This is a genomic window from Pseudomonas sp. MF7453 (genome assembly GCF_016405455.1).
Lineage (GTDB): Bacteria > Pseudomonadota > Gammaproteobacteria > Pseudomonadales > Pseudomonadaceae > Aquipseudomonas > Aquipseudomonas paralactis.
In genome coordinates, this window is record NZ_JAEKCN010000016.1 from 56,707 (window position 1) to 114,377 (window position 57,671).

The 57,671-nt window shown below is 58.0% G+C and carries 51 protein-coding genes, 1 tRNA gene and 1 riboswitch (2 of these 53 only partly in view); of the genes, 15 read left to right on the top strand and 37 right to left on the bottom strand.

Annotation, left to right across the window (positions count from 1 at the left end; translation table 11 throughout):
- From JFT63_RS23010 to JFT63_RS23040, 7 genes are all read right to left on the bottom strand, one after another.
- On the bottom strand, positions 1–454 hold the 5' portion of the coding sequence (locus JFT63_RS23010) for a fimbria/pilus periplasmic chaperone (RefSeq protein ID WP_198844841.1). The gene continues 293 nt to the left of window position 1, outside the view; the window shows 454 of its 747 coding nt (coding positions 1–454); it begins with the start codon at positions 452–454; the stop codon falls past the left edge of the window.
- Between the two features lie 72 nt (positions 455–526).
- Positions 527–1,075 carry a fimbrial protein gene (locus JFT63_RS23015; RefSeq protein WP_057704103.1) on the bottom strand — a complete coding sequence of 183 codons (549 nt, stop codon included), beginning with the start codon at positions 1,073–1,075 and terminating at the stop codon, positions 527–529.
- A 277-nt stretch (positions 1,076–1,352) separates the two neighbouring features.
- On the bottom strand, positions 1,353–3,686 hold the full coding sequence (locus JFT63_RS23020; protein ID WP_198844842.1) for an ATP-binding protein: 2,334 nt from the start codon (positions 3,684–3,686) through the stop codon (positions 1,353–1,355).
- Positions 3,686–6,073 carry an ATP-binding protein gene (locus JFT63_RS23025; RefSeq protein ID WP_198844843.1) on the bottom strand — a complete coding sequence of 796 codons (2,388 nt, stop codon included), beginning with the start codon at positions 6,071–6,073 and terminating at the stop codon, positions 3,686–3,688. The genes JFT63_RS23020 and JFT63_RS23025 overlap by 1 nt, the downstream gene beginning before the upstream one ends.
- Positions 6,070–6,735 carry a response regulator transcription factor gene (locus JFT63_RS23030; protein WP_198707245.1) on the bottom strand — a complete coding sequence of 222 codons (666 nt, stop codon included), beginning with the start codon at positions 6,733–6,735 and terminating at the stop codon, positions 6,070–6,072. Before JFT63_RS23030 ends, JFT63_RS23025 begins: the two co-directional genes overlap by 4 nt.
- Positions 6,736–6,874: 139 nt before the next feature.
- Positions 6,875–7,540, bottom strand: coding sequence for a response regulator transcription factor (locus JFT63_RS23035; RefSeq protein WP_057704100.1), 666 nt, complete (start codon positions 7,538–7,540; stop codon positions 6,875–6,877).
- A gap of 250 nt (positions 7,541–7,790) precedes the next feature.
- Complete coding sequence (locus JFT63_RS23040) at positions 7,791–9,137, bottom strand: EAL domain-containing protein (RefSeq protein ID WP_186560837.1); 1,347 nt, start codon at positions 9,135–9,137, stop codon at positions 7,791–7,793.
- A 213-nt stretch (positions 9,138–9,350) separates the two neighbouring features.
- Between JFT63_RS23040 and JFT63_RS23045 the strand changes: the two genes are divergently transcribed.
- Complete coding sequence (locus JFT63_RS23045; RefSeq protein WP_167346950.1) at positions 9,351–9,500, top strand: hypothetical protein; 150 nt, start codon at positions 9,351–9,353, stop codon at positions 9,498–9,500.
- A gap of 131 nt (positions 9,501–9,631) precedes the next feature.
- Here JFT63_RS23045 and JFT63_RS23050 read toward each other — a convergent pair whose 3' ends face one another.
- The 5 genes from JFT63_RS23050 to JFT63_RS23070 form a co-directional block, all read right to left on the bottom strand.
- Positions 9,632–11,143: a sensor domain-containing diguanylate cyclase gene (locus tag JFT63_RS23050; protein ID WP_057704098.1), complete on the bottom strand. Its 1,512-nt coding sequence runs from the start codon at positions 11,141–11,143 to the stop codon at positions 9,632–9,634.
- 158 nt (positions 11,144–11,301) lie between these two features.
- A complete protein-coding gene (locus JFT63_RS23055) occupies positions 11,302–12,477 on the bottom strand; it encodes a sensor histidine kinase (RefSeq protein ID WP_198844844.1) in 1,176 nt (391 codons plus the stop codon).
- Positions 12,478–12,482: 5 nt separating this feature from the next.
- Entirely contained in the window at positions 12,483–13,322 is an 840-nt protein-coding gene (locus JFT63_RS23060; RefSeq protein ID WP_198844845.1) for a DUF7088 domain-containing protein, read from the bottom strand.
- Positions 13,323–13,326: 4 nt separating this feature from the next.
- Positions 13,327–14,061, bottom strand: a complete 735-nt coding sequence (locus tag JFT63_RS23065) for an ABC transporter permease (protein ID WP_198844846.1) — start codon at positions 14,059–14,061, stop codon at positions 13,327–13,329.
- Entirely contained in the window at positions 14,058–14,981 is a 924-nt protein-coding gene (locus tag JFT63_RS23070) for an ABC transporter ATP-binding protein (RefSeq protein ID WP_198844847.1), read from the bottom strand. Before JFT63_RS23070 ends, JFT63_RS23065 begins: the two co-directional genes overlap by 4 nt.
- Positions 14,982–15,220: 239 nt before the next feature.
- Here JFT63_RS23070 and JFT63_RS23075 point away from each other — a divergent pair, with 239 nt between their 5' ends.
- The 3 genes from JFT63_RS23075 to JFT63_RS23085 all read left to right on the top strand — a co-directional run bounded on the left by JFT63_RS23075 (position 15,221) and on the right by JFT63_RS23085 (position 18,624).
- Complete coding sequence (locus JFT63_RS23075) at positions 15,221–15,976, top strand: hypothetical protein (RefSeq protein ID WP_198844848.1); 756 nt, start codon at positions 15,221–15,223, stop codon at positions 15,974–15,976.
- Between the two features lie 393 nt (positions 15,977–16,369).
- Positions 16,370–17,008: a fimbrial protein gene (locus JFT63_RS23080; RefSeq protein ID WP_198844849.1), complete on the top strand. Its 639-nt coding sequence runs from the start codon at positions 16,370–16,372 to the stop codon at positions 17,006–17,008.
- 815 nt (positions 17,009–17,823) lie between these two features.
- A complete protein-coding gene (locus tag JFT63_RS23085) occupies positions 17,824–18,624 on the top strand; it encodes a fimbrial protein (protein WP_198844850.1) in 801 nt (266 codons plus the stop codon).
- Positions 18,625–18,677: 53 nt separating this feature from the next.
- Here JFT63_RS23085 and JFT63_RS23090 read toward each other — a convergent pair whose 3' ends face one another.
- The 7 genes from JFT63_RS23090 to JFT63_RS23120 form a co-directional block, all read right to left on the bottom strand.
- Positions 18,678–19,829 carry a fimbrial protein gene (locus JFT63_RS23090; RefSeq protein ID WP_233102383.1) on the bottom strand — a complete coding sequence of 384 codons (1,152 nt, stop codon included), beginning with the start codon at positions 19,827–19,829 and terminating at the stop codon, positions 18,678–18,680.
- 92 nt (positions 19,830–19,921) lie between these two features.
- Positions 19,922–22,939, bottom strand: a complete 3,018-nt coding sequence (locus tag JFT63_RS23095) for a two-partner secretion domain-containing protein (protein ID WP_198844851.1) — start codon at positions 22,937–22,939, stop codon at positions 19,922–19,924.
- A gap of 72 nt (positions 22,940–23,011) precedes the next feature.
- Entirely contained in the window at positions 23,012–24,688 is a 1,677-nt protein-coding gene (locus tag JFT63_RS23100; protein WP_198844852.1) for a ShlB/FhaC/HecB family hemolysin secretion/activation protein, read from the bottom strand.
- A complete protein-coding gene (locus JFT63_RS23105; protein ID WP_198844853.1) occupies positions 24,681–25,370 on the bottom strand; it encodes a fimbrial biogenesis chaperone in 690 nt (229 codons plus the stop codon). The genes JFT63_RS23100 and JFT63_RS23105 overlap by 8 nt, the downstream gene beginning before the upstream one ends.
- Complete coding sequence (locus JFT63_RS23110; protein ID WP_269835580.1) at positions 25,367–27,859, bottom strand: fimbria/pilus outer membrane usher protein; 2,493 nt, start codon at positions 27,857–27,859, stop codon at positions 25,367–25,369. Before JFT63_RS23110 ends, JFT63_RS23105 begins: the two co-directional genes overlap by 4 nt.
- A 260-nt stretch (positions 27,860–28,119) precedes the next feature.
- The gene (locus tag JFT63_RS23115; RefSeq protein ID WP_198844855.1) at positions 28,120–28,866 is read right to left on the bottom strand and encodes a fimbrial biogenesis chaperone; all 747 of its coding nucleotides are present in this window, start codon (positions 28,864–28,866) and stop codon (positions 28,120–28,122) included.
- Positions 28,867–28,891: 25 nt separating this feature from the next.
- Entirely contained in the window at positions 28,892–29,452 is a 561-nt protein-coding gene (locus tag JFT63_RS23120; protein WP_198844856.1) for a fimbrial protein, read from the bottom strand.
- Between the two features lie 316 nt (positions 29,453–29,768).
- On the opposite strand from JFT63_RS23120, the gene JFT63_RS23125 reads away from it, so the two are divergent.
- The gene (locus JFT63_RS23125; protein ID WP_198844857.1) at positions 29,769–30,419 is read left to right on the top strand and encodes a response regulator transcription factor; all 651 of its coding nucleotides are present in this window, start codon (positions 29,769–29,771) and stop codon (positions 30,417–30,419) included.
- A 247-nt stretch (positions 30,420–30,666) separates the two neighbouring features.
- Here the strand turns inward: JFT63_RS23125 and JFT63_RS23130 are convergent.
- The 5 genes from JFT63_RS23130 to JFT63_RS23150 all read right to left on the bottom strand — a co-directional run bounded on the left by JFT63_RS23130 (position 30,667) and on the right by JFT63_RS23150 (position 34,379).
- Positions 30,667–30,742: transfer RNA gene (locus tag JFT63_RS23130), tRNA-Gly, on the bottom strand.
- Positions 30,743–30,802: 60 nt separating this feature from the next.
- Entirely contained in the window at positions 30,803–31,363 is a 561-nt protein-coding gene (gene pgsA, locus JFT63_RS23135; RefSeq protein WP_003190391.1) for a CDP-diacylglycerol--glycerol-3-phosphate 3-phosphatidyltransferase, read from the bottom strand.
- Positions 31,364–31,395: 32 nt separating this feature from the next.
- Positions 31,396–33,219 carry an excinuclease ABC subunit UvrC gene (gene uvrC / locus JFT63_RS23140; RefSeq protein WP_057704032.1) on the bottom strand — a complete coding sequence of 608 codons (1,824 nt, stop codon included), beginning with the start codon at positions 33,217–33,219 and terminating at the stop codon, positions 31,396–31,398.
- Between the two features lies 1 nt (position 33,220).
- Positions 33,221–33,862 carry a response regulator transcription factor GacA gene (gacA, locus tag JFT63_RS23145; RefSeq protein ID WP_005786991.1) on the bottom strand — a complete coding sequence of 214 codons (642 nt, stop codon included), beginning with the start codon at positions 33,860–33,862 and terminating at the stop codon, positions 33,221–33,223.
- 151 nt (positions 33,863–34,013) lie between these two features.
- Positions 34,014–34,379, bottom strand: coding sequence for a helix-turn-helix domain-containing protein (locus tag JFT63_RS23150; protein ID WP_198708521.1), 366 nt, complete (start codon positions 34,377–34,379; stop codon positions 34,014–34,016).
- Positions 34,380–34,461: 82 nt separating this feature from the next.
- Between JFT63_RS23150 and JFT63_RS23155 the strand changes: the two genes are divergently transcribed.
- On the top strand, positions 34,462–34,701 hold the full coding sequence (locus JFT63_RS23155) for a DNA-binding protein (RefSeq protein ID WP_057704030.1): 240 nt from the start codon (positions 34,462–34,464) through the stop codon (positions 34,699–34,701).
- Positions 34,702–34,735: 34 nt separating this feature from the next.
- On the opposite strand, the gene JFT63_RS23160 is transcribed toward JFT63_RS23155, so the two are convergent.
- Positions 34,736–35,167 (bottom strand): GNAT family N-acetyltransferase, encoded by a 432-nt coding sequence (locus JFT63_RS23160; RefSeq protein ID WP_057704029.1) that lies wholly within the window; start codon positions 35,165–35,167, stop codon positions 34,736–34,738.
- Positions 35,168–35,917, bottom strand: a complete 750-nt coding sequence (locus tag JFT63_RS23165; RefSeq protein WP_198844858.1) for a carbon-nitrogen hydrolase family protein — start codon at positions 35,915–35,917, stop codon at positions 35,168–35,170. It abuts the gene before it with no gap.
- A gap of 146 nt (positions 35,918–36,063) precedes the next feature.
- Between JFT63_RS23165 and JFT63_RS29910 the strand changes: the two genes are divergently transcribed.
- The 5 genes from JFT63_RS29910 (at position 36,064) to JFT63_RS23185 (ending at position 41,187) form a co-directional block, all read left to right on the top strand.
- Positions 36,064–36,198, top strand: a complete 135-nt coding sequence (locus JFT63_RS29910; RefSeq protein ID WP_267910996.1) for a hypothetical protein — start codon at positions 36,064–36,066, stop codon at positions 36,196–36,198.
- A gap of 339 nt (positions 36,199–36,537) precedes the next feature.
- Positions 36,538–37,617 (top strand): 3-deoxy-7-phosphoheptulonate synthase, encoded by a 1,080-nt coding sequence (locus JFT63_RS23170; RefSeq protein WP_198844859.1) that lies wholly within the window; start codon positions 36,538–36,540, stop codon positions 37,615–37,617.
- Between the two features lie 50 nt (positions 37,618–37,667).
- A riboswitch (cobalamin riboswitch) is annotated at positions 37,668–37,873 on the top strand.
- Positions 37,874–37,964: 91 nt separating this feature from the next.
- Entirely contained in the window at positions 37,965–39,887 is a 1,923-nt protein-coding gene (locus JFT63_RS23175) for a TonB-dependent receptor plug domain-containing protein (protein WP_198844860.1), read from the top strand.
- Positions 39,887–40,246: a (2Fe-2S) ferredoxin domain-containing protein gene (locus tag JFT63_RS23180; RefSeq protein WP_057704025.1), complete on the top strand. Its 360-nt coding sequence runs from the start codon at positions 39,887–39,889 to the stop codon at positions 40,244–40,246. Before JFT63_RS23175 ends, JFT63_RS23180 begins: the two co-directional genes overlap by 1 nt.
- Entirely contained in the window at positions 40,243–41,187 is a 945-nt protein-coding gene (locus JFT63_RS23185) for an ABC transporter substrate-binding protein (RefSeq protein WP_198844861.1), read from the top strand. Before JFT63_RS23180 ends, JFT63_RS23185 begins: the two co-directional genes overlap by 4 nt.
- A 12-nt stretch (positions 41,188–41,199) precedes the next feature.
- Here JFT63_RS23185 and JFT63_RS23190 read toward each other — a convergent pair whose 3' ends face one another.
- The 7 genes from JFT63_RS23190 to JFT63_RS23220 all read right to left on the bottom strand — a co-directional run bounded on the left by JFT63_RS23190 (position 41,200) and on the right by JFT63_RS23220 (position 51,251).
- Positions 41,200–41,625, bottom strand: a complete 426-nt coding sequence (locus JFT63_RS23190) for a chemotaxis protein CheY (RefSeq protein ID WP_198844862.1) — start codon at positions 41,623–41,625, stop codon at positions 41,200–41,202.
- A gap of 135 nt (positions 41,626–41,760) precedes the next feature.
- Positions 41,761–45,375 (bottom strand): transporter substrate-binding domain-containing protein, encoded by a 3,615-nt coding sequence (locus JFT63_RS23195; RefSeq protein ID WP_198844863.1) that lies wholly within the window; start codon positions 45,373–45,375, stop codon positions 41,761–41,763.
- A 7-nt stretch (positions 45,376–45,382) separates the two neighbouring features.
- Positions 45,383–46,009, bottom strand: a complete 627-nt coding sequence (locus tag JFT63_RS23200) for a response regulator transcription factor (protein WP_198844864.1) — start codon at positions 46,007–46,009, stop codon at positions 45,383–45,385.
- Between the two features lie 289 nt (positions 46,010–46,298).
- Positions 46,299–47,015, bottom strand: coding sequence for an MgtC/SapB family protein (locus JFT63_RS23205; RefSeq protein WP_057704022.1), 717 nt, complete (start codon positions 47,013–47,015; stop codon positions 46,299–46,301).
- Between the two features lie 162 nt (positions 47,016–47,177).
- On the bottom strand, positions 47,178–49,883 hold the full coding sequence (mgtA, locus tag JFT63_RS23210) for a magnesium-translocating P-type ATPase (RefSeq protein WP_186560712.1): 2,706 nt from the start codon (positions 49,881–49,883) through the stop codon (positions 47,178–47,180).
- Between the two features lie 561 nt (positions 49,884–50,444).
- Entirely contained in the window at positions 50,445–50,882 is a 438-nt protein-coding gene (locus JFT63_RS23215; protein ID WP_198844865.1) for a T6SS immunity protein Tdi1 domain-containing protein, read from the bottom strand.
- 24 nt (positions 50,883–50,906) lie between these two features.
- The gene (locus JFT63_RS23220; RefSeq protein WP_198844866.1) at positions 50,907–51,251 is read right to left on the bottom strand and encodes an FKBP-type peptidyl-prolyl cis-trans isomerase; all 345 of its coding nucleotides are present in this window, start codon (positions 51,249–51,251) and stop codon (positions 50,907–50,909) included.
- Between the two features lie 394 nt (positions 51,252–51,645).
- On the opposite strand from JFT63_RS23220, the gene JFT63_RS23225 reads away from it, so the two are divergent.
- Positions 51,646–51,891, top strand: coding sequence for a DUF6124 family protein (locus JFT63_RS23225; protein WP_198844867.1), 246 nt, complete (start codon positions 51,646–51,648; stop codon positions 51,889–51,891).
- Positions 51,892–52,089: 198 nt separating this feature from the next.
- Here JFT63_RS23225 and JFT63_RS23230 read toward each other — a convergent pair whose 3' ends face one another.
- The gene (locus JFT63_RS23230) at positions 52,090–52,710 is read right to left on the bottom strand and encodes a transglycosylase SLT domain-containing protein (RefSeq protein WP_186563460.1); all 621 of its coding nucleotides are present in this window, start codon (positions 52,708–52,710) and stop codon (positions 52,090–52,092) included.
- A 78-nt stretch (positions 52,711–52,788) separates the two neighbouring features.
- Positions 52,789–53,757, bottom strand: a complete 969-nt coding sequence (locus JFT63_RS23235) for a hypothetical protein (protein ID WP_186563459.1) — start codon at positions 53,755–53,757, stop codon at positions 52,789–52,791.
- Between the two features lie 204 nt (positions 53,758–53,961).
- Here JFT63_RS23235 and JFT63_RS23240 point away from each other — a divergent pair, with 204 nt between their 5' ends.
- Entirely contained in the window at positions 53,962–55,458 is a 1,497-nt protein-coding gene (locus JFT63_RS23240; RefSeq protein ID WP_057704013.1) for a PAS domain S-box protein, read from the top strand.
- A gap of 103 nt (positions 55,459–55,561) precedes the next feature.
- Positions 55,562–55,834, top strand: coding sequence for a DUF1652 domain-containing protein (locus tag JFT63_RS23245; protein ID WP_198844868.1), 273 nt, complete (start codon positions 55,562–55,564; stop codon positions 55,832–55,834).
- Here the strand turns inward: JFT63_RS23245 and JFT63_RS23250 are convergent.
- Both JFT63_RS23250 and JFT63_RS23255 read right to left on the bottom strand, forming a co-directional pair.
- A complete protein-coding gene (locus tag JFT63_RS23250; protein WP_198844869.1) occupies positions 55,797–56,990 on the bottom strand; it encodes an MFS transporter in 1,194 nt (397 codons plus the stop codon). The genes JFT63_RS23245 and JFT63_RS23250 overlap by 38 nt on opposite strands.
- Positions 56,991–57,078: 88 nt before the next feature.
- Positions 57,079–57,387 carry an RcnB family protein gene (locus tag JFT63_RS23255; protein ID WP_057704010.1) on the bottom strand — a complete coding sequence of 103 codons (309 nt, stop codon included), beginning with the start codon at positions 57,385–57,387 and terminating at the stop codon, positions 57,079–57,081.
- A 183-nt stretch (positions 57,388–57,570) separates the two neighbouring features.
- On the opposite strand from JFT63_RS23255, the gene JFT63_RS23260 reads away from it, so the two are divergent.
- Positions 57,571–57,671, top strand: the 5' portion of a protein-coding gene (locus tag JFT63_RS23260; protein WP_198844870.1) for a helix-turn-helix domain-containing protein. The gene runs 457 nt beyond the window's last position; only the first 101 of its 558 coding nucleotides appear in the window; it begins with the start codon at positions 57,571–57,573; the stop codon falls past the right edge of the window.

A 57,671-nucleotide genomic window follows, 5' to 3' on the forward strand; every position in this document is an offset into this window, starting at 1 on the left:
CGGTGCCTGCAAGGCCCGTCGGGCGGTAGAACAATTTGATCCGTGAACGGAAGGCCATTTGCAGAGTATTCACGTCTGCCCCGGCCTCAGGTTTGGGCGGTATTTCCAGCACGTTGAGCCAGAACACCGACTCCTTGTCCTGGGGCAGCGCTGTCCCGGTAAACAATACGCGCAGGCTTTGGCCCTTGGTCGGGTCGATACGCGCCACCGGAGGCGAAAGCAGAAACGGCGCCTTGGAGCTGGTGGGCGTGGACTCCACACTGCCGGTGTCAATCCACGCTTGCATCAACGCGGGTTGAGTACCGTTGTTATTGAGTTTTACTGTGACTTCTTTCTGGTCTGCCGGGTAAATCACGCGGGTGCCAGTGATCACCACACCTGCCAGCGCCTGGGAACACCCAAACGCGACAAGGCTTGCCAGAAGCATTTGTTTAAATGGAAGTATGCAAGGCATGACTTAGTCCCAATGCCGCCCCGAAAACACGCCCTTAAATAAACAACAGGGCGTGTAGTCATTACCGGCGACTTACTGATAATTGATGGAGTAAGTCACGTTGGTGATAACGGTGCCCGGCGTGGTCGCGGCTTGGGCGTAGTATTGAACAGCGTACGGCAGGTCTGCGCTGAGTGCGGTGGCGTCGATATCGATACGGCTGGTGGAAGCCACTTGTGCGGTGTCACCGGCTTTGATGGACTTGCCATTGGATGCGTCGATCAGTTGCAGTTGGACCTTGGTAGCATCGCCACTGGTGTTCTTCAGATTACCGCTGGCCGGATCAACCGAGCCACCGGCTTCAAAGAATGCAGCTGCGGTTTTCAGCGCTGCCGAGCATTTGCTCAACTGAATGCTGAAACCGGTCTGGCCGGCCACCTGACCAGCCGAGGTCAAGGAGGCAGTGGAGATAGTCGGCAGCGTGACGGTGGTGCCTGCCGAGCCGGCTGCCCCATTCACTGCAACCTGGCAGGTCTCGGCCTTCAGTTCGCCTTTGAAATTGATGGTGCCATCCGAAGCCATGGCAGCGGAGGTGGCGGTGGCGGCGACCAATGCAGCGAGGACGCGGGCTTTGTAATTCATGAGTAACTCCGAGAGAGCGATAAACCAGGTAAGTGAAGAAGTTTCCGGTGCTGGAGAACTTCTGTGTTGTTGCGCAGTGAAGTGTAGGGAGTCCACGCAACACCCAATATAGGAGTGCTCCTAAAAACAACTAAGCCACTCAATATTCCAACCAATTAACGCCTCTTTCCCTCGGTGCAAACTTACGCCCTTCAACTTATGTTTTTTATTGGGCCGCTCATGACTTCGTCTATAGGAGTGGTCCTAAAAAGCTGGCTATCGATGCAACGTAGACTATTTAATAACTGGCTGCAGTCCAGTCATCCATCATGAGACACAATTGACGCGCGACCGCCACCGTTGGCCAGCTCACTTCATCGTGCAACAACAACTCGACGTTTTCCGCACCCGCCGCAATCGCCGCCCAACCCACCGTTTTCGCAGCGCCCTGAAGCCGCTGCGCAGCCTGCATGGCAACCGAGCGGTCACGCAGGGCAACAGCGCTGAACAGACGGTTCATATCCGGGCGCAGCGCTTCCTGCGGCCCTTCCCGCTCATGCCCGCAGGCACCCTGCACCTGCGTCGCGGCTACCGGGACCTGATCGCACCACAGCTCAATCATTTGCTGCAATTTGTCCTGACGCACCGGCTTGCTCAGCACGCCGTCCAGGCCAGCCGCAAAACAGCGTTCAAGATAGGCATTGCCCGTCACCTGCGACATCGCAATGATTGGGCAATGCCCGCGCTGTTGTTGGTGCTCCACGTCGCGCAAAGGGCCGCTCAGGTTGAACGCCTGGTGCTCATCGATCAGTACCAGAGCAACCCGGTGCTCACTGAAGAGCGCCAGCGCCTCGTCATCATCGACCGCCAGCAGTACACCCAGGCCAAAACCTTGAAGCAGGGCTTTCACTGCTTGCTGATCGGCATACTCACCCTCCAACACCAGCACCCAGAATGAAACCTCTATAGGCGCTGCAACAGGATCTGCCGCCTGCACTGGCGACTCAAGCGCGCCAGCCCACTCGACGGGCAACCTCACTTCGACTTGGGTGCCGCTCCCCGGCACGCTGCTCAACGTCAGCTCGCCCTGCATCAGCTTCAGCAACCGGCGACAGATCACCAGCCCCAAACCGCTGCCGCCGCTGCGCTTGAATGACTGCCTGGCGCGGGCATAAGGCCGAAACAGCGCAGCTTGCGCCTGGTCGGACAAACCAATGCCGGTGTCGACCACGCGTATCAACGCCTGCGAAGTTGCCCCCGGCTGTGCGTCGGGCAGCAGCAGTTGCACCTCAACCCCGCCGTGCTCGGTGAACTTGATGGCGTTGGAAATCAGATTACGCAGCACCTGGGTCACTCGCTGGTCATCAAGCAGTGCTGAAACAACGGGACGTTGACCGGTCAATGTCAACGTCAGCCTCTTTTCCTCGGCATAGCCTCGGTAATCATCCACCTGCTGTTGCAGCAGTGACCACAGGTCCACCGGCTCAAGGTTGAGCCGCAATTGCCCGGCCTCCATTTTGGAGATATCCAGCACATCGTCTACCAGGCGCAGCAAGGTGTTGGCGCCGGTATTGGCCAAGCCCGTGAAGTGCCGCTGTTGTTCGTCCAGCGGTGTGTGCTCAAGCAGCTCAACCGCCGCCAGCACTGCGTTCATCGGCGAGCGGATTTCATGGCTCATGACCGCCAGGAACATCGCTTTCTCGCGCTCGCGCTGCACCGCGCGCCGTCGCTGCAACCGGCTTTGCCACACCAGGATGACAAGTAACAGCACAATGGCCAGTAACAGCCACAACTCACCCGCGTAATGTACAGCGATGGACCTGATGGTCGGGATATCCAGGTTCATGTCGGCAAACCAGGCGTCGAAGATCGCCTTGCGCTCATCGCCGGTGATCGAGGCCAATGCTTTCTCCAGGATCGACAGCAAGATTTCATCGCTGTCGCGCACCGCCATGCTGACACCCGTGTGCAATTGGGGCACCACGCCGGATATCTGCAATACGCCCTGGTACTGGCGGGAAAGATACGGGATCAACAACCACTCCGAAGCGATGGCGGCGTCTGCCTTGCCGTCCTTGACCATCGCCATCATGTCTACGGCGTTCTGCGCGGTGATGATCGTGACTCCCGGGGCCTCGTGGCGCAGGAATGCGCCATAGACTTCGCGTCCCAACATGACTAACCGTTTGTGAGCAAGCTGTTGCAGACCTGCCAGGGGCTGATCGCCGAAACGACTGACAAGGATCGTCGAACTGGTGTTGTAAGGCAGGGTGTAAAGCATCCCACGATCCTGGGCCGGGTCGTCGGAGCGGCGTCGAGTGGACAAGATGTCGACCTCACCGCTGATCAGCATATCCTTGCGTGCGCTGCGCGTGGTGGTCAGCACCGGTTGGAAATGCAGGCCGGTACGCAGGCCGATCAGCTTCAGGTATTTGGCCGACATGCCGCGCAGTTGGCCGCCGCTCATGTATTCGAAAGGCAGCAGGTCCTCGAACACACCCACACGCAGCACCGGATTGGCAGCGATCCAGGCCACCTCCTGTTGTGTCAACGTCATGGGTGGCGAACTGGCGTACACGCCAACCGACGCCGCAAGGCACACTAACGCCAGTACCAGCAGCAGGCGCCGCATCAGCGTGCCGTCCGTTGCACACGTGTCGCCTGCAGGACGTCGAGCACTGTATCGCCGCTCAAAGCGGCCCAATGCTGCAGCAACGGTTGCAAGGCCTGGGCGTGCACCGCGCCCCACTCATGTTCGCCATACAGCAGACGCTCCATGTATTCAGCGGCCTGCGCCAGTGCCGACCATTCCATGATCAACGCCGCGCCGTGCAATCGATGAGCCACGTGCTGCGCCGATCCGCGATCACACAGGGCGACGGCTTTGACCAGGTTTGCCAGGTCGCCGGCCATTTCACGGTTGATTGAGGCTAGATCCAGCAAAGGCGCCATCAAGCTGGTGCTCGGCGCAGCCAGCTTGACCCCACACCAGCGCTCAATGACCTCGGATAACTGCCCAAGGCGTATGGGCTTGCTCAACGTCGCGTCCATGCCCGCCTCGATACAGCGTTGCAGATGACGGTCGCCGGTCAGGGCAGAGATGGCGATAATCGGGCTGCGTGCGCGCCCCAATTGTATTTCCAGGGCACGTAATCTGCGCACCAGCCCATAGCCATCCTCATCGGGCAAATCGCAGTCCATCAGCACCAGGTCATAGACGGTTTCCCTGAACAGGAGCCAGGCTTGCGCAGCGTCGGCAGCAATCACTGGCTGACAGTCAAACGCGCTGATCTGCGCGCGCAATACCTCCTGGTTGGCATAAGTATCTTCCACCACCAGAATCTGCAGCCCGCTGGTGGTTGGCTGGGTTGAGGGGGCAGCTTGCGCCAGCAAGACAGGTGCTTGCTCGCCGATGCTCACCGGTAAGTGGATAGTCACTGTGGTGCCCGTGCCCTGCTCGCTGGTCAGCGTCAATGTTCCGTGCATCAAATCCACCAACTGTCGACAAATCATCAGGCCCAACCCGGTACCCCCTGTGCGCCTGGAAGACTCGCGGGCCTGGGCATAGGGCTGAAACAGGGCGGCCTGCATTGCCTCTGAAATGCCGACGCCACTGTCGCGAACTTCAATCTGCAATTGCGGGCTGCCGTCCGGTAAAGTCGCCAACGCCACATCAATGTCGATACTGCCCGTGTCGGTAAACTTGATGGCATTGGAAATCAGGTTATGGAAGATCTGCGTGAGCCGGGAGCTGTCGAGCAGCAACAGGGGCAGTTGCGCCTGAATATGGCTGTTCAAGCTCAGGTTTTTTTCTCGCGCACGCAGTCGATGCAGGCCAACTACGCCTTGAACCAATGCCGACACGTCGATTGCCTCAAAGGCCAGCCCGGGCAGTTTGGCGACCGAGCCGGGCCTGTCCAGCACATCATCGAGCAGGCGCGCCAGGGCGTTGACGCCACTGTTGGCCAAATTGGCCAAATGGCGCTGCTGCTGGTTGAGCCGGGTGTGCCCAAGCAACTCCATCGCTGCCAGCACGGCGTTCATCGGTGAGCGGATTTCATGCCCCATCACGGCCAGGAACATGGTTTTTTCCTGCTCACCAAGTACGGCCAGGTGCCGCTGGCGCTGGCCGCGATACACCAGAGCGCACAGGCTGACCAACACCAGCGTGCCAAGGATCAGCACATGCGAATAATGGGCGGCGATACTCGGCAATGAAGGGATATTAAGGTTCAGGTCCTGGTACCAACGCCCATACAGCGTGTTGCGTTGCTCGACGCTGATGGAGGCGAACACCTTTTCAAGGATTGAATACAGCATGACCTGGTCTGTACGGGTCGCGATGCTCACATCCAGCACCTGGCTGCCGAGCACACCGGATACTTCCAGAATGCCCTGGAACCGCTGGTACAGATAAGGCGTTAGAAACATGGCTGACGCGATTGCCGCGTCGGCGCTGCCGTTTTCAACGCGGGTCAGTATCTCCAGGGCCGAAGCGCTTTTTTTGAGATTTGCCTTCACCCCCCTTCGGCGGAATATTTGCTCGTAGTACGTCACATCCGGTATCGCTACGGTCTTGCCCTGCAATTGGTCAATATCGAAGACGTCGGGGCTATCAACACGCGTGACAATGATCGGTGAGGTCGATTCGTAAGTCAGCGTTTGAAGCTCCTTGGTGGTGGGTTCAGACCGGAAGCGCAAATAGGAGGACAGCAGGTCCACCTGTCCCCCCAGCAACATGTCTTCGCGCTCTGCCGGTGTCTTCCCGGGCAGGTAAGTGAACTGAAGGCCCGTCGCGGCTGTGACAACTTGCAAATACTCCGATGACCGCCCGTGCAATACCCCCGCGTCCATGTATTCGAAAGGAATCAGATCCTCAACCACCCCGACCCGTAATACCGGATGCGTCTGGATCCATTGCTTTTGCTCTGCACTCAGCTCGACCGGACCGGCCCTTACACCAGGCACCAGCATTATCAGCAAGCTCCATAACGCCACGGCGCACAGCCCCGTTTTCATGGTGTGCCGATGATCTTGTTAAGCTTGAACAGCTCATTGTTGGACGTCACCCCGAGCTTGCGGAATGCAGAGGTTTTTTGCGTGCTGATGGTTTTGATGCTGCGATTGAATTTCTCGGCAATTTCACTCACGGTCATGCCTGCCAGATAACAGCGAATGACTTCCTGCTCACGGCTGGTCAGCTCCGCCAACGCCAACGCGTCCCGCTCCTGCGCGGGGCTTGCACCTTTCTCACCTGTGACCGTTTCCGCCAGGCGATACGTCATGTCGGTGTTCAAATACACCGCACCCGCTGCGACTTTGCGAATCGCCTTCACCAACTGGCTCATGTCTTCGCCCTTACCCACGAAACCACGAGCCCCCACCCGCATAGCCAGGCCCACTGTCGCCGGATCATGATGACTGGACAAGATCAGAATATGGCAGTTGGGAAATTTGACGCGTAAAGCGCGGATCAGTGATACACCGTCCAACTCATTGGGATTAAGGGAGAAATCCAGAAGTAATAAATCTGCCGGCGCCGTAACAAGGCCTACAATTAAGTCGCGGCTTTTTTCATAAATGCCAACCACTTCAAAGTTCGCCTCGGCTGCCAACGTATTGGCAAGGCCATGTCGAACGACCGCGTGGTCATCCAATAACGCAATGCGTATGGTTTTCATCGTGATCGTACCCTCTCGGTCCGGCGCGCACCGCACCGTCGAAATACAGGGATAACTCATCGATACAACGTCTAATACGCACATGAGTATATGCAATAACCGCAAAATGACACGCGCACAGCAGATGAATTCGTGCCGCTCAAACCCCTTCGATAATATGCCTGATCCTGAATAACTCATTGTTCGACATCACCCCCAACTTGCGAAATGCGGCGGCTTTTTGCGAACTGATGGTTTTGATACTGCGGTGGAATTTTTCGGCGATTTCCGTGATGGTCATGCCGGCCAGGTAACACCGGATCACCTCCTGCTCGCGCGCAGAAAGGCTGACAAAGCGCAGGGCTTCATCCCGGCCTTTGCCCTCACCGTCGTAGCTCACAGCGGTGGCTTCCGCCACGCGGTAGGCCATGTCCGGGCTCAAGTACACCGCGCCCGAGGCCACCAGGCGGACTGCGCAGATCAACTGCTCCATGTCTTCGCCCTTGCCCAGAAACCCGCGTGCGCCCACCCGTAAAGCCAGAATTGCCGTCGCCGCATCGTGGTGCGTCGAAAAGATCAGGATCCGGCAGGTTGGAAACTTCACGCGCAGCGCGCGAATCAATGAAATACCATCCAGCTCGCAGGGGCCGAGCACAAAATCGAGCAGCAATATCTCAGCCGGTTCGGTCACCAGCCCTGCCATCAGATCACGGCTACGGCTATACACGCCGACCACTTCAAAGTCCGGTTCCTGTACCAGTCGACTGACTAAGCCATGTCGTACAATTGCATGATCATCCAGCAAAGCAATATGTAAACGTTTCATAGATCAAGGAACACTCTTTATAACGAGCAAAAAGACGAGAAGAGCAACTTTATCGATGGTTAATTAGTTCTCGACTTCTCAAGCGCAACGTTCGCCAGCCGAGCGACTATGCCTCGGCAGCAGGACGTTCAACAGCACTGAACAATTGAAAAATCAGACGATGCGAAACTTAATGCAATTGCACTCGGATGAATATCGGAATGCTCTTAAAAGCGTACGATGCACTCACCAACGCGGCGCCAGAGATGACTCAGCCAGCCGATGTAGTGGCGCTGTTCTGTTGGGTCACAAAGTTCAGGAAGGCATCGATTTCCATCGGCCGCGCCAAGGCGTAGCCTTGTCCAATTCGGCAGCCCAAACGGTGCAGCAACGGGATGGTCGACTCATCCTCGATCCCCTCCGCCACCAGGCTCAAGTTGAGCAGTCGCGCCCAGTTGACGATGCCGGCGATGACATTGCGTGACGAGGAATGCTGTTCGACTCCCCGGACGAACGAGCCATCGATTTTCATCTCATCAAACGACAGGTTTGCCAGCAGGGCGAAGGTCGCCGCCCCGGTCCCGAAATCGTCCATCGACACCTGAAAGCCCTTGGCCCGAATAGCGGTCAACGAGGCCGACAGGTACAACTCATTGGGTTCGGAGACGTCTTCGGTCAGCTCGATCTTGAGCAGGCGATTGGGCAGCTCTGCCTGCCGCATTCTGGCTGCCAGACGACCGGCGAAGTTGGGCGTACAAATCGTCTTGGCCGAAGCATTTACGGCAATGGGAATCTGGATGTTCGCGCGCTTGAGCGACAGCATGACCTTGATCGTCCACATCTCCACCAGGCTGAACAACAGCAAATCCAGGCCCAGGCGGTTGACCAAAGGCATGAGTACCGAAGGCGGTACTTCACCAAAGCGCGGGTGCTTCCAGCGCACCAACGCTTCGGCGCCAACAATGCGCCGGCTGAGCAACTCGAACTGCGGTTGAAACACAAAGCGCAGCCCATCGCCGGTCGTCAACGCATGGATCACTTCATCTTCGGCCAGGGCATCGAAGGTATTTTTGCGTAAGGAGGGGTCGGGTTGCACACGGGTCAGTACCGTGGCGCGCAGGGCATCACCCAAGTCCAGGGTGCCGCCTTCACGCACGATCTCAACGAAAATCCCCGCCGCCCTCGCCAAACGGGCGTGGGACTCCAGAGCGCTGACGGCGACCCCACCCATGTACTTGATCCAGAGTGGCTTGCCCGGCTTTTCATGCGCAAACGTACGCGCACTGTCTATGGCCCCACCCGGCGTGCCCAGCGTGGTTTCGCCCATCCAGAAAATGCCTGGAAACTGAGCCAGTTTCCCTGACTCGTGACGCGCCTTGAGCACGCTCGGCAACATCAGGCCATCGCCGCATTCAGGGCGAATTTCACACACGATGACGTCGACCGGAGAATCCTCCAGCCACGCTTGCAGCGCGTCCAGAGATTCGACGTTGGCCAGAGGCAGCACGCCCAAGCCGCTCAAGGCGGATGCAAGCCGATGTGCGCACGCCGCATCGGATGCCAACGTGATTACACGTAACGCGCTGAACTCGTTGGGCACGGCGACATTTAGGATCATGACAAGGAATTTCCCGAGACTGTTTCTTCAGGGAAAAAGCTTATCAGCGGCAAAAAAGAAACAAATAGGACTGGGACTAAAAGCCAAGGTGCAGCTGCCAAGCGGCGCTTGCCTATTGGCGATCAGCTAACGGTGTGACGCCTTGTTCAGGAACCTTTTCTTGAATACACAATCTGTGCATCTCCCTTGCGACCAAATTTGAGAACTACGCGCGTGATTCTGAGAAAAGCCTTCCTGTGCCTTTTACTGCTAAGCGCCGGCTTCATCGCTGGCTATGCGGCCAAACCCACCGCGCAGTTGGAAGTGACGGCAGGCCAACTCATGGAGTGTGGTGACCTGATGATTCCGACGCTGGGGATGTGAGCATCCTTGTAGGAGCGAGCTTGCTCGCGAAAAACGTCAACGATAACGCGTGTTTCCTGATTGAACGCGGCGCCTGGGAGTTTTTCGCGAGCAAGCTCGCTCCTACAACGGCGATGTAGGTCAGAGGCTACCTATGCCTGACCATTGGTGTGCAGGGAAAATCCGTTGCGTCCCGCAGCCTTGGCTGAGTAAAGCGCCTGATCAGCCGCCTCGATCAATCCGAGCGCCGGCTTCAGGCGCGAACCCGTACCGGTCGCAATGCCGATACTCACACTGACGTAACCGAACGGGCTGCCTGGGTGCGTGATGTTTTCGTGCTGCAGCGACTCAAGGATCCGTTGCGCTACCACCACTGCGCCTTCGCTGTCGGTGCCGGGCATGATGATCGCCATTTCCTCCCCGCCATAACGCGCCACCAGGTCTGACGGCCGCCGCGCGCACCGTTCCAATAGCCTGCTGACCCTCTGCAAGCAGGTGTCGCCGACCACATGGCCGAAGGCATCGTTGTAGCGCTTGAAATGGTCGATATCGATCATCAGCAATGCCAGCGACGTGCCCTCGCGCTGCGCCCGGCGCGCTTCCAGAGCCAGCGTTTCATCGAAACAACGGCGGTTCGCCAGGCCGGTCAACGCATCCTTCATCGCCAGAAACGCCAATTGGCGATTGGAATCGAGCAACTGTTGCTGGGCGACGCGCAGGGCCTCTTCCGCTTCGGTTCGCCGGCGAATATCCAGGATCAGGAACCAGCCAATCAAACCGGTCAGCCCCAGCAACCCCACCACCACGACCGCTGACAGCGCCGCCTCAATGCGCCACGCCGCAAGGGCTTCATGCTTGCCCAGCGCGACGGTGGTAATCAGCGGCAGGGTTTCGCTTTTACGAAAGGCATACAGCCGCTCAACGCCATCCAGGCTGGACGTGTGCGCGGTGGTGCCGAAAGGTTGATCGACATACTTGGCATAGATAGGCGACTTGGAGAAATTGCGCCCCATGTCCTGTTCTCGGAATGGATAGCGCACCAGCAACGTGCCGTCGGTGTAGGACAAGCCGATAGCCCCCTCCTGGCCAACATCGAGCTTGCCGAACACGCGCAGAAAGTTTTCCACCCCCAGCGTCACCGCTACCACCCCGGCAAAATTGCCCGATGCATCATTGAAACGGCGGCTGACGGTGACCACCCATTCCTGATTGGCCCGGCTCTGAATCGGTGGGCCTATGAACGGCTCAGGGCTCGGGTCGTCGCGATGATGAATGAAATAGGCGCGATCGCTGCTGTTGGCGCCCTCTGGGATCCGCCGGTTGGAAGACATCAGCCAGCCACCCTGACGGTCATACACCGTGATGCCGCTGAGCTGCGGCATCAGCGGCTGCTGGCGGGTGATCAGCGCATGGATACGCTCGATTTGCGCCGGGCCGCTGCCTTCGGTTTCCAGGCGCTCAACCAGGCCCAGCAACAACAGCGCGCTCTGCCGGACGATACCTTCGGTATAGGTATTGAGCGCCTGGGTCAGGTTCAAACCATGCACATCCACCTCCGCCAGCGCGCGCTCACGCGAAGACAGAACCTTCCAGATCGTCAACGAGGTCAGGGAACAACCAATCACCAACAATAAAAGCATCACAAGGCGGGTATCGCGCTTCACGTCAGCACCTTAAGGAAGTCCGGTTTCCAGTCCAGCCATCATTCGAACGTCGGCACTTACAGAGGCCACCGGTTTCTGGGCGCAAGCATACAAGCAGTCTGCGTTGGCCGCCACGCAGTAGCGCATTCCCCTCGGCGTGCGAGCACGCAGGGAAACAATTACACCGGAAACTGCGCCCTGATCAGCGTCCCACCCTCCGCCAGGTTGCTTGCAGTAATGGCCCCGCCATGGGCCTGGCAGATCGCGCGGGCGATGGACAAGCCTAGCCCGCTGCCACCCGAGTAACGCGCTCGGGAGCGCTCTGCCCGCCAGAAACGATCAAACACGCTGTCCAGGTGTTGCGCTTCGATACCCGGCCCTCGGTCACCGACCTCAATCACCACCAAACCGTGAACCCGGCGCGCCGTAATATTCAGCTGGCCTCCCCCGGCCGCATAGCGCAGCAGGTTATCCAGCAGAATGTTGAGCACCTGGCCCAGACGATCGCGATCAGCCTGGAGACGAACCCCATCGGTAATACTGACCTGCGTACGTACGCCGGCCTCGTCCAATTGCGGCTGGAACCACGCAAGCCGCTCCGCCACCAGGGCCGCCAGAGAAAACTCGCTGCACTCCAGCACCAGCCGGCCAGCACGAGCCATCGACAACAGGTGCAAGTCATCCACCAGTTTTCTGAGTTGATCGAGCTGACGCTTGACCATGCCCAACTGTGTGGCATCGCTGGGGAATACCTCATCGAGCATACCCTGCACGCGACCCATGGCGGCGTTCAAGGGTGTGCGCAGTTCGTGGGCAATGACCGCGCTGGATTCACGCACATCGCGCTCATAGCGCTCCAGTTGCGTGGTCATGCTGTTGAAGTCGCTGACCAGCCGTTGCAGCTCGTCGGGCGCGTCGCGGTGCACCGGCAGGCGCGTCAGGAAATCACCGCCGGCGACTCGCCGGGCGCCCTGGGCAATCGCCGAGAACTGGCTGGACAAGGGCCGCGAAAACCACAGGCCGAAGCCAATGATGATAGGGATCGCGGCCAGCACCAGGCCGATCAGTATCAGCCAGTCGCGATTGGCGATAGCCGGCTGGAAATAGTCCAGCGGATAGTACTGGGCAACCACTTGACGCAAGCGTGCCTCATTGAGCTCTGGCTCGGCGCGCAACGCCAGCAGCTCCTCACGCGGCCCCGGCGGCAGATGCTGCACAAAATACCAGTCCGACAGTGTGACGTTGATCCACATGCACACCGAGATCACCACCACCGCGCCGATCGCCAGCAGGCTCATGCGCAGGCCGATCCAGCGCCACATGGGTTTTTCGTTGACCCGCGGTTGCTTGAGCATCTGATTTACCTGAACCGATAGCCGATGGAGCGCACCGTGACCAGTACGCCGGTGATGCCATGGGTTTCCAGCTTGCGACGCAGGTTGTGCACGTGGGTGTCGACGACGCGGGCCAGGGCTTCGCTTTCCGGCTTGGGGTGAACCAGCATCAGGACCTTGAGTTTGCTGTCGATAGTGTCTACATCGGGCGCCACTTCACGCACATCAAATGCGTTGTCGATCTCCTGCATGATCCGCCAAGGTTGCCGGGTTCGCCCTGACTGAACGTCGAAGCCACCCGCCAACGGCAACGAGGACATCAAGCCGATCACAGGCCGCTCAGCTTGAGCCAACGTTTGTAATGTGCGGCTGATGTCGTACTCAAGAAACGTTTGCTGTTCCAACGCAAAAAAACCGATGCTTGCGTGGCGCGCCTGGGCATCGACTATGGCCAAGCCGAAAAAGACCGCAGCCCCCGCCTTACCGATGGGCGCGGATTGCAGGCCAAGCTCCACTGCGCGGGCTTCGTCCACTGAAAAAGGCGCCGGATCAACGATGTGAACCCGTAACCGACCATTCGACACACGCTCATATTCACGCAGCAGTGCGTCAATACGCACCGCATAACTGCGCATAACCATCAGATCCCTGGCGGCCTGGCTGGAAAAATAGAAGTACAGGTCCGTAGGTTCCTTCAAGGCCTGAATGATCTGGCGCGAGCCCGGGCTGAGGGTATAAAGCTGCTGCTCGGTAAGGTCCACCCGCATCGACGCCAGACGGGGTGCCAAGTCAAAATTGACCGCCACGAAACCGACGACGATTAACGCCAAGCGCACACAGCTACGTATCACCAAGTTGAACGACATAGCCTCACACCGCCTTCTTCAGTTCAACCGCAATAACGGTAGCGGCGAGCCAGCCAACGATTTGGCTGAAAAAGTACAGCAGGTCCTGCGGGTCGACCACACCTCGGCAAAGTCCCTCAAAATGCGTGAGCAAACTCAGCGAAGCCACGCCGTCCAGCCAAGGCAAGCTTGCCCAGCCACGCAAGGCATCCAACACCACCGCAAAGCCACAGGCCAGGAACGCCAGACACAATGCCATCGCGCCAAGGTAGGCAACCAACGGGTTCCTGGTCAGTGCCGACAGGCACCCACCGATTGCCAGGCAACTGCCCGCCAGTAGCCAACTGGCCAGATAACCGCAGAGGATAACGCCGTTATCCGGCGCCCCCAGGTAGTTGACCGTGATCACCAGCGGAAACGTCAACGCCAGCGCAATTGCACTGACCATCCAGGCCGCAAGAAACTTCGCGACAACTGCTTCGGCGGTGCCCACCGCCAGGCACATCAACAACTCGATCGAGCCCGTCTGCCGCTCGATGGACCACATGCGCATCGCCAAGGTCGGCAGCAGCAGCGCGTATAGCCATGGCAGGTAGTCGAAAAGCGGTGCCAGGTCAGCTTGGTTGCGCTGGTAAAAGTCACCCAGATAAAAGGTGCTGATGCCGCTGAGTATCAGCAACAACAAGGTGAACAAGTAGGCACTAGGCGTGATGAAGTAACTGCGCAGTTCGCGCTTGAACACCGGCCATAATGTCCTCATGCGCGTTGCTCCCGGGTCAGCAGCCGGAAAACTTCACCCAGCGAGCCGCGTTCGACCTCCTGGCGGGGCACATCCCAACCGCGGCTCACAATCAGCGAGTTGATAGCCGGCAATATCACCGCTCCAGTACGTGCCAACACCCGAACGCTGTGGGGTTCAGGCCCCGCCTCGATCCCTGCGACGCCTGGCAGCAAGCCCAGCGTCATCACATCCAGAGGTCGCGTGGCATACAACGTCACTGCCTGGTGATAACGCGAGCGGCTTTCCAGCTCAAGCGGAGTGCTATCGGCCAGCAAACGACCTTTATCCATCACCAGCACCCGGCAGCACAACGCCGCAACCTCTTCCAGGATATGCGTGGAAATGATCACGATTTTGTCACGGGCCAAATCCTTGATCTGCTCACGTACCCGGTATTTCTGATTCGGATCGAGACCATCTGTGGGTTCATCGAGGATCAATATCTTGGGGTCATGCACAATCGCCTGTGCCAAGCCAACACGGCGCTGGAAGCCCTTGGAGAGGGTATCAATCGTCTGGCCGCGGACCTCCATCAACTCGAATTGCTCAAGCATGGCTGTGACCCGCGATTTCTTTTCGCGCCCGCGGTAGCCGCGCACTTCAGCAATAAAGCCCAAAAAATGGACGACTGACATTTCGTTATAGCAGGCGGCTGTTTCTGTAACGTAACCTATCAAGCGCTGAGCATGGCGCGGCTGGCGCCGGATATCAAAACCACAGAGGTTGGCGGTACCCGAGGTGGGCGATATGAAACCGGTGAGCATACGTAAAGTAGTGGACTTGCCAGCCCCATTGGGGCCCAGCATTCCCAACACCTCTCCGCACCTTGCACTGAAAGACACATCGTCCACTGCAAGGGTTTTGCCGAACCGTTTGGTTAAATGGGCTATATCAATCATGACTATCGAATTACCTGCGCAAACGCGTTAAAGCGCTCGAGAGTGCACGCTTCATTTCGCGATGCACTTTAACCACAGGGTGAGAGCCCCGAAAGATCATGGGCGGTGAATCCGACCGGTCCTTGGCACACGTCGAAACCTCTGCGAGCAAGCGCGACTTATCTGACAACAACATCAGAGTCAGCTGGCTATTCTGGTCTCGATTATCCATCCCTCTATCTGATATAGCTGGAATTCACATGCTATTGCGAACCCTCGAAATACCTGACGCACATGGACAACTTCTCAACGCAGTGGTGCTGTGTTGTTTTACCGCGCCTCCTGTCGAGCGGAGGTTTCTGGTTTATAGCCTCAATGAAAAAGCGAGTGATGAACTGGTCAAGATTTACCTGACATCGCTCGAAGGTGACAACCTCACACTGAGTATGTGCGACGCCCCATCCGAGACGCTTACAGCAGCCGCTCAAGTACTCAAGGATATTTTCCGCGATGCCTGCTCGCCCGATGCAAGGCAGACCGTCGAAACCTATAAACTGATAGATCTGACTGATACAGACATTTTATGCAGCGCTGCAAATACCCATTACAACTTGAAAATCAGTGACGCATGGCTCATGTGCCTGCTGCACTACGATCCGCAGGCACTCTCTAATACCCAGCCCTTACCACCGGAGCAAACCGTTATTTCGACGGAGCTTACGATACCCACCCAGAGTGATCCAACGGAAGGGTTGGTGAAAACCATTGATAAGCAGGTTACTTCAGATGACATTGAAGCGAGCCTTAAATCACTGATAGCCAGCGTGACCAACCACAAGCAAATATTGCTCGAAAAACATGTGCATATGGAAGAACTGAAACTGCAGCTGGAACAGCGAGAACAGTTATTGACCAGCCGAGAATCAACATTGATAGAGCGGGAGAAAACCTTAGCAGCCAGCATTCAATTACTGCAGGATACCGAAAATCAGCTTAATGGAATAATGAAGTTTTAAATCACCTCCCACCCTCTATAAAACCCAACATCACAATCTGAAAACCAACAATATTCATCCCAACAGACATTGACCACCACGCCATGAAAACCCGCCACTCCGCAATCAAAACATATACACTTCTTGTATTTTTATGGGCAGGTAGCGTATCTGCGGACTGCATCCACACACAGGGTTCGTCCGGAGACACATTTACAGCCACCCTACCTGCCTCACTTAATATTCCCAGAGACACCCCAATAGGTGCAACGATATTTGAAGCCTCATACACCACTGGACCGAAAAACAGCTTCGATTGCACCGGGGGCATGTCCGTTGGAGCGATAAACAATCTAGGAATTACTTCATCGACTTCGGACACACCCCATAGGTGACTCTGGACTATCATTTATTATGTATTACCGTAACTTTCCTACCCTGGGAATTGGTAAAATACTTGACGACAAAAACTACACCGACAGCAACGTACCAATGCGTCTACGCTTTATTAAAACAGGTGACACACCGAGCGGCCACGTCATTCCAGCGGGCCTCATAGCGACCTACACTGCCGGAACGCTTCACATTGCAAAGTTCATGCTATCTAAAAGCACAACCATCACCGCACCTTCTTGCAAGACACGAGACATTAACGTCAAGATGGGACAATATAAGCTTGATGACTTCCCGACAGACGGCTCCCCCTCAAAAAGAACAGTGCCGTTCAGCATCAATATTTACAACTGCCCTGCCGGCATAAACAAAGTCATGTATTCACTCGTTCCGATTTCATCTTCGCCCGCCTGGAACACAACCCAAGGCATCATCAAGCTCAACCAGAACTCGACCGCAAAGGGTATAGGCCTGCAAATCTTAGATGACAATCTGACGCCCCTTATTCTTGATCAAGCTAAGCTATTCAGCGAATACTCAGCAGGCGGAGATAACTTCACCATCCCTTTCAATGCACGCTATTTGAAAATACCCGATGGGCCCAGCATTTCCCCTGGTACGGCGAATACCGAAATGACGTTCGTCATGAGCTATCTTTAGTAGTTAACTCTCAGTCACTCGCTCATTCGTCACCACAATACAAACTACCGTGCATCAGGGAAACGTGAACCTAAACTCTGCCGCTCCGTTGGCTGAACCCACTTTCAATACCTCACCCCTATCCAACCGAACATACTGAGCATTCAATGGTAATCCTTCCCCACCCGGTCCGCTTCATTGCATAACTCAACCCATCGTAACGCGTGATCGTGGCGCCGGGCACCGTACTCAGGATACCGGCGCCAATGCCAGTGGCGATCTCCGGCATGATCAGCCCCGACTGCATGCCGCTCAATGGACCAAACGCGTCAAAACACTTGAGAATGCACGCTTCGTTTCGCAACGCACTTCAACCACAGGTGAGGCTCAGAAAGGTCATGGGCGGCGAATCCGATTAATCCTTGGTGCTCGCCGAAATATCAGATGGCAAGTACGATTTATCTGATTTCGGTATTAGAGTCGGTATACTAATCTCGATCATCAACCCTCAGACTGATCTAGCTGGACTTCATATGTTATTGCGATCCTCAAAATACTCGACGCTCACGGACAACTTCTTCAACGCAGTGATGCTGTATCTTTTCACACTTATCACCCCCAAAAAATCTTCAAAGACTGAAAACGTAAAATCACGCACACAACTCTTTTGGACATCGCTAATAAAGGCCGACAACCTAGCAACTAAAAAAATATACGCTTCTCTTATTTTTTTTGCACAAAGCGTATCAGCAGACTGCTCCTACAGTTCAGGCAACCACGCAGACACGTTTGCAACCAGCATACCTCCTTCACTTAGCATTCCTCGAGACACACCCATGAATGCAATCGTATTTGAGTCCTCTATATATACCAATAGTGACTCAAACAAATTCACCTGCGCCACCGAAGTCCCTTGGGGGGCAGTAAACCACTTAGGCACTAACTCAACTACCTCGTCCATCCATCCTATAAAAAATTCTGGACTATCAATTATCTTGATTTACGGTAACGACGAAGTGAAAGGCCACGGCTATCTAACACTTCCTCGCCAGGATTATCGGCTCAGCGATACAAAAATGCAGCTACGCATCATCAAAACAGGCGAACCCGTAAGTGGCTTTCTTATTCCTGCGGGCGAAATAGTAAGCTTATCAGCAGGAACACTTAAAGTTTCAACAATAAGACTATCCAATAGCAGCGTCGTATACACCCCTTCTTGCAGCACAGCAGATATCAACGTCAAGATGGGACAATATAAGCTTGATGATTTCCCAAAAGACGGTTCCCCTTCGGATAAAATTATTCCATTCAGCATCAAAGTTGACAGCTGCCCAGGCGGTATAAACAAAGTCACTTATTCACTCGTCCCGACTTCATCTGCGCCCGCATTTAACGTAAATCAAGGCATCATCAATCTCAACCAACGCTCGACGGCAAAAGGTATCGGCTTACAAGTCATGGACAGCAACTTGAATCCGATCATTCTGAACAAAGCTAAAACCCTCGATAATTACTCGATCAACGGCGGAAGCTATACCATCCCTCTCAATGCGCGCTACTTGAAAATATCCAATGGCTCTGGCATTGCCCCTGGCACAGCGAATAGCGAAATGACGTTCGTCATGAGCTATCTTTAGTTACTCTTCCCCATGACCCGCTCATTCGTCGTAATGATAAGAATATCCGTTCATCAAGGAAACGTGAACGTAAACTCTGCCACTCCATTAGCGGCGCCAGCTTTCAATACCTCACCACTACCCACCCGAACATACTGAGCACTCAAGGGTATTTTCGCCCCCTCTCCGGCCCGCTTCATTGCATAACTGACCCCGTCGTAACGCACCGCTTGCCGGGTAAGTTCATTCGTCATGACAATCCCGAAACCCTGTGCACTGGCCGCGGTTGGCTCAAGCGTCAACACAGTCGGGTCCGCAGGCGGCCCGTACTTGTCATTGAAGGTAATCTCCGGCTTGGCATTGACCGCGCAATCGCTCAACTCGATGGCAAAGTGCGTTGGTCTGGAGGTCGAGCCAACCTGCGGGAACTCATTCAGGCTTATACGCCCCAGTTTTACAGGTATCGTCTGATAGGTTTGCACATTGCAGGTATTGGGGACTTCGATCGGCCCACCGCCATCCCCCATGTTGATAATGGCCGGTCCCATTAACAAATAGGGTACGCGGCAGACGCCGCTGGGCCTGTTATCCAGGGGTATTTCCACGCTACTGCCAAAACCCACTTGGCCTTTGAGCAAATCTACAGCGTAGAGCGTGAGTTGAGAACTGCCAGCGACCCGGTCGACGATCAGTTTCCCGGCAGGTAACTGGCTGGGCGCAACTGTAAGGATCAACTGTTGCACATAGTTGGTTGTCAGCGCTGAACCACGCGCTTGAGAGGCGGCGGAATCATATTGCACAGGCTCCTTTTCAACCGCGACGGGCAGCGGCGTTTGCAGCAGCGTTCGGTATTGACCGTCCGACGACCCTACGCCTACTTTCAGACCGATACCGTCAATGTTAGTAGGGGCAACCCCATCCGACAGGGGTGTGCCCGGCCCCCAGTGGCCTGCTGAGACCAGTTCATGAGCAGTACCGGCAGGTCCGGTATACGCATAGTTGATATTGAGCCCCACCCCGCGCTCCCATAAAACCGAGCCTACCGGCGTGGTACTGGTTAGCGGAGTGACTTGAACCCAAGGCCTGCCCGTGCCATTGGTGAACGTGCAAAAGGTTGCCACGCTGTTGACGGCGGCCCTGGCCTCGATTGCAACCCACAACATCAGCAGGCAGGCTGCGCCCCGCAGGAGCATCAAGCACAACCGCCATACGTTGAATAAATTCATATCAATCGCCCTGTAGAAGCCAACAGACTGCATGGCCTAGTCAGCGCCCTGCAGTCTGTTGCTACTTCATAGAGAGGAAGAAAGGTTAACGATCAACGAAATGAGCCAAAATTGACGCCATACGACGGCACCAACGCTGCCTCTCCGTAAACCCCATTAAATGCCATATCGCCGGAATTTGACCCAACCAGTCCACCAAATACCTGGCGGTAGGTGGGTGCCATCGTAGTGATTTTGCCTGAGGCAACAGAATGGCGAACCGTGCCGAAATTCGCCCCGATCAGACCGCCCAACGTAGCGCCGACGCCACCACTGACCCCACCTGTCGCCGAGGAGTTGGTGATTTGACTTTGGTTCATGCCCACCAAGCCACCTACGCTGGCGCGTGGGCCACCTTGAACGGCGCCGCTGGCCTTGGCTGACTCAATGTAGCCGGAGAAATTGCCGCCCTGAGTGCCCACTAGGCCACCCACATGACTGCTCTCTCCACCAACAACCATACCACTGGCCTCGACCGATTGCAGTGCGCCATCATTTGCCCCTACCAGGCCGCCTACTTTGCTTGAAATAGCGCCACTAACATTGCCTCGGGCCACGGAGTGGCTGATGGCACCTTGGTAGTTATTCCCCACCAGACCGCCAACGCGAGCGTTGCTACCGCCCGTTACTGTTCCCAGTGCTTCAGCGGTATCGATACTACCGGCGGTGTTACTCCCCACTAACCCGCCGACGTTCGCGCCAAGGCGATCCAGGACATTACCGCCCGCTTTGACTTCTTTGAGGCGGCTGTTTTGGCTGATCCCAACCAGGCCACCGGTACCCGTTGCACCGTAACCTGTCACTTTGCTGGTCGACGTCGACTGGGTGATATCGCTGTAACTGTTATACCCCACCAGGCCGCCCACAGTCCCGGCGCCAGCGCCGCTTACCTCGCCAGACGAGGTGGTGCGCTCCAGCACACCGTTAGCGTTGAACCCAACCAAGCCACCGACATTGACACCCGCTCCAGTGCTGATGGTCGATCCTGTACTGCTGGAGTCAATGATATAGCCGCCCTGATTGATACCCGCCAGCCCACCTATACCGCCAGTGGTATCGCGCTGCATTCCGCCACCCACCCAGGCGTTGGAAACTACATGGTCCAGCGTTGCCAGCCCGACGGCGGTAGTAATATTTTCGCCGACTATACCGCCGACAGCATGCGTGTAGGTGTTACCGGTCACACGCCCACCGGAAACAGCGTTCTTGATGGTACCGCCTAAGTTTTGCCCTACCAGCCCACCAACACTGTTCTCACCACTGGTGCCCGCTAATACCGTGACCTTGCTGGTAGTCACGTTAGTCAATGAGCCAACATTCAGACCGACCAAGCCACCGATTGCAGCGAAGCCATATGCTTGCGGCCCGCCATTGTTAATCGTGGCGCTGTCCAGCGTCAGGTTGCTGATCGCGCCTGAGGAAATCGCGAATAGCCCGCTGTGGCTGCCAGTGCTTGAGATCCACAAGTTAGTCACCGTGTTACCCAACCCGTCAAAAATCCCGTTGAACCCGGCACCGTCACCAATCGCCTTGAAACGCCCCGCACGGCCATTGATGCTGTTACCCAGCACGTAGTATCCGTTGAGGTTGGCGTTGATGTTCTGCAGCTGCGCCAGGTTCTGGATAACCGTGTATTGGTTGCCGTTCGAGGTGTAAGCCGCCCCTGCGCCGGACAAGGTCAGTTGCCCGCCATTGCCCAATATCGATTTGCCAACATGGTTGAGAGTGAGGCCGCTGGAGAGCCCGGTCAGCCCAACTTTGCTATTGAGATTGATATCGCCACCGGCGTTGACCATAAGACGTGAGCCAATGCCACTTGCCGTCACGTTACCGTCGAGGTTGACGTTACCGGCCGAGCTCAAGGCCAGACCATTGGCACTGTTCCACGTGACTTGCCCGGCTAGGTTAAGATCGCCTTCGGTACTGGCCAGCTCGATGTTGGTGCTGGCCAGATTGCGCGACAGGGTGTCGGCGTAGGCCGTCTCGCCTGCTGATGCGGCGGTCGGCTGAATCTGGATATTCTTGGCGCTGACCTTAAACGTGCCGGTCTGGCCGTTACTGGCCAATGTGTTGAGCTGAGTGCCCAACTGCGTTTCGACCTTGGCGCCCTTGGCCTCGATCACACCACCACTACCGTAGGTATTCTGGGCGTGAGCCTGCAACGACCCACCGACCTTTACCGTGCCCACATCACCACCGTCCAGCGTGATGCGGCCGGCTTTGCCGTTCAAGGTTTTGGCTTCGATGGCGCCTTGGTTATTCACCACTGCATGCAACATCGCACTGGCGCTTTTACCGGTCATCAGCACCTGGCCACCGTCGGCCCTGAGCAAGCCGCCGTTTTGCGCCAGAGCATTGATCGAGTCGCCGTTGACCTGGAGGTTGAGCAATTGGTTACCGTCGAAATTGACCGTAAAATCATTCCCCGCACCCAACGCAACGTGGCCCATCTGGGCCTGGATAACGCCATCGTTGCGCACCTGGTTACCAAGTAAAGCGATGCTACCGCCCTGTGCAGCATTAATCGTACCGTTGTTGATAATCTCGGCATTGGAGTTGCCGCTGAAGGTGTACTTGCCCGCCAGGAAGTCTGCGTCCTTGATGTCCTTGGTGCTAGCAATCAGGCTGCCGACGTTGATCTGCGCACCTTGACCGACCACGATCCCGTTAGGGTTGACCAGGAACACACGCCCATTGGCGTCCATCTGGCCCTTGATGCTACTGGCGTTGGTGCCGATCACTCGGTTGAGCGCAACGGAAGTGGCGCTCGGTTGGTTGAACACCACCTTTTGCCCGACGGGAACGCTGAAGTCCGCCCAGTTGGTGATCAACTTATCGCTGTGCTGGTTGATCGACATTTGCGAGTTGGTTTCGTACCCCAAAATATCGGCCTTGCCGGAGACCACCGTACCGCCTAGCGGCAAGGCAAATGCCGGTGAAGCGCCCAACAACGCCAACGCGCCGATGGCCGAACATTTGGCGCCGGTTTTGCAGTGCCGACGAGCCCCTTCGTGAGCAACCTTCCAGCAGTTCATCGCGTGGTTCCAGACCAGTGAGTAAACCTTGTTCACATGAATTTCCTCTTCCTTAATGACGCCTTGCATAGCGTTGCAAGGCGGTACTGCTTCCAGGCACAAATGTGCTTAGAAATACTGAATGGCGCTGAACCACACGCGCGGATCCTGATGCGGTGCGTCGTTCTGCTCAGTCCCGTGGATGGGCCATGCTGCGGTGACGCTAAGCTGTTGCCCGGCGCCGCGCCAACTGGCGCTAACCCCTGCGGCCGTGAGTGATCGCTGATTGCTTTGCGCGGTCCAGGGCCGCTTGCTGACCGTGATCACGCCCCGGTCGGCGAAGCCGCTCAATTGCACGCCCGGCGCGGCCAGATAGCGCAGCTCGGTGCTGGCCTGCCAGCCCTGGTCACCACTGCCAGCACCCAACGCGTAGGCACGAACACCATTGGGGCCACCAAGGCCAAACTTCTCGGAGCTGTCGAGGTTGTTACCCGCCCACTGCGCATTCAATTGGCTGTACAGCTGCCAGCGCGGGCTCAGGTACTGCAAGCGGCCGAGGCTCAGATTGGCGCGTGTGAAATGTCCCGCGGCGCCGGCGCTGAGCCTATCCATGGTGCGGTCGATGGCTTCGCCGATACCCAGGCGCCCCGCGCTGTAGCTGAGCGAGACAAAACTTTGCCCACCGCCCAGCCAGCGATCCTGGCCACTGGCGTTGATGCCCAGGGTCCACAACTCCACATGCTTGGGGCTGCGCAGGTCGAACAGGTCGATATCGTCTTGCAGTTGCTTGTCGTCGAACTGCAATTGCGCGCTGAGGTTGAAGGTGCGGCTGCGAATCAAGGGTTGCAAAGCGAAGAGGCTGCGCACGGTGGCTTGGCCTTTTGCTTCGAGCACTTCTACGTCCTTGCCCAGTTGGTAGCTCATGCGCGAATAAGAGGTGCCAAGGGTGGTCGACCACGGGCCCACGGGTAGGCTGTAGCCGAAGCGGTAGTAACGTTGGTGCTGATCGCTTTGCAGCAGGCGCATGTTGAGGGCATCACCCAGGCGCAGCGGGTTGTTTAAAACCAGGCTGGCGCCAAGGCGATATTCGCCGGTGTAGCGGTCGCCGTAGTTGTCGGCTTCCAGGGTGCCGGCGTACCAGGGGCCAGGCTCGGCATCGACCACCAGGTCGGTGCTACCGGGCAGTGAGCCTGGGCGCAATGTGCCTTTCACCGCAACGCCTGGAAGATCACTGAGCAATAACAGGCTTTGCTCCAGGTCTGCGTCGTAGACCGCCTCACCCGGACGCAATGCCGACAACGGTTGCTGCAACACAGCATCGATCACGCGGGAGCGATTGTTCAACTCGATGCGCCCGTAATGCCCCTCCAGCACCTGGATACGCACGATGCCTTGATCAATGTCCTGGGCGGGCAAAAAAGCCCGCGCCAGTGCATACCCGTGGCCCTGGTAATACTGTGTAATCCGTTGTGCAGCGGCGCGTAGCCCGGCGAGGTCCAATGACTGGCCCGGCAAGTCGGCCAGCAGTTCAAGCAGTTGCTCGCGATTGAAGGCCTGGTTGCCGTCGATCACAAAACCTTTCACTTGCAACTGCATACCGCCGCCAGGCGTTGCCTGAGACGGTGCTGAAGGCGGGGGCATATCGACCTGTACCGGCGCAGAAGGCAGGGGTGCCGGTGCCAGGGATTCGATGTCACGCATCACCTGGCCCGCACTGGGCACTTGTGCCCACGCCGAGGGCACGCCAGAGAGCGCCAGCGCGACACCGACGGCGAGCAAAGGCCTCGTCGCGAAACCGTTAATCATGGTGAACCGGCGCCCGTGCATCGATCATTTCTCCCCTGTCTGCAACAAATTGGTAATGGATAAAAGAAGGTGTCGCCGACGCCCCTGCAAGAGGGAAATCCGCGCAGGTAAATGGCGCAATCGTGGCGCTGTCAGCGGTTCCCGGTTCCAGGTGCAGCCCCGTGAGCGAGACAAAAAAAGGTGCCTTATTGCAGGCCTCAAGGGCCTTGCGGTGTGCGCGCCAGGTCAACTGTCGGCCCGCCTCTTCCGCGCTCCCCGCCAGCCCCGCCGGCCTGAACAGCAGCTTCATGCGCAACCGATACGAAAGCCGCAGCAGATGTGTACTGCGTGGCGGCAACGGTGGCACTTCAAGGAAGTTCAGCCAAAACAGCGACTCGCGGTCGGCGGGCAGCGCTTCGCCGGTGTAGCGGACTTCAAGTGCGCTGCGCTGCCCAGGGTCCAAGCGCAACAACGGACGGCTGACCACGAACGGCACGGACAGGCCTGAGGGGTCTTGATTGATCTGGCCCCGATCCAACCAGCTCTGGGCGAGGATCGGCGCTTCGCCGCCATTACTGATTCGTACCGTCAGTGCCCGTGCATCGGCTGCGTAGACGAAACGAGTTCCCGTCACCGTCAACGCTGCCTGGCTGCTACTGGCATGGGCCCAAATCAGCAGGCACACGGCATAAAGCGACCTCACAACACACGCTCCTTGCCTGCAGGCCGGGCGTCTATGTCGTGACACACCAGATTGAGCAGCTCGAACGCGCTGCCTTCACGGGCGTGGCGCTCGGGCAGCGCATAATCCACTTGGCATTGCTGGTCGGCATCGCTGCCCCACTCCACACGAATCGAGCCGCGACTCTTGTCACTGCGTACCACCAGCCGGCTGCCCTGCCCCACCGCACCAATGACTTGGCCGCTCTGCACATCAATGGCTGAGGCAGCGAACGGCAGGCGCCGGCCATTACCGCGTCGGCTGTCGATCAACAATGGGCGGGATCTACGCGTCGGGAAATCGAGCATCACCACGGCGCCGGCACGGGGGGCGACACTGCGTGAACTGACCTGTAGCTCTACATCATTGGGTACGCCTTGCGGGTCGACATCAACCTGGTTGAGTTGATAAGGGCTCAGGCTAGAGATGATCGCGTAGCCATCTTTACCAACGCTCGACCCTGCGTAACCGACCCTCGCACCTTCGGCGTCAAGCGCCTTGACCACACCTACCGTTTCTCCAAGGGTTTGCGCAAGCGTCACGCCACCCGGGTGCAGGACCACGGCGCCCGATGCACTGAGTGACTGCTGGTGATAATCCGGCCCCTGGGAAAGACTTGCACCGAACGCGCCTTGGGGCAGGCGGTAGTTGACGCTGGCATTGCTGGAGGCACCGCGCTGCCGGTCGGCATGGGCGACCGAAACGGCATAAGAGGTATCGCCGCGCTCATTGAAGCCGCCGGATATACCGGTAGACATCTGCCGGCCTGAGCGACGGTCATGGCTGGCATAACTGTTGATCACCGCACCGCCATGACCATCGGGGCCCAAGGGAATCGACAGCGTGAAGGTGAGCTGCGTGTCGTCTTGATCCCCTGCATATCGCAGCCCGCCCGGCGAGGCGCTATGGCTACGCTGAGCCGCAATCGAGTAGAAATTGCCACGCCACTGATTGCTGTAGCCCATGGAGAAACTGAGGGTCCGCCCCCCATGCTGCCAGTACTGGCTTGAGGAACTGTTGAGATAGACGCTGCCTCCATCGGCGCCCAGCCCCTGGCTGATGTTGGCGTCGAACCGCGCGCGTACGCGGGCAAAGTCTGAGGTGCGCCCTGACTCGTTGCGCATCCGATCCTTTAGCGCAACCGCATCGTGAAGCCCCAAGTAACCGGACGTTGAATAGCGATAGGCGAGCAACGAGAAATTCGTACGGCTATTGGGCAGGTTCTTGCTGTATGACAGGCGCAAACTGGAACCCTGCTGGGTCTGCCCTGCGGGGAGTTCGGTGCTGGCTGCGGTGAGGTCGGCGGCGAAACCGCCGAACCGGGTATTAAGCGCCATGCCTGCCAGGCCGGATACATAGCCGGGGGTCAGTGCGGTGCCGCCATAACCGGTCAGGTTGTTGTCCAGGCCGCGTTGCAGGGTGCCTTGCAAGACAACTGGCGGTCGGCCGTGCAAGCCGGGATCTACCAATTGACCGGCCACCAGGCTGTATCGCGTAGAGCCCGGGCGGAGTAACTGCACGGTTGTGGCAAATGGCACGACGAACCCATGTTCGCGACCATCGGCCTCAGTGACTGTTACCCGCAGGTCGCCACCAAAACTCGCTGCTTGCAGGTCGGCGATTTCGAAGGAGCCCGGCGCTACGGTTGTTTCATAGACCAAGTAGCCACGCTGATAGATCGAAACCTTGGCATTGGAGGTCGCGGTGCCACGTACCACCGGGGCGTAGTATCGCTGCGTATCAGGCAACATGCGGTCGTCGCTTTCGAGCTGGACGCCGCGAAACGACACGGCATCGAACAGCTCACCACTGGTCGTGCTCTCGCCGACCAGCAACTGCGACTTCCAGTCCGTGAGGTCGACCTGACCATAGGCGTAACCGCGCTGGTAACGCCCACCCAATGTGGGTGACCAGGTCAGGCTGGCGTTATGCCGCAGCCTGACACCGCCCAGGTTCAGGCCCATGTTCAACCCTGAATAGGCATGCGTGTCGCGGCGCCCTTGGCTCTGAACGCTGAACAGGTTGGCGTCGTAGTTCAGCAAGCCGGCTGTTACGCCACTGTCCCAACTGGACGGGTCGACATAGGTGCTGGTGGCGGGCCGTTGCAGGTAGTACTGCGCAACGGTGATGTGCAGTTTCTGTTCGGGCAGGTCAACACTGATGGCAGCGCCCGGCACGAAACGTTCAAGCTTGTCGCAGGTCAGCCCTTGCGGGACGACCGCGCTCTGTTGATCGCTGCCACGTCCTCTGCGACTACGCTTAAGGTCTATGCCAACACGCGTGAGTAGTTCGGCGCTATAGCATGGTTGTGCATCCACCAGCCCGGCGACCGTCCGTAACTCGACCTCCTGAGTCGCACGCCATTGACCATTGACCAGGATATCCAAGCGATAAGTCCCCGGAACATTACGTGCCGGCTGTTCAAAACGGGTGGTATCAATGGCCATGCCGGACGCTCCTTGCATTAACATCTGTGAATCGAAAATGATCGGCTCATCAAGCTGGCTGGGCGTGACAGGCGTTGCCGTTGGCACATCCTGAGCCCATGCCTGAAGTTGCCCTCCCAACAGGACGGCAATGAATAAAAACAGTGCCCAAGGACGACTTTCATTCGCCCATGGCATAGCCAGACCACCGAATGCTCTCGGTCAAAATCGAACAGGTAAAAACATAGTCAGTCCCATGCCACGGCTGTGCGCCGGAACCGGAAAGAAGCGCGAGGCCTGTGGCGTTATTTGCCTACGGGCTGCTCGAACATCCGCCTTGCGCCATAGTCATTGATGGCTTCGTAACGCACTTTTGGCCCACTAGCGTGGCAGTTAAAGCGGGTTGAGGTTGTGAGCACTGTCTTGCCGAACGGTGCAACCATCCCGGTTTTGACGGGAAACGCCTGGCCATCGCAGTCAACTTCGACATGGCCGAAGGACACGTAATACGGCGTCGGATTCGCCACCTCCAGGTTCGTAGCACCCGTGCTTTTGGGCGTCGCCACAACCGTCCATTTGAGCTGCTCGGGAGCAGCGTCTACGCCCGATGCAAGCGCAGTCGGACGGTAAAGCAGCTTGAGTCGCGTCCTGAAGGCAAACTGCAACACCGCATCATCCGACGCCCTGCGTGGCGGGTTTTCCAGCACATTGAGCCAGAACAGCGATTCGCGGTCGGCGACAGCGATGGATTGAGTACGACTGATCCTCAACACCGCTCCACCACTGGGGTCAATCCGGCTGACCGCAGGCGCGACAACAAAGGGAACCTGAACATCCTCAGGGGCCATTTCTGCATGCCCATCATCCACCCAGCTTTGCACCAGTACCGGCTCACTACTGGAATTCTCCAACCTGACCGTCACATCATCCACATTGGCGGGGAAAATCACTCGAGTGCCTTGCACCACAATGGCTGCCTGGGACGCCTGCACAAACAGCCCAAGGAACACAGCGCCGAAGGCGAGAGAAAACGTACGCGTTATCGGCGCCATGAACCACCTCCTGCATCGTCAGCGATTATTGATAGGCCAGCGTGTAGCGCACGAACGAAATGCCAGAACCCGGAGTGACAGCAGGCGCGGTCGATACGTAAGACGCCTTGTAGGACAAGGTCGCAGTATTGCCTTTGACCACTGCCACCTGGGGCGTTGTTTCCCTTTGGCCCAGCTGGATTTTCTTGCCATTGGCCGTATCGTTGAATACTTGAATCTGCACGCCTGTTGCCGGCGCACTGCCAATCAACTTGAGATTACCGGTGACCGAATCGATGTTCTCAACTTGATCGAAATCGATCGAAACCTTGGCGTCGTTTGTGCATTGCGCACCCGACAATTGCAGTTTGAACGGCACAAACGGCGATGCGTTGCCAATCGCGGCAAATGTTCCTGGTGCGATCCGACCAAGCTCTACATTGGTCACGTTACCCTCGCCTGGCGCCTGGCCATTAATGTCACAGGTCACATCTGTGATGCTTCCCGAAAAGTTCACAACTCCATCCGCCGCGTAGGAAAGAGAAGGCGCAACTAATGCACAAAGAAAACTGGATGCAACCAGACGTCTCAATGAAACATTTTTCATATCATATCCTTATTAATTTAAGTTCGCGATCACGCAACTAGCAGGTGCAACCCACAATGGTGCAACCACCTCACCACATACCTACCGACATCAATATCGGAAGGCCAGAACAAAGATACAGGATGCACATGCGATTTTTTTATAGATTATTCGCACAAGGACTAAGGACATTTCGCTTTGACGAAAGTTTTTCGCCAGCACTTTCAAAACCGTATTTAACTTAGTGGTGCGTTCATCGCATAAGGCGGGCATTATTTGCGATGGGCTTGGCCCTGTGTAAGCAGCAGGTAACGTTACCCGGAAAGGGACTTTACGGATGAGCACCATTGTAATCGCCGACAACCATGCCTTGATGCGTTATTCGATCAAGAGGCTACTGGAACAAAACGGCCACACCGTCGTCGCCGAAACTGGGAATGGCCAGGAAACCCTGCATATGGTGAACAGGCTTGAGCCGAACCTGCTCATACTGGAACTCGACCTGCCAGAAATGCATGGGTTGGACGTTATCTCTTTACTGACCCTGGGTAAGTGCTCAAGCAAAATACTCGCGCTCACTGCCTATGATGCGGAGAATTATTTAATCCGCTGTTTAAAAGCCGGCGCCTCGGGCTTTGTCTCAAAAACTGCTGAACTGAGTGAAATACAAAGCGCTATAAAAGCGCTGCTAAGAGGCAAGAACTACTTCCCATATGTCACACAAAGAATGGCACAAGCGATTAAGCATACTTATTCATCACGTATATCAAAGCCACTAAAACTCACAAGGCGCGAAACCGATATCTTGGAGCTTCTGGCAAAGGGCTATAACAACCAAGAGATCGCCAAGCTCTTGATGATCAGTCATAAGACTGCAAGCGCTTACAAACTTAGATTATTATATAAATTCAATACTTCCCACCTCCTTGGAATGATTGACGCGGCGCGTCGGGGAGGTTACATCGCAGGGAGTTTAACGGTTTTATAACAGCGAACCTGCGGTCAGTATTTATCCACTTGAAACCGCTCATATCTGAACTGAACCGGCGGTTCATTTCACGATGCGCAGATATTAGTTTCAACCGGTTAATGATGTGAACACCGTCTCGGCTAACGCGTTTCAAGTGATAACGTCATCCGACATCACGCAGAGCAACGAAAGATCCCAAAGCGCCCATCCCCCAAATCGCAGGCAAAAAAAAGCCACTCGTTAGAGTGGCTTTTTCATTAATGCTTGGAGCGGGAAACGAGACTCGAACTCGCGACCCCGACCTTGGCAAGGTCGTGCTCTACCAACTGAGCTATTCCCGCTTGGTGATGCGCATTCTATAGAATCCTCAGCACCCGTCAACCCCTTGATTCAAAAAAGTTTTATTTCTTTTCAACGGTGGTTCGCAGATGGGGCCAGGCCGCACGCAGATATTGCAGCATGGACCACAGGGTCAGGCCTGCGGCGACCAGCAGCAAGGCGTAGCCCGTGAGGACCCAGAACGAGAAGTCCGACGGGTTGGCCAGCAGGATGACCAGCGCGAGCATCTGCGCGGCGGTTTTCCATTTGCCCATGTTCGATACGGCCACGTGGGCGCGGGCGCCGATTTCGGCCATCCACTCGCGCAGGGCCGAGACGACGATCTCGCGGCCGATGATGACGGCGGCCGGCAGGGTCAGCCACAGGTTGCCGTGTTCCTGCACCAGCAGGACCAGGGCGACGGCCACCATGAGTTTGTCGGCCACGGGGTCGAGGAACGCGCCGAAGGGCGTGCTCTGTTCCAGGCGGCGGGCCAGGTACCCGTCGAGCCAGTCGGTGGCGGCTGCGAAGGCAAATACCGAACTGGACGCGACGTAGCTCCATTCATACGGCAAATAGAACAACAAAATGAAAATCGGGATAAGCAGGACGCGTAGAACGGTGATCAGATTAGGGATATTCATCGGCACAACTGGCTACGAGGTGAGAAGGCATTCTATTCGCTGTGCAGATTGGCATAAATCAATTCAGCGAGCTTTTTACTGATACCGGGTGCTTTGGCTATTTCGTCAATGCTGGCACGGGAGAGCTCCTGCAAGCCACCAAAATGTTTAAGCAAGTCGCGACGCCGCGTCGGGCCAACCCCTGCCACCCCTTCCAGGGTTGAAGTTCGCCGGGTTTTGCCACGGCGCGCGCGATGGCCGGTAATGGCGAAACGGTGGGCTTCGTCGCGGATTTGTTGAATCAGGTGCAGCGCGGGCGAGTCGCCTTTCAAGGTGAATTCATGGGCGGCATCATTTAAGTACAACGTCTCGAAACCGGCCTTGCGCGTGGTGCCCTTGGCGACGCCGAGCAGGATCAGGTCAGGCACGGCCAGCTCGTTGAGCACGTCTCGCGCCATGGATAACTGGCCCTTGCCGCCGTCTACCAGCAGGATATCGGGCAGCTTGCCCTCCCCGTCCTTCAACTTGCTGAAACGCCGCGTGAGCGCCTGGTGCATAGCGGCGTAGTCATCGCCTGCGGTAACGCCTTCGATGTTGTAGCGCCGGTAGTCGGACTTGATCGGCCCTTCCGGCCCGAATACCACGCAGGAGGCCACCGTGGCCTCACCGCTGGAGTGGCTGATGTCGTAGCACTCCAGGCGCTGGGGCGGCTCATCCAGGTTGAGTACCTCAGCCAGAGCGTCGAAGCGTGCGGCAACGTGCTGTCGATTGGCCAGGCGCGCGCTCAGGGCCTGTTCGGCGTTGGTCACGGCCAGTTGCTGCCAGCGGGCACGGGTGCCGCGTACGCGGTGGCTGATGTCCAGCTCGCGGCCGCGCAGCTCGTGGATGGCCTCGATCAAAGTGGGGAAGTCTTCATGCACCACGTTGACGATCAGTTCAGACGGCAGGTCGCGCTCAGGGCTGCTGACGTAGTACTGGCCAAGAAACGCAGCCATCACTTCTGACACGTCTTCGTCGATACCGGTCTGCGGGAAAAAGTTCTTGCTGCCCAACACCCGGCCAGCGCGCACGCTGATCAGGTGCACACAGGCGCCACCCGGATTGACGAACGCGGCGATCACGTCAACGTCGCCGGTGCCGCCTTCCATGCTTTGCTGGTCCTGGACCCGGCGCAGCAAGGAAATCTGGTCACGCAGTTCTGCAGCCTTTTCGAAATCCAGAGTGCTGGCCGCCTGCTCCATCGCCCCGGACAGCTCATCGGTGAGCGCGTTGCTGCGCCCTTCGAGGAACATTACGGAATGGCGCACATCCTCGGCGTACTCCGCCGGCTCGACCAGGCCCACACAGGGCGCCTTGCAGCGCTTGATCTGGTATTGCAGGCACGGCCGCGTGCGGTTCTTGTAAAAGCTGTCTTCGCACTGGCGTACAAAAAAGGTTTTTTGCAGCAGGCTCAGGCTTTCACGAATTGCACCGGCACTGGGATAAGGCCCGAAATACTTGCCCTTGAGCTTTTTAGCCCCGCGATGAATGCTCAGCCGGGGGAAATCGCCGTCCGACAAATACACATAGGGATAGGATTTATCGTCACGCAGCAGGATGTTGTAGGGCGGTCGCCATTCCTTGATCAGCGTCTGCTCAAGCAGCAGCGCCTCGGTTTCATTGGCGGTAATGGTAGTTTCAACCTGGGCGATACGCGCCACCAGGGCGGCGGTTTTCGGCGCAAGGCCGGTCTTGCGAAAATAGCTCGCCAGACGGTTCTTCAGGTTCTTGGCTTTGCCCACGTACAGCAGGCGCGCCTCGCTGTCGAACATGCGGTACACGCCGGGGCGGCCACTGCAGGTCGATAGAAAGGCACTTGGATCAAACGGCGTAGTCATGTCAGGCGCTGGCGTCCACCATGCCGTGGCGCACCGCGAGCAGGGTCAATTCAACATCACTGCTGATGGCGAGCTTCTCGAAGATGCGATAGCGGTAGGTATTGACGGTTTTGGGCGACAGGCACAGCTTGTCGGAGATCGACTGCACCTTCTGGCAACCGACGATCATCAACGCGATCTGGATTTCCCGCTCCGACAGCGTGTCAAACGGCGAATCGCTGGTGGGCTGGAAAGATTTGATCGCCAACTGTTGGGCGATCTGAGGGCTGATGTAACGCTGGCCGGCGAAGACCAGTCGAATGGCCTGCACCATCTCCGCCAGGCCCGCGCCCTTGGTCAGGTAGCCCGCGGCACCGGCCTGCAGGAGCCGCGTCGGAAACGGGTCTTCCTCGCACACCGTCACCACTACGACCTTGATGTCCGGATGGCTGCGCAACAGCTTGGTCGTGGCACCAAGACCGCCGATCCCGGGCATCTTGACGTCCATCAACACCACATCGGGCTTCAATTCCCGAGCCTTGATCAGAGACTCCTCCCCTGACTCAGCCTGGCCGACTACTTGCAGGCCGTCGATGTCAGCCAGCATTCGTGTAATGCCTGTACGAACGAGATCATGGTCATCGACTACTAGCACCCTAATCAAGCAGACACCTCGCGATATGGTCTTATAGATTGCTGAACACCTTAGCAAAAAAGCTGGGCGCAGACCTAGCCGCAAGCGTCATATATATGGAGTTTGCCTGCCCGATAGTCGTCCACCGGGTGGCGGACGACCGGATTTATTGGGCAAAAGGTCAGGAATCCTGGGGCGCAGGCTTGGTTTTTCCATTCAGGGATTGGGAATGTTCGGCCAGGGTCGACGTCAGGCGGCGAATTGCATCCTGGTCTTCCTTGAACATCGCCCGGTAATCCACCAGGACCTTTTCTTCAAGCTGGCTGAGATTTTCCAGCTGGATCGGCGTGGCAGTGCCGGTCAGCACGTACAGGATGTCCACGCCTCTCTCGGCGACACGTGACAGGTAATCAGCCTTGGGCGCACGCCCGCCGCTTTCATACTTGCCTTGAGCGTTAGCTTCGACGCCTCCGATTTCACCAAAAACTTTTTGCGACAGGCCAAGTCGCTCTCTTTCTTGCCTTAAACGCGAACCGATTCCACTCATTTGGATGTATGACCCTATTTGGCACACCCCAAGAGGTGACACACTCATCTCTTTGTTAAACGAACTTGAACGGTTTTGAACTATGCCCGGAATCCGTACTGCTGCACAAGCCAAGGCCTGGCTGGAACATCAAGGAAAGTCAGTGCAGGCGTTCGCCCGTGAACATGGCGTTGATCCGGCAACCACCTATCAAGTGCTCGCTGGGCGCAAAAAGGGACGGCGTGGTGAGGCCCATAAGGTAGCGGTCCTGCTGGGCATGAAAGAGGGGATCATCCTCGCTGAGGCAGATGGCCAAAACGACGATCAGGAAGTCGGCTCCTGAATCAGTATGCGCTTATTAGAACTTTGCGCATGACTTAACATGCGCGACAGACACGCTCCATCCGCCAGAAGCCGTCCTCTTCGCCGACAATGCTGAACCCGATGCGCTGATAGAGCTTTTTGGCCGGATTGGTCTTGAATACGGTCAACCGCAATAGCCCCAGCGCTTGCGCCTTCAGCGCCATGTGCTCCAGCACCCAACTGCCTGCGCCCTGCCCGCGATGTTCTTCGAGCATATGCAACTCGCGGATGTACAGCGCGCCATGGTCGCGACTCAGGCTGACAAACCCCAACGTTTCATCGCCTCGGCAAACCAGCCAGTTTTCCCGACCGGCCCAGGCGGTGTCGAAGCCGTCATTGGACCAAATCAGCCGGTTTTGCACGTAGTAGCGGTTCATCGCCTGGTGGGTCAGGGCTCGTGCAAACGGCAGATCCTTTTCTGTGGCTGCGCGCAGGTAAAAGGCCATTTACACCGCCACCACGTGACCCAGCCAATGCTCGCCATCGCGGCGGGCAATCACCAGCGCCTCGCCGACGCCGGGCACCGCTGCAAGCAGGCGGCCATCCGCGCCCCAGATCGCACTGCGGCCTGCACACGCCCAGCCACCCGACGGGCCACCGTGGTTAGCCATCAGCACCAGCAGACGATGTTCGGCGGCATAACCCTGCAGCAGCGCGCTGTCTTTGGCGTAACCGCCTTCGCTGATCAGCACGCCGGCTGCGTACACATTGGCACCCGCTTGCGCCGCCTGGCGCGGATGACTGGCGTGGGAAAAGTCAGCGCAAACCGCCAGGGCAATTCGATCATCACCCCACGCCAGTGCCGCACCGCCCTGCCCGGCTGCAAACGCCACTTCTTCGCCTGGATGCAAATGCTGCTTGGTATAGACGGCCACCGAGCCGTCGGCACCCAGTACCAGAGCGCCAATCATGACCTGCGTTTGCGAGGCCAGGCGAATCGGCATCCCTACCACCGCCGTCAGTTGCAACTCACGCGCCATTTCGCGCAGGGGTGCCAGCAATGGGGCGTCGGGAGCAATAGCCAGGTCGGCGGCCAGCGTGGGTTCGTAACCGGTCAAAGACAGCTCCGGAAACACCAGCAATTGCACGCCCTGCTCTGCCGCAACCTGCATAAACACCAAGTGCCTTGAGATGTTGGCCGCGACGTCGCCGGCAATGGAAAGGGTTTGCGCCGCAGCAAGGGTCAAGGCAGTCATGGTCGCGTCCTGGCAATCATTGTTTAAGAGTGACCAGCATAGCGACACTCGCCCCATAGTCGTAAGTACCCTCAAGCAATAGAAATTACTGATTGAATCCACCCGTGCGCCTCTAGTAAGCTCCCCCCATCATTTGGAGAGCCACCATGTTGCAACTCACCCACACTCAGGTTTGCCCTGCTGCCAGCGCCTTGCGCTCGGTGTCGGCTACCCGTGTGAACGGTTCGAGCGCACTGGCCGGCTTTTATTTTGGGTATTGGTTTAGCCACTGGCGCGCCTGATACCTGAAATCGGCGCCCACTACTCAAGGGGTCGCCTACCAGAGAAATCTAAACCCCCGGTCGGCTCCCCGACCGGGGGTTTTGTTTTTTCAGCCGCTAACTATTTTGTTTGCTCAAGAACACTTAAAGGAATCACACCATGAACTACGCCAACTATTACCGCTTCGACACTTGCACTGCATGGCGATTTAGCCAGCTCCGTTCGGGACAGCCTGCCGCCTCCGATCGGTCACCTATTGGTGGCAAACCAACACACCTTGCCAGTACGGCCAATTGTCGAACACCCCAGTAGGCCAAGCGCGCGGGAACAACCCGCCGCTTGCCCAGGAAGCCTTGAATATGAACTCCTCCGTCGCCGCTTTGCCCGTCTGCACCCTCAACAGCGCCAATGAAACCCTGACCCAGCGCTTGCCCAGCTCCCTTGAGCTGAAGCACCAACTGCCCCTCAGCCCGTTCCTCAATGAACAGATCCACGCCCATCGCCAGGCCGTGCGTGCCATTCTCACTGGCCAGGATTCGCGCTTACTGGTGATTGTCGGCCCGTGCTCGATCCACGATCCGGAATCGGCCATGGAATACGCACGCAACCTGAAGAAACTTGCGCTCGAAGTCAGCGACCAGATGCTGCTGGTGATCCGCGCCTACGTCGAAAAACCGCGCACTACCATCGGTTGGAAAGGCCTGGCCTACGACCCGCACCTGGACGGCAGCGATGACATGGCCACCGGCCTGGCCCTGTCCCGTGAACTGATGCGTGAAATGCTGCGCCTGGGCCTGCCGGTCGCCACCGAACTGCTGCAACCCATGGCAGCAGGCTACTTCGATGACCTGCTCAGTTGGGTTGCCATTGGCGCGCGCACCACTGAATCGCAGATCCACCGCGAGATGGCCAGCGGCCTGGGCCTGCCCGTGGGCTTCAAGAACGGCACCGACGGCGGCGTCGCGATTGCCTGTGATGCGATGCGCTCGGCGTCCCACCCCCACCGCCATTTCGGGGTCGATAGCCAGGGCCATCCCGCCATCATTCAAACACCGGGCAACCCCGACACGCACTTGGTGCTGCGCGGCGGTCACCGTGGGCCAAACTACGATGCGCAGAGCGTGGCCCAGGTGAAACATGACCTGGTCAAAGCCAAGGTGGCAGCGCGGATCATGGTCGATTGCAGCCACGCCAACAGCGGCAAGGACCCGCTGCGCCAACCGGCGGTGTTCAATGACGTATTGGAGCAGCGCTTACAGGGCGATACCTCGCTGATCGGCATGATGCTTGAGAGCCACTTGTTCGAAGGCTGCCAGCCGCTGAGCACGTCGATGAAATACGGCGTGTCGGTGACCGATGGTTGCCTGGGATGGAGCGGGACCGAGCAGTTGTTGCGCAGCGCGGCCGAACGGTTGCGCGAACACAGTAAAACCGACTGATCGCTGGCTGGGCTGGGCGGGAAAGTTGACGAGCGCTCGTGCGAGTGTTCAGATGCCCGCCTGTTTCAGGTGCCCCCTGCCGCCGTGCTCGGGGTGAAACGGGAAACCGGTACGCTCTTGCCGAGCAAGTCCGGTGCTGCCCCCGCAACGGTATATGCGTGATCCCTTCGACACACCACTGTGGCCATTGCGCTATGGGAAGGTGAAGGGGTCCATACGCATGAGCCCGGAGACCGGCCTGAAATTTCTGTTTGGCAAACTCCTGCGGTGGGCGGGCATGGGCCGGTATTGGCGTGTGCTCGATGCCTTCTCTTGCGTGCTTCTGCGAAGATACTTTCGAGAAGACTATGATTCGACGTTCATTCACTCCCTTGGTCGGTTGCCTGTTCAGCCCATTGCTGCTGGCTGACGACAATGCCCTGATACTCAATGCGCAACTCGTCTCGGCGCCTTCGGTGGAGTCCACCACCGTCGCGGCCATGGCCCGGTACGGCAGCAAAATCGACGTGGTCAGCCGCGCCCAGATCGAGCGAGCCGGCCCTGCCGCCGACGTGTCCCGGGTCATGCAAATGTTCATTCCCGGGCTGTACGTCGCGCCGAAAAACGGCCCGTTCGACTACGGCACCTATTCCCTGCTTGGTGGACGCAACGATGACACGTTGATCCTGCTTGACGGTGTGCGCCTGAATAACCGCTTGTACGGCGGTCTTTACATCGACACCCTGCCAGCCAATGCCATCGAGCGCATCGAAGTGCTCAAGGGTGGCCAGAGTTTACTGTTCGGCACCCAGGCCGTGTCCGGCGTGATCAATATCGTCACCCGCAGCCCGCAGACGCCCAGTGCTTCCGGCGAAGTGAACCTGGGGGTCGATACCTTCGGTGGCACCACCGGCGACGCCCGGGTCGAAAAACTCTTCAACAACGGTTGGGGCGACATGGGCCTATTGGCGTACGTCAGCCGTAATGCGTCCGAGGGCTACCAGCCGTTTCGCAACCGCGATATGAAAAACGTCAGCAACAAGAAGCGCGCCTACGAGGTCACCACCTTCGGCACCAAGGCGATTCAATCCTTTGGCGACCATTCACGCCTGGAACTGTTCTACCAATACGCCGATGCCAACCTGGATTTCGCTCGCCCGGTGGCATCCCACAAGACCACCAACGACCGTGTTCAGCAGATCGCCACAGCGACCTTCGAGCAAAATATCAACGAACGCCTGAGCTATTTCGTCAAGGGCCATATCAACGATTGGGACACCCGCTATACCCGCATCAACAACCTTGACGCAGGTGGCACCCAGGTGATCAATCATAACGACTATTGGGGTTTCACCGATTGGGGCGTGCAGGCCGAGGGCAAGGCCCAATTGCCGGGCGGGCATGTGTGGATCGTCGGCAGTGATAACCAATGGTTCAAGGGCCAGGACGATGTGCTGGTAATCGACAACAACAAGGCCCAGGCCCACGCGCTGTACACCCAACTGCGCCCGCAGATCGACGCCCTGCCCGATTGGCACCCCAGCCTTGGTGTGCGCCACGAAGCCATGAGCGGGGGCGACAGCGCCACCGTCGGTATGCTCACCTCGCTCTATGACCTCAACGAGAATTGGGCGCTGCGCGGTCAATATGGCACGGCCTACAAGCTGCCCAACGCCGAACAACTGTTCGTCAATGAAACCGACGAAAAAGGTAACCGCCACCTCAAGCCTGAGAAAAGCCGCAACGCCGAGTTGGGTGTCGACTACAGGGGATCACTCGCTGGACGCGATTTCAACGCAAGCGTGACGTTATTCAAACGTGAGATCACTGACCTGATCACACTGAACGATAGGCTGTGGGTCAACGGCCAGGGCCAAGTCAAGATGCGCGGCTTCGAGGCCGACGCCAGGCTGGCGCTCAATCAACAATGGAGCGTGCAGGCGGATATGACTCGCAACCTTACCCAGTCGCGTGCCGGAGTGACCATCAACGACATCCCGAGCTTTTTCGCCCGCTCACGCATCGGTTTTGAATCGCAAAGCCGCTTGTGGGGTGCAGGTGCAGCCATCCGTTATATCCGCGATATCGCTAGCTCCAGGCAGGTCGAGTACGGTCATTATTCAGTGGTAGACGCCGATGCCTATCGCTATCTGGACTCAACGCACCAGCACCGCGTGAGCCTGTTGGTGGAAAACCTGTTCGACCGCGACTACGTCACCAGCCGCTCCAATAACGTCGACAACCTGGGCCGTCCGTTCACCTCAGAGGTGCGTTATACGTATCGTTTCTGATGAAAGACATCACGCAAATCGAAGGGGTGGATACCCATCCAGACTGGTCGCATATCCCCGACCACGCCTACCATGTGTTGCTGTGCACCGGGCCACGCTGCACCCAACGCGGCGCCTTGCAACTGTGGAAAAGCCTGCGCCGCCGATTGCTGGAACTTCATCGCATCGAAGTGACCGGCGGCGTGCTCTTGACTCGCACTCATTGCCAGTTCCCCTGCAACCTCGGCCCGGTGCTCACGGTCTACCCCCAGCGCTGCTGGTATGGCGTGCATAGCAAGGCCGATGTAATACGCCTGGTGGATAGGCACCTGATAAGTGGTGAGGTCGTCGATGATCTGTTGATCACGGGGCACTCATGAAATCGCCCTGGTTATGTGTGGGCGCCCTGCTCTGTGCGGCGCCGGTACTGGCGGACAGTTACCGCAATTGCGCCCAGACCTGGACACTGCCGCACTCGCCTCCCTCACGCATCGTCGCGCTCAATCAGCACGCAGCCGACCTGTTGCTGGCCCTGGATGCAGGGCCGTCACTGGTCGGCGTGGCCTACCTCGACGATGACGGCAAGGCCCATCGACGGGGCAAGTATTTCGAGGTGCCGGTGATTGCAGGCAAATACCCGTCCGGCGAAATGCTGTATGCACAAAAGCCAGACTTGGTGGTAGGTGGGTTCGCCAGCGCGTTTGGTGACGGCGTGACCTCACGCACCGGCCTGGCAGATAACGGCGTTGCGTCTTACCTGCTGGAGTCCGCTTGCGCCGGGCACACCCTTGATTACTTCCGACATATTCGTCAGGACCTGCGCACCCTCGGCGACCTGTTGCACAAAAGCCGGCGTGCCCAGACATTGATCGACGCACTGGACGCCGACCTGCTGCAGGCCCGGAAAATGGCAGACGCGACCAGAACCGTGTCGGTGTTTTACCTGGACAGCGAGGTCAACGGCCTCGACAGTGAAGGCCAGCGGGGGTTTGTCACTGCGCTACTGGCCGCATCCGGGGCCCGTAACGTGCTGGCAGACATCCCTCTTTCACGGGTCACCGTGAGCCGCGAAACCTTGCTGATAAAGGACCCCGACATCCTATTATTGGCCGATGCCCTGTGGTCGCCCGCCAGCCGTAAACGCCAGTTGTTGACCACCGATCCGGTCTTGTCGACATTACGCGCGGTGCGTGAGAACCGAATGATTGATGTCGCGTTTACTCATTTGGTGCCCGGCGTCGGCAGCGGCCAGGTAGCGCGCGAACTGGCCCGCAAGCTCCATGGCAATCCTTGCCCCCCTGCAGGGCTTGTTCTTGATTGACCGGGATGACGCCTAGGCCCCTGCTACCCGCGGCACCCGGGACAGCTCCCGTAACCACGGCAGCACCCGCAAGCCGTGTGCTGCCTCGGATGGGTCGACGATATCCATAAAGTGTTCGAGGCTGACATTGTCCGGCACGCCCGGCAGACGCACCCGCACTGCTGACGTTGCGCCGCCAGGCTCGCCCAGGTCGATGTGCTCGTACACCAACACATGGTGCACCGAGTGCTGGGCCCCACAGGCGTGGGCCAGCAACCCGGCATTGATGATGAGCACATCGAAGGGCTCGGCTGGAATGGAGGTCAGAATCTGGACTTCTTCAAGCGTTTGCACCGGCACAATCCGGTAATACCCCAACTGGTTGAGCATTTTCTCGATGTACAGGCGTTGCAGATGCTGTTCATCGGCAATCAGGATAGTCAGTGCTTTGTTTGGCATGGCAAACCCCTGGGGCAGGCAGTGCTCGGCAGTGAGCATCGCCCATTGTCCAGACATATGCCGACGACAAAATCAGGCGTTTTCCCCGTTAACGTAAGAGTTTTCCCAAATCACCTGAATGGCGATCAACCGCCGTCAAGGCTGATTGCAATAAGCCTCCAAGCCATGCTGCAAAGTAGCGATCGCCTCACTGACGCCATCAACCGCGGGGCCCAATGCTAGAAGGTCCCGCTGTTCACACACCGCCTCCAATGCTTCACAACACGCGATCAACTCCTGCGCCTTGACCATGCGTGCGCCGCCCTTGGCACGATGGGCCAGGTCGTGCAGCCTGGCAAAGTCGGCTTGGCTTGACAGCTGTGAGAGCAAGGCACGGTCCGTTTCCAGGCTGTCGAGCAACGGCACCAGCAACTCAATAAGCGCGGGGCGATCATCCCCCGTCAATGCGACCAGGGTGCTCAAGTCGAACGCCGCTATTTGTGGCGGGCCCAACTCGGCCGAGCGCGAAGCCAATGCCGAACGCAGGTCGTCCAGCCCGGTGGGTTTGAACAGGCAGCCGTCCATACCGGCTTGCCGACAGCGCTCGGTTTCCTCCGGCTGAGCGTTGGCGGTGAACCCCAATAACAGGCAAGGTGCCTCACCCCGCTCACGCTCTTGCGCGCGAATCTCCCGCGCCAACTGGTAGCCATTCTTGAACGGCATGTTGCAATCGGTGATCACACCGTCGAATTGTCCCGCCCGCCACTGCTCAAACCCCTGGACGCCATCTTCGGCCGTGGTGATCTGGTGGCCCAGGAAGCTCAACTGACGCGCCAGCAGCAAGCGGTTGGCCGGGTAGTCATCCACCACCAGGATGCGCAGCGCGCGGCCCTGTGGCGCCGCATCAGCCGTGGGTGCTGCATGGGCCGGCAGGCTGTCCGTCAGGGCCAGGGGCAATGTCACCTCCACCCGGGTGCCCTGCCCCAGCACGCTGCTCAGGTGCAACTGACCGCCCATCATTTCGCACAAACTGCGGCTGATCACCAACCCCAGGCCAGAACCGCTGCGGGCCGACTGCTGGTTATTGCTGCCCTGGATAAACAGGCTGAATAACCGCTGCTGATCTTTGACGCTGATCCCGATGCCGGTGTCTTGCACCCATAGCTGCACATTCAACCGGTCGCCCTCGATCACCGCCTGCGCGCCGAGGCTGACCTGGCCGTTGGCGGTAAACTTGATGGCATTGCTCAACAGGTTCGACACCACCTGTTTGAAGCGCAGCGGGTCGACCAGCACCGTCCGGTCAATCAAGGGCTCAAACTCAATTTGCAGCGCCACGCCCTTGGCTCGCGCCAATCCCTCGAACACGCGCGCCACCGACGCCAGCAGCTCGCGCAGGTTGGCCGGCTCCAGGCTCAGTGACAGGTGCCCGGACTCGATCCGCGCGATATCAAGAATGTCGCCGATCAGTTCCAACATGCCGCGCGAAGCCACCGATGCCACTTCCAAGGCATCGCGGTCGGCCCGCCCCTGTTCGGCATTTTTCAAGGCCAGTTCGATCATGCCGATCACGGCGTTCATCGGCGTGCGGATTTCGTGACTCATGGTCGCCAGGAAGGTGGTCTTGGCGCGGTTGGCGGCGTCGGCATCGTCCTTGGCTTCCTGCAATTGGCCCAGTAAGCGATGACGCTCGCTGACGTCCACCCAACCGGCAATCATGCCCACCACCTTTTCATCGCCGTCGCGGTACGGCAGCATCCATTGGTAAATGGTCAGCACATCACCATTGGGCACCTTGAGTATCCGGTCATGAATCTGCGGCTCTCCTGCGGCCATCAAGCGCAAATAATCCTCATGAAACGACTGGGCCTGCGGAGGGTTGTTGACGTCGGTTTCCATCACCGTCTTGCCGATCACGTCTTCAAGCTTGTAGCCAAACACATCGAGGTACGCGTTGTTGCAGGCCATCAACCGACCCTGGCGGTCGCGCACATAAATCGGGTGCGGGGTGCCGTCGATCAATACGCTCATGAACCGCATCTGATCGCTGAGCGCCCGCTCGGCCTGCACACGCTTACGAATCAGGCTACGCAAGTAGATGACCCATCCCAGCGTGACCACCAACAACAGTGCGGCCAACCCGAAGCCCTGAATGATCACGTTGCGATAACGCAGCCAGTAGCTGTCCTCGATGATGACTTCGCTGCGCCATTGGCCAATCAACTCATCCATTTCCTGCGGTGTGATGCTCAGCAGCGCCTTGTCCAGGATCGAATACAGCTCCAACTGACTGCGGTTGACCCCGAAGGTCACGCGTGCCGGTTCAGTGCCGACCGTACTGGTGATACGCAAGCGGTCACGGTAATGCCGGCTGATCAGATAGCGCGCACTGATCAGCGAGTTCACGGCGCCATCGGCGTCGCCATTGGCCACCAGCGCCATGGCTTGCTGCGGGTTTTCCACGTCGATAAACGCAACCCCTGGGAAGTTTTGCGTTATCTCGTCATGCAAGCCATTGCCGGTCACCATAGCCAGGCGTTTGCCGACCATATCCTCCAGCGTGAGCGGGCTGTCGGGGCTGTCGCGGGTCACCAGCACAAACGGGTTGGTCAGGTAGGGCCGGGTAAAGCGCACTTTGTCGGCACGCTCCATACTGGGGGTGACCACCGCCAGCATATCCGCCGTGCCTGCACTGACTATATTGACCTGGCGCGGCAACGAACTGCCCGGCACCACATCGAACTTCAAACCAGTGCGCAAGCTGATGCGCGACAGCACCTCGGCACTCAGCCCTTCGAATTGACCCTGGTCACCGATAAAAGACAGTGGCAGAAAGTCGTTGAGCACCGCGACTCTGACCCGTGGGTTTCTCTGCACCCAGCGTTGTTCATTGGCACTCAAGTGCAGCCGGTCAATGCCCACGATGCCCAGGTTGCCACCGCTCCAGCGGCGCAGGATCTCCATCTGCTCACTGGCAGGAATGGCCTCCAGCGCCGCATTGATGATCTGCAACAGCCGCGTATTGTCCCGGGTGACGGCAAACGCAAACGGGTTGACCTCCAGAGCGGAAAAATCGGCCATGCGTACATTGTTCAGGTGGTTGCGATTGATCAGGTAATTGCTGCTGATGGCATCGCCCAGGTAAACATCGGCGCGTCCAAACGCCACCGCGCCAATGGCTTCGAAGGTCGAGGCAAAAAGCTCCAACTGTGCACGGGGGTAAAATGCCCGGACGGCGTTTGGCTGCATATAGTGATACAGCATTGCCACCCGCTTGCCTGCCAGGTCATCACTCAACGCCTGGCTGTCACCGCTGCGCGTCACCAGGGTCGGTTGATCGTTGGCGTAGGAGCGAGACAACTGCAATTGCGTGTCGGCAGCCTCATAACCATTGGCGGAACCGAGAAAATCCACGGCCCCCTGCTTCAGGGCGTGGACCACATCATCGCGAGTTTCGTAGCGCCGGACCTCGATGGAAATATGCAGAGCCTGGCCAATCAGCGCGGCAAAGTCGGCGGTGATACCTTCGAGTTCGTCGTTGTTATTGGTCAGGTCAAACGGGACGTAATCGGGGGCAGAAATGCCCATGACCAATGTGCGCCGCTCGCGTAGCCAGCGCCAATCGGCCTCGGTCATCTCGACTTTGGGGAGGTCGAGGTGGGAGTGCCCCAACAGTTGCAACGACTGGGGCTCTTCAAAGGCCACCGCGATCAGGGGTAACAGGCTCATCCACAGGATCGCGACGAACCTGGTCAACGCAGTGGTGATCATTTGTCGCTCAGATCAAATGGTTGCGCTGGGCAAACTTGGACAAATGCACTACCGAAGACATACGTAACTTCTCCTTGAGTCGAGTCTTGTAGGTGCTGATGGTCTTGTGGCTCAGCAGCATTTTCTCGGCCACCTCCTTATTGCCCAGCCCCAGGGCCAGCATCTGCAGGACGGTCAATTCACGGTCCGACAAGCACTCGATCATCTGTCGTTCCGTTTCTTGCAGGTCATCACGGCGAACCGAGCTGGTCGGCAAACTGGGGAAACAGCTGTAGCCCGACCTGATCGCCCTGATGGCCTTGATCAACTCGTCCAACTCTCCAGTCTTGGCAACAAACCCCATGGCGCCGGCACGCATACAGCGGGTAGAAAAGAACACCGCCATGTAGGAGGTAAGCACCAGAATCTTGCACGGCAGGGCCAGCGCCTTGACTCGGCTGATAACCTCCAACCCACCCAGCTTTGGCAGCGCAAGGTCGAGAATAATCAGCTCGGGACGTTGCTCCCTCGCCAATTGCATTGCATCTGCCCCATCTCCTGCCTGGTAGATTTCAGTAAACCCTTCAGCTTTCATGAGGTGCGTGACCGTCGCGCGGATGAACGGATGGTCATCCACAATTAATGCTTTGCTCATAAAACTTCCCTATGTGGACAAAATACCCTTACACATCACACCGGGACTGGGTACCTGTGAGAAATGACAGTTCCGACGAACGGCACTGCACACCCTCAGGGCGATAACCAGGCGATGTCTGGCCCCTTCAATTAACTCAGCATAACCACGGCCGCCAGCCTCAACGACCCAACAGCCGCATGTGCCCAACCTTAGCAACGGCAAGATGTTTCAATTGAAGGGATATTCCTGACTACATGTAGGATTTTTCCACGACTAAGCTTAGCCAATCCTGGCGCGCCCAGAGGGATCAGTCGGTGGTACTCGGGCTCCAGAAAGCCTGTACCACCAGGGTTGACGTGGAGATGCGCGCCACCAGCGCATCCAGCTCATCGCCATCGACCGAGGTTGCGACCAGGGTGGCCTCAATCTCCACTTCTTCGCTGCCAAATGGCCGCACGTCGACATCGCTGGCCGGGTAGTTAGAGCGTGCCAGCTCGGCTTCCAACAAGACCATCACCGCCTGTTGCTGACTGCGCCGTGCAATTACGTAAAGGATGTTGGTGACCTCTGCCGAGACCACGTCCAGCGGCTGACGGTTGATGTTGTTGACGATCGGTCGCAGCAAGGTATTGGCCGCCAGCACAAACAGCGTGCCCAGCAATGCCTCAAGGATCAGGTCGGCACCGGCACAGGCGCCCACCGCCGCCGAAGCCCACAGGGTGGCCGCCGTATTGAGGCCACGCACATTGCCTTCCTCACGCATGATCACACCGGCGCCCAGGAAGCCGATGCCCGACACCACGTAAGCAACTACACGCACAGCGCCTTCGGCACCGCCGAGGCGGTTGGCCATGTCGACGAAAATCGCCGCGCCCACCGCCACCAGCACGTTGGTGCGCAAGCCCGCGGTGCGCTGGCGGTACTGGCGCTCGAAGCCGATCAAGCCCCCCAGAATAAACGCCGCGCTGAGGCTGACCACGGTGTCGATCAGGGAGTTGAGGTTGATGTTGTTGATTGCCTGCATAAAAAGATCTCCATGAATGCAGCGGCAAATTGGAAGCACCGCAGGTCCCTGTGGCAGCTGCCTGCGATAGCGGCGCGTCAGCTAATGAATCAGGCGACTAATACACCGTCATCGCGGGCAAGCCCGGCTCCCACAGGTTTTTGCGGTGTTGCATAAAACGTATTACTGCCAGCCAAACTTGCGGATGTAGTAGCCCTTCACCGCCTGGGTCAGCGCCATGTACGCCAGCAAAATCACCGGCAGGAATACGAAGTACAGCGACGGCAGCGCCTGCAGTTTGAAGTAGTGCGCAAGCGGCCCCATCGGCAGAAAGATCCCCACAGCCATGATCACGCCCGTCATCAGCATCAACGGCAGCGCCGCACGGCTTTGCAGGAACGGGATTTTTGGCGTACGGATCATGTGCACGATCAAGGTCTGGGTCAGCAGCCCCACCACGAACCAGCCAGACTGGAACAGGGTCTGGTGGTCCGGGGTATTGGCATCGAACACATACCACATGAGTGCGAACGTGGTGATGTCGAAGATCGAACTGATCGGCCCGAAGAACAACATGAAGCGTCCCACTTCCCCCGGCTGCCAGCGTTGCGGCGTGGCGAGCATTTCGTCATCGACGTTATCGAACGGAATGGCAATCTGTGAGATGTCATACAGCAGGTTCTGCACCAGCAGGTGCATCGGCAGCATCGGCAAAAACGGGATGAACGCACTGGCCACCAGTACCGAGAACACGTTGCCGAAGTTGGAACTGGCGGTCATCTTGATGTACTTGAGCATGTTGGCGAAGGTACGCCGACCTTCCAGCACGCCCTCCTCCAGGATCATCAGGCTCTTTTCCAACAGAATGATATCGGCCGCTTCCTTGGCGATGTCCACGGCACTGTCCACCGAAATACCGATATCCGCCGTGCGCAGCGCCGGTGCGTCGTTGATACCGTCACCCATAAATCCCACGACGTGCCCGTTAGCCTTGAGCAGGCGTACGATGCGTTCCTTGTGGCTGGGCGTAAGTTTGGCAAACACATTGGTGGTTTCCACCGCCTGGGCCAGCTCAGCGTCGGTCATGGCTTCGATATCGTTGCCCATCAGCAAGCCCTGTTGCGCAAGGCCCACTTCGCGGCAGATCTTCGCTGTGACCAGCTCGTTGTCGCCGGTCAAGACTTTCACCGCCACGCCATGGGCCTTCAATGCCTTGAGGGCCGGAGCAGTGCTTTCCTTGGGTGGATCGAGAAACGCCACGTAACCGATCAACGTCAGGTTGTTTTCATCCGCCAGGCTGTAGGTGTCACGCCCCGCCGGCATCGGCTGGGCAGCTACCGCCACCACACGCAGCCCTTCCTCGTTGAAGGCGGCGGTCACTTGGCGAATGCGCGCCAGCAGCTCTTCGCTCAATGCTTCATTGACGTCACCATGGCGCACGCTGGTGCACACCGACAAAATCTCTTCCACCGCCCCCTTGCAGATCAGCAGGTGCGGCTGGTCCCGCTCAGCCACCACCACCGACATGCGGCGGCGGTTGAAGTCGAAGGGGATCTCATCGACCTTGTGGAACGCGGTGCCGACTTTGAGCTCGCGATGGATTTCCACGTGTTCCAGCACCGCCACATCCAGCAGGTTTTTCAGGCCGGTCTGGTAGTAGCTGTTGAGGTAGGCCATTTCCAGTACGTCTTCGGACTCCTGGCCCCACACGTCCACATGGCGCGCCAGAAAAATCCTGTCCTGGGTGAGCGTGCCGGTCTTGTCGGTGCACAGCACGTCCATGGCGCCGAAGTTCTGGATCGCGTCCAGGCGCTTGACGATGACCTTCTTGCGCGACAAAAACACCGCGCCCTTGGCCAACGTCGAAGTGACGATCATCGGCAGCATTTCCGGAGTCAGGCCCACGGCAATCGACAACGCAAAGAGCAGCGCCTCGGTCCAATCGCCCTTGGTGAAACCGTTGATGAACAGCACCAGCGGCGCCATCACGAACATAAAGCGAATCAGCAACCAACTGACTTTGTTGACGCCATGCTGGAACGAGGTGGTGGCGCGATCAGTGGCGGTGACGCGCTGTGCCAGAGCACCGAAATAGGTGCTGTTGCCGGTGGCCAGAATCACCGCCGTGGCAGCGCCCGACACCACATTGGTGCCCATGAACAGGATGTTCTCCAGTTCCAGCGGGTTACGGGTATGGGCGTCCTGCTGATGGGCGAACTTCTCCACCGGCATGGATTCACCGGTCATCGCCGCCTGGCTGACGAACAAGTCCTTGGCGCTGAGCACGCGGCAGTCGGCGGGGATCATGTCACCGGCCGACAACACAATCAGGTCGCCCGGCACCAGTTGCTTGATGGGCAGCTCAATGCGTTTGGCAGCGTCGCGGCGCAGCACCGTGGAGGTGTTGCTCACCATGGCCTTCAAGGCGTCGGCGGCCTTGTTCGACTTGGCCTCCTGCCAGAAGCGCAGCAGAGTCGAGAGCACCACCATGGCAAAAATCACCGTGGCGGCCTTCATGTCTTCGGTCAGCCAGGAGATCACCGCCAGCAAGGTCAGCAGCAAGTTGAACGGGTTCTTGTAGCAGTGCCACAGATGCACCCACCACGGCAGCGGCTGTTCGTGCTCGACTTCGTTAAGGCCGTATTGCACGCGCAGGGCGTCGGCTTCCTGAGTGCTCAGGCCCTCGGCGTGGCTGCCCAGCACGCCCAGCAACTGCACGGCGCTGCCGTTGGCCGACGCCACCAGGGTGTGCGCCAGGCTGGGCGGTACTTCGCGGCTGACACTGGCGTCGGTCACGGTCTCAAGCATCGCCAGGCGGCGAAAATGCCGAGCGATGTGCCGGGTCCGCAGGAAGCCGGCGAAGAACTCTTTAAGCAGCGTAAGGTTCATGGTGTAACTCCTGCGCGAGGAAAACCGCCGTGCAGGTACTGCCCGTCCACACCGCGCCCGTCCCACAGGCACAGCCGAACCTGGCCCGCCCGCCGTAAAAGGCAGGCGCGTCCGTAGCCTCCAGGCGTTACCCCGGTGCTGGTCAGCGTCGATGAGAGGGGTTCAGGCAGGCGCCAGGACGGGCGACTGCCGGGATACCGCTTCTCGCTTTGTGAGGCGAGACAACGGCATCGGAAAAATGCGCGTTACCTTGCCAAGTAGATGCCGGTTACCGAAACCGGCCGACGACTGTCACTCGAACAAGTACCCACTGAGGGTCTCCGCTATTAATGAAAACGCGCGAAGCTTACGCCCCGATGTTGGCCGAGTAAACCGTAGGAAAGTGCGCGCATGGAGAATACGAAAATTCTTCAGGATGGGTTCAGGAATCCCTTTGTCAACCACACCGCCAAGCAAATGTGGGAGGGGGCTTGCCCCCGAGGACGGTGTTTCAGCTACCAATTCATCGCCTGACACATTGCATTCCCAGACAAGCCCACTTGGGCCAGCGATGCATACTCCTTAATCAACGACGTTGAGCCGCACTTTGGCGCCGTCTGGCAACTCCTTAATCTCTAGCGCCAAAGCACCGCAAAACCGAATCTGCTCGACGTGATCAATACAACGCACATTGCCCATGTCATATTCACCACCCAACACCGGCGAAATCACGAAATGATAGACCTTACCCGGTGCCAACCGGCCCAACACCTTCTCGGCCTGCTCCACCATCGGTTGCAAATACCAGTCGCGCAGAAACGCCTGATCCTTGGAGACCTCATCCAGTGCTTCACGCGTCTGGGCGATGATTTCGCAAGAGAGGGCCTCCGGACATAACCGCCAGTAACGCGCCTGCCCGTCCTTGATCATCAAATTACCAAAAGCCGTGAGACCTACGACTTCGATAGGGTCAATACCAACCCATCCCCAGCTCTCGCGTATCGCCTGGATCATCTCCATACCGCCTCCTTGCAAATCAACGTTTCAATCATCCCGCGTCAGCACTTCCAGCAATTCAATCTCGAAACGCAAATTGCTGTTGGGCTTGATATGCGCGCCCATTGAGCGCTCGCCATAGGCCAGGTGCGCCGGTACATACAAGGTGCGCACGCCGCCAACCTGCATGCCCATCAAGCCCTGGTCCCAACCCTTGATCACGCGGCCAGTGCCGATCACGCACTGGAACGATTTGCCCCGCTCCCACGACGAATCGAACACCGTGCCATCTTCCAGGGTGCCGGTGTACTGGGTGGTGATCAGCGCGCCCTTGACCGCGGTTTTGCCGGTGCCCAGGCGGATGTCTGTAATCTGCAGTTCATCGTGACTCATAGGGTTCTCATTGAGGGGTGAAAGGCTGGGGTTTTCCCAGATTCGGCCGGGTTTGGCAAGTGTAGGAACAGTCGGAACAATGACATTTCCCTTTAACTTGAAGGACGTTTCCGAGAGAATCCCAACCGCTTGCGCCGCCCACATTGCGTGGCTAGTCTTCGTCGGTCACTGCCAATTCAGTGACCGGGTTTAGCAGCCCGCCGATATGACTAGGCGCCAAGCGCCACCTTTTGCTGGGCGCTTTTTTCGGCCCGCGCTTCATGGTGGCCGTGCGCAGGGCACCCTCGGGTGCACCGGGTTCCTAGTCACCGGTCTGCTAACCTGCGTATGGCCGCCACCTTCAATCGTTTAGCAGCGATGGTGACGGCTTCTCACCGACTAGAGGAGCTTCAAAATGGACAAACTTGTCCCCGCACCACCCGCCGCAGAACTGCAATTTTTTGCCACAACACCCGATCTCAGCTTCGAAGACGCCCTGGCCCATGCCAGCAGCGTGTTGCGTTGCGCAGCCGTTGCCGCGCAGACGGCGGGTGAGCAGTTGGATGGCACTTCGCGCACCCTGGTGATTTCGGTCATGCACCTGGTGGAGATGGCCAGCGTGATGGTGGACCGCTCGCTGGAATGCATACAGCCGCGCTGACGCAAAAAAAGTGGGAGGGGCTTGCCTCAAGCCCTCTGTAGGAGCGAGCTTGCTCGCGAAAAACCTCAACGATAACGCGTGGTTCCTGAATAAACGCGGCGCCTATGGGTTTCTCGCGAGCAAGCTCGCTCCTACACTGCGCCTGGACGTTTAAGGCACGCCCCCTCCCACATTTTGATTTGCGAGCAGACCCGGTTTCTACAACCAATGCCAGAACCGGCTCCAGAAGCCGCGCCCCAATTCATCCTTACACCCGGCATATTGCCGCGCATACATCTGTGAGCGCGCTTGTACCTTGCTCGCTACCGGCGGCAGCCAGGCTTTGCTGGCGTAGGTACGCTGACGGTAGCCGCCCCAGCCTTCGTGGTAGTTCAGGTATTGGCCGTAGGCGTCGTATTTGTAGACGCCGTTGATGGTGTAGGTCTTGTCCATGTACCAGCCGATAAAGTCGATGGCGTCGTCGAAGTCTTCGCGATCAGCACCACTGCGGCCGGTGGCCTTGCGGTAGTCGTTCCACACTTCATCCTTGGCCTGGGCGTAGCCCGAAGCGGTGGACACTCGGCCCCAGGGGATGATCCACAACAGGTATTTACGCGGGGTCTTGGCGTCGTAGCGAAAGCCCGACTCCTGATACATGATCGCAAACGGCACCTGGATCGGTACGCCCCAGCGCTTTTGCGTGACCTTGGCAGCGTCGTACCAGTCATCTTTTTCGCGAAAGATACCGCACAGGTCGTTGGGCGTGCGTGGCGGCGAGGTGCCGCACGCCGCCAACATAGAAGTGAGTAGTAACAGTCCAACGGCTTTGCCTGCGCTCAAGGGGCACCTTTGCGAGATACGGGTAAAAGGCCAGCATTTTACCCGTTCACGCAGGCGGCGTCCTTGCCGCAGACAGTTTTAAGCCAAAGGCACGCGACGAGTAGTCAGCGCGATACGGCCGACAAAGAAGCTCAAGGCCGCGCCCAACAGCAACATGGCCAGGGTGCTCCAGGCAGCGCGGGACAATTGCTTGGCCGCCACTTCACCGGCTTCACGGGCTTTTTGTTCAGCCTGTTTTTTCAGCTCATCGACCTTTTGCATGGCTTGCTGATAAGCCTGGGCATAGTTGTCGACGATCTGGGTGGCTTCCTCTTTGCTCTTGCCGGTACGGGCCGCGACGATGTTGACCAGGGCCTCTTTATCCGCTGCATTCAGGGCTGGCTCGCCGGACGCTTTTACCCGCTCGAACCACTGCTTGAGCTCATCACCGGCCTGGGCAGGGTTGGTCGCTGCATCGGTAGCCGATTGTTTGCCATCGGCTGCGGCCTGGTCGGCTTTCTGCTCGACGTTGGCAGGGTCCAATTCAGCCTTGCCACTTTGCTTGAGCAAGGTATCGAGTTGGCCTTGCAGGCTGTTCCAGTCCAGCTCGATCCCCTGCTCGTTCAACTGCTGCTTGATACTGTTGCCAATGCCCGGCGCTGCGGCGGCAATGCCACTGCCCGCAGCAGACAAGCCTTTACCCACGACGTTACCGGCGGTGCCGACAACGCTGGAAGCCAAGCCTGCCAATAGCCAGGTGGTCAGCAAGGTGGTCAAGGTCCAGGTCAGCACCCCGTGCAGCCCGCCGCGATCCGGCGCCGTGCGACCGGCCACAAATGCGCCCAGCGCAATGGCGACCAATGTCGACACAAACAGCCAGATACCTGCACCCGTGCCGAAGCCGCTCAATGGGTTGCCGGCTTCCATCGGGTCAACGGCGCTGGCGCCGATTGCCGTACCCAATACACTCAACACCAGGTAGGTGACCAGTGCGATTGCACTACCGGCCAATACCGAGCTCCATGACACGCGAAACAGCGATCGATTGGTTTCATAGACAGTGGTCATACAAAGGTCCTTTTCAAATGTGGGAGCAAGGCAATGCGCCTTGTTGAGTGTGAGTGTGGCGAAACGACATACGTTCAGTCCTGGCCCATTTGCACCAGGCGGGCTGGTGCATTAGTACTTCCCCCAAGGCAAATTCTCTGCACTATCCTGAAGCCGGGATGTCGTACTCGAATGCACCCAAGCCTTACCCCCCTCGGAGACGTTATGACCCAGGATGTTCTTGCCAAAGAAACCAACCGCCGCCAGTTGCAGCAGATCATTTCCGGGTTGTCCGACGGCGTGATTCTGGCCGAGGTCGATCAAACTATCCTGTGGGCCAACGACGCAGCCTTGACCATGCACGGGGTCAGCACCGTTAAGGAACTGGGTGCCAATACCGAGGCCTATGCCGAGCGTTTCGCCTTGCGCTATCGCAATAATCATCCGTTACAGCTGGACAGCTACCCCTTGAGCCGCGTGGCCGCGGGCGAGGAGTTCAGCGATGTGGTGGTGGAAGTTACCCCCGCCGCCGATGAAAGTCGCTGCTGGGTGCACCGCCTGCGCAGCCTGGTACTGTCCGATGCACAGGGGGAGCCGGAGCTGCTGGTGCTGATCCTCACCGACGCCACCGAATGGGCGAGCGCCGAGCAACGCTTCGAGAAAACCTTCAATGCCAATCCGGCACCGGCGGTGATCTGTCGCCTCAGTGACCTGCGCTACATCAAGGTCAACCAGGGTTTCCTGGAGATGACCGGCTACAACCGCGACCAGGTCATCGGCAAATCCGTGTATGAGCTGGATGTGCTGGAACAGGCCGAGCGCAAAGACCTGGCGATCCAGCGCCTGGGCGAAGGCGCAACTATTCCGCAGATGCAGGCCGAACTGAGATTGCCCGAAGGTGGCAGCAAACTGGTGATCGTCGCCGGCCAACCGTTGGACATGAACGAGGAAGACTGCATGTTGTTTTCCTTCACCGACCTTGAGCCACGGCGCAAAGCCGAAATCGCCTTGCGCCAGAGTGAAGAACGCTTCGCCAAATCCTTTCGCCTTACGCCGGTACCCACCCTGGTGTGCAGCGCCGACAACCGCCAGGTGGTGGATATCAACGAAGCCTTCATGACCATCACCGGCTACATCAGCGAAGAACTGATCGGCAAATCCATCGAAGACATCAATTTTATCGACAGCCCCCAGGCCGGCGCGCAGTTGTTCGCCACCCTGGAAAAAGCCGGCAACCTTGAAGGCCAGGACCTCAAGGTGCGCAAGAAAGGCAACGAGGTGATCGACTGTGTGGTGTCCGCCGATACTGTGATCATTCAGGACGTGCCCTGCTACCTGATGGTGCTGATGAACATCACCGAACGCAAACGCTCGGAGCTGGAACTGGTGGCGGCCATCGAGGAAGTCATGCAGGACGCGTCCTGGTTCAGCCAGACCCTGATCGAGAAACTGGCCAATGCCAAGAGCGTCAACAGCCCCAACCTGCCGAATGTTTCCTTCACCGACCTGACCGCTCGTGAGCGTGATGTATTGGGCCTGATCTGCGAGGGCCTGGCGGACAAGGAGATCGCCTCGCGCCTGAAGCTGGCGCCCAATACCGTGCGCAATCATGTGGCCACGGTGTATTCCAAGCTGGGGGTGCACAGCCGCAGCGCGGCCATCGTTTGGGCCCGTGAACGCGGGCTGTTTGCCGGTGAACTGCGCCTCAAGAACAAGCCCTGACCCGCGCAAATGCACTAGTTCATCTAGTGCGAATTCGCCTTATGGCGCGAGGGGGCACGCAATAACCTTCAAGGGATCGTATTTATGCCTTGAAGGAACCCGCATGTTTACCCTCTCTCAACTGCGCAACTGCATCGAAGAAGGCCTTTCACCGCTCACGTGCGAATTCACCCTGTGCCGGGACGCTTCCTTGACCCTCAAGGTCTTCGACGCCGAGACCGGCCGAGTCGACCTGGTGGTCACGGGTATCAGCACCAAACGCCTGCAAACCCCGCAGGAAGTGGCGAAGATGGTGGATGAGTTGCGCTACGAGCTGCAAAGCAACAACGTCGGCAAGCTCACACTGGATGATCTGCCTTCAACGCCGCTCCCATGAAATAGAACACCCCGCCGCCAACGATAAACGCGCCCAGCATGTAGAACATATAGTGGGCCGGCAGGCTGGCCAACACCAGCCCACACAGCACCGGCCCCAGCGCGGCCCCCAGATTGGACAGGTTCTGCGCCCCGTAATACATGCCCCGCAGGTGGTCCGGGGCGATTCGGTCGATAAACATGTATTCGGCCGGGAACACGATAATTTCCCCAACCGTAAACACCGCCATTGCCAATACCCACCACAACACGCTGGTGGACAGCGCGAAACCGATCAACCCCAGCATGAACATGCTCAAGCCCGCGATCAGCCATTGGCTGAGATAGCGATGCGAAATGCGCCGACCAATCAGATACTGCAAGGCAATCACCAGCACGGCGTTGGTGGTCAGCACTGCACTGATCACGGTGTAGGTGTATTCGGCGGTGGTGGTGGTTACCAGGTATTGAGACAGGTAGGCCGTGAACTGACCGAACACCACCGCACTGAGCAAACCGCCGAGGGTGAAACAGACCAGACGGCGATCTTGCAGCAGCACGCGGGCGACGGCCAGAAACGGCACCGGTTTTTGCGTGGCATCCACAGTGGCCAAGGTGCGGTCGCCCCACCGCCAATACAGCAGGAAAAACCCCAGCCCCAGCAGCGCCGACAGGATAAACGGCAGGCTGATGTCCAGCTTGGCCACCATCGCGCCGAAGGCCGGTCCCACGGCATAACCGATATTGGTGAGGGTGTATTTGATGGAAAACACTTCACTGCGTGCGTCTTCGGGCAACAGGCTGGCGAAGCCGGCTTTCACCGCAATGTCGATGACCGCATAGGCCAGGTTGATCAGAATCAGGCAGCCATAGAACGCCCAAATATCCTGCGCCAACAGCGTGCCGATAAACCCCAGTACAAACACCAGGCTCAACGCGAGCAACAGCCGATAGCTGTTGACGCGATCGACCAGGAAACCACCGTACACACTGAGCAGTGAGCCGACGATCAGCGAACTGCCGATCACCAGGCCAACCTGGGTAATGTCCAGAGCGAAATGGCTGGTGAGGTAGATCACCAGGTAGGGAAAGGTGATGGCCTTGGCCAACGTCAGCAGTAACGTGGCGCACAGCAGCAGGTTTACGGTGCGGGGGTAGGTTCTTATTGTGGCAAGCATCCTGCTCTCTTTTTGTTAAGGTAACGCGACCATTGCGGTCGGTTACCTTAACGCAAGAAACATGAAACGAGCAGGTGGCCCGGCAGGATTATTTCTTGACCGGCGTAATCTCGAGGATGGTGCCGTTGGTGGTCTTGAGCAGGACGTATTTGTCACCTACACGCGCCCATTGGCTCTCATCTTCGGGCTGTTTGAGGCCGTGTTTTTTCCAGTCTTTAATCGCTGATTCCTCGCGCATCAAGATGTCCGGGGCGCGGTCACCTTCTTTCAAGTCACGGGCGTTGATGTTTGAAGGTTGCACGGTTTCCTGAGGGGTATCGCCGGCCTGCACGACAGCGCTGGCGGTGGAAAAGCTGGCGGCAACCAGCAGGCAAGCGGCTAAGGTTTTCGACTTCATGGGTGCTCCTTCAATTAATGGTGCGTACCCAGGTTCCGACCGCGGCGGCGCGCAATCATTCACCCCACTCAGTTTTTCCCTGTAGGCCAGAGATTGCTCCCTCACCACAAGGGTTTGTGCATAGGGTTTGCGAGCGTGAAAATAATCGTGTAATTTTTCATGAAATTACTCGAATTAAATTTCATGAACCAGCAACAAGAACTCGCCACCCTTGCGACCCTGATCCACGACCTGCGCAAGCACAAGAAACTCACCCTGGCGCAATTGGCGCAAAAGATCGAGCG

Coding starts and splice junctions, on each gene's coding strand:
- JFT63_RS23040 (WP_186560837.1), bottom strand. CDS start 9,137: ATGATCCTAAATGTCGCCGTGCCCAACGAGTTCAGCGCGTTACGTGTA.
- mgtA (WP_186560712.1), bottom strand. CDS start 49,883: ATGAACCTTACGCTGCTTAAAGAGTTCTTCGCCGGCTTCCTGCGGACC.
- JFT63_RS23170 (WP_198844859.1), top strand. CDS start 36,538: ATGAACTCCTCCGTCGCCGCTTTGCCCGTCTGCACCCTCAACAGCGCC.
- uvrC (WP_057704032.1), bottom strand. CDS start 33,219: ATGACTACGCCGTTTGATCCAAGTGCCTTTCTATCGACCTGCAGTGGC.
- JFT63_RS29910 (WP_267910996.1), top strand. CDS start 36,064: ATGTTGCAACTCACCCACACTCAGGTTTGCCCTGCTGCCAGCGCCTTG.
- JFT63_RS23180 (WP_057704025.1), top strand. CDS start 39,887: ATGAAAGACATCACGCAAATCGAAGGGGTGGATACCCATCCAGACTGG.
- JFT63_RS23085 (WP_198844850.1), top strand. CDS start 17,824: ATGAATGCAATCGTATTTGAGTCCTCTATATATACCAATAGTGACTCA.
- JFT63_RS23015 (WP_057704103.1), bottom strand. CDS start 1,075: ATGAATTACAAAGCCCGCGTCCTCGCTGCATTGGTCGCCGCCACCGCC.
- JFT63_RS23055 (WP_198844844.1), bottom strand. CDS start 12,477: ATGCTCAAGCAACCGCGGGTCAACGAAAAACCCATGTGGCGCTGGATC.
- JFT63_RS23175 (WP_198844860.1), top strand. CDS start 37,965: ATGATTCGACGTTCATTCACTCCCTTGGTCGGTTGCCTGTTCAGCCCA.
- JFT63_RS23190 (WP_198844862.1), bottom strand. CDS start 41,625: ATGCCAAACAAAGCACTGACTATCCTGATTGCCGATGAACAGCATCTG.
- JFT63_RS23245 (WP_198844868.1), top strand. CDS start 55,562: ATGTTTACCCTCTCTCAACTGCGCAACTGCATCGAAGAAGGCCTTTCA.
- JFT63_RS23185 (WP_198844861.1), top strand. CDS start 40,243: ATGAAATCGCCCTGGTTATGTGTGGGCGCCCTGCTCTGTGCGGCGCCG.
- JFT63_RS23075 (WP_198844848.1), top strand. CDS start 15,221: ATGCTATTGCGAACCCTCGAAATACCTGACGCACATGGACAACTTCTC.
- JFT63_RS23060 (WP_198844845.1), bottom strand. CDS start 13,322: ATGTCGTTCAACTTGGTGATACGTAGCTGTGTGCGCTTGGCGTTAATC.
- JFT63_RS23255 (WP_057704010.1), bottom strand. CDS start 57,387: ATGAAGTCGAAAACCTTAGCCGCTTGCCTGCTGGTTGCCGCCAGCTTT.
- JFT63_RS23080 (WP_198844849.1), top strand. CDS start 16,370: ATGTATTACCGTAACTTTCCTACCCTGGGAATTGGTAAAATACTTGAC.
- JFT63_RS23150 (WP_198708521.1), bottom strand. CDS start 34,379: ATGAGTGGAATCGGTTCGCGTTTAAGGCAAGAAAGAGAGCGACTTGGC.
- JFT63_RS23250 (WP_198844869.1), bottom strand. CDS start 56,990: ATGCTTGCCACAATAAGAACCTACCCCCGCACCGTAAACCTGCTGCTG.
- JFT63_RS23065 (WP_198844846.1), bottom strand. CDS start 14,061: ATGAGGACATTATGGCCGGTGTTCAAGCGCGAACTGCGCAGTTACTTC.
- JFT63_RS23225 (WP_198844867.1), top strand. CDS start 51,646: ATGGACAAACTTGTCCCCGCACCACCCGCCGCAGAACTGCAATTTTTT.
- JFT63_RS23235 (WP_186563459.1), bottom strand. CDS start 53,757: ATGACCACTGTCTATGAAACCAATCGATCGCTGTTTCGCGTGTCATGG.
- JFT63_RS23120 (WP_198844856.1), bottom strand. CDS start 29,452: ATGAAAAATGTTTCATTGAGACGTCTGGTTGCATCCAGTTTTCTTTGT.
- JFT63_RS23070 (WP_198844847.1), bottom strand. CDS start 14,981: ATGATTGATATAGCCCATTTAACCAAACGGTTCGGCAAAACCCTTGCA.
- JFT63_RS23195 (WP_198844863.1), bottom strand. CDS start 45,375: ATGATCACCACTGCGTTGACCAGGTTCGTCGCGATCCTGTGGATGAGC.
- JFT63_RS23200 (WP_198844864.1), bottom strand. CDS start 46,009: ATGAGCAAAGCATTAATTGTGGATGACCATCCGTTCATCCGCGCGACG.
- JFT63_RS23160 (WP_057704029.1), bottom strand. CDS start 35,167: ATGGCCTTTTACCTGCGCGCAGCCACAGAAAAGGATCTGCCGTTTGCA.
- JFT63_RS23110 (WP_269835580.1), bottom strand. CDS start 27,859: ATGTTAATGCAAGGAGCGTCCGGCATGGCCATTGATACCACCCGTTTT.
- pgsA (WP_003190391.1), bottom strand. CDS start 31,363: ATGAATATCCCTAATCTGATCACCGTTCTACGCGTCCTGCTTATCCCG.
- JFT63_RS23030 (WP_198707245.1), bottom strand. CDS start 6,735: ATGAAAACCATACGCATTGCGTTATTGGATGACCACGCGGTCGTTCGA.
- JFT63_RS23090 (WP_233102383.1), bottom strand. CDS start 19,829: ATGAATTTATTCAACGTATGGCGGTTGTGCTTGATGCTCCTGCGGGGC.
- JFT63_RS23025 (WP_198844843.1), bottom strand. CDS start 6,073: ATGAAAACGGGGCTGTGCGCCGTGGCGTTATGGAGCTTGCTGATAATG.
- JFT63_RS23155 (WP_057704030.1), top strand. CDS start 34,462: ATGCCCGGAATCCGTACTGCTGCACAAGCCAAGGCCTGGCTGGAACAT.
- JFT63_RS23020 (WP_198844842.1), bottom strand. CDS start 3,686: ATGCGGCGCCTGCTGCTGGTACTGGCGTTAGTGTGCCTTGCGGCGTCG.
- JFT63_RS23115 (WP_198844855.1), bottom strand. CDS start 28,866: ATGGCGCCGATAACGCGTACGTTTTCTCTCGCCTTCGGCGCTGTGTTC.
- JFT63_RS23035 (WP_057704100.1), bottom strand. CDS start 7,540: ATGAAACGTTTACATATTGCTTTGCTGGATGATCATGCAATTGTACGA.
- JFT63_RS23165 (WP_198844858.1), bottom strand. CDS start 35,917: ATGACTGCCTTGACCCTTGCTGCGGCGCAAACCCTTTCCATTGCCGGC.
- JFT63_RS23100 (WP_198844852.1), bottom strand. CDS start 24,688: ATGATTAACGGTTTCGCGACGAGGCCTTTGCTCGCCGTCGGTGTCGCG.
- JFT63_RS23205 (WP_057704022.1), bottom strand. CDS start 47,015: ATGCAGGCAATCAACAACATCAACCTCAACTCCCTGATCGACACCGTG.
- JFT63_RS23125 (WP_198844857.1), top strand. CDS start 29,769: ATGAGCACCATTGTAATCGCCGACAACCATGCCTTGATGCGTTATTCG.
- JFT63_RS23240 (WP_057704013.1), top strand. CDS start 53,962: ATGACCCAGGATGTTCTTGCCAAAGAAACCAACCGCCGCCAGTTGCAG.
- JFT63_RS23220 (WP_198844866.1), bottom strand. CDS start 51,251: ATGAGTCACGATGAACTGCAGATTACAGACATCCGCCTGGGCACCGGC.
- JFT63_RS23215 (WP_198844865.1), bottom strand. CDS start 50,882: ATGGAGATGATCCAGGCGATACGCGAGAGCTGGGGATGGGTTGGTATT.